This window comes from Rheinheimera sp., assembly GCF_030824435.1.
Taxonomy (GTDB): Bacteria; Pseudomonadota; Gammaproteobacteria; order Enterobacterales; family Alteromonadaceae; genus Pararheinheimera.
In genome coordinates this window covers 1-57671 of the sequence record NZ_JAVBXS010000105.1, presented here as the reverse complement: position 1 = coordinate 57671, position 57671 = coordinate 1, and the positions used below count along the sequence as shown (strand labels likewise).

The window sequence follows — 57671 nt, the reverse complement described above, 5'->3', positions numbered from 1 at the left end:
GATACAGCCAGTTATTATCGCCCTGGCTCCATCAGTTGTTGTGTGCTGCCAGTGGTTATCCGCTGCAAATCCGTTTGCTGGCGGTTGATGGCCAAATCACATTACCTGCGATGGCCAAAACGCAGGCTATCTCGCAGCTCAGCCAGTTATGCCATTGGCTGGGCGAAGCGTTATGCCGGCCGCTGCCGGTTGAATTACACACCGCCTTGTTGTGGTTACAGGCTGAGCTGCCCGAGGCTCAGGCGCCGGATGATAAACTGCAAGACAAGCTGACAAAGGTATATCAGGGGGATGGTTTTAGCAGCGGACGGCTTGACAATAACAGGTATCTGCAACGGGCTTTTCCGGATTTTGACGCTTTGTGGCAACAAGGGGAAATGGCCGTTGTGGCAGGCGCACTCTATCAGCGGCTGCGCCAATATCTGAAAGACAGTGCTGTTGCGGAGCGTGGCTGATGATGGAACCTAAGGTACCGCAGGACGTTGTGATGACAGACGCAATCAAACAAATGGCGCCAGCACAGCCTGACGCAAGCAAAATGCAAAGGCTGGATTTATTAACTTTGCCCCTTTGTGGCAGCGCCTTAATTGAAGCCAGTGCCGGCACCGGAAAAACCTACACCATAGCAGCATTGTATTTGCGTGCTGTGCTTGGCCATCAGCCGGATCTGCAACACGTACAGCAGCTGGGGCCGTTATTGCCAACCGAAATTCTGGTGGTTACTTTTACCGAAGCCGCCACCGCTGAACTGACAGAGCGGATCCGGACCCGGCTCAGTCAGGCTGCCCGTTATTTTCGCAAGGAAGTTAAAGCCGCCGATGAGCTGTTACAGGCGCTTGCCAGCAGTTTTCCTGAAGCACAGTGGCCGCAATGTGCCATGCGGCTTGAGCTTGCCAGCCAGAGCATGGACGAAGCAGCTATTTCCACCATTCACAGCTGGTGTCAGCGGATGCTGGCCGAACATGCTTTTGACTCCGGCAGCAGTTTTAGCGAAAAACTCAGTGCCGATCAGTCGGCGTTATTTACCGAAGTAGTGCAGGATTATTGGCGTAGTTTTGTGTATGCATTACCACAAAACGGTTTTTTCCGTTATCAGCAATGTTATGCCACCCCGGAGCAGTTGCTTCAGGCGCTGCGTGTGGTCTGGAATGACTTTTGCCAAGCAGATGCGGATAGCCAACAGCATCACAATGGCCTGGCTGCGGCACAAACACCGGCCGGGCTTATTGCTGCTGAACAACAACAAAGGCAGCAGTTGCTTACTGCACTCAAAGCACCTTTTGTGGCCTGGGTGGCCGAACTCAGGTTGTTATTTGCCAAAGCGCGGCAGGACAAGCTGATCAATGGCAGTCAGCTGCGGGAAGATTATCTGCAAAACTGGCTGGGTGCACTGGAGCGCTGGGCCCTGGACGGCGAACTGATCAGGCCGGAACTTACCGAAAGCGCCTGGAACAGATTAAGCCCACAAGGGATAGCGCAGGCTTGTAAAGGTGAAGCTTTAACGCACCCGGCTTTGGTCGCAATAGCAACTTTGCGCACTGAACTTGACGGTCTGGCAGATTGCAAAGAAGCGTTGCGTCAGCACGCCCTGCGCTGGTGCAGGCAGCGTTTTGCCAAAGCGCAGCAGCAACAGGGAGAATTTGGTTTTGACGATTTATTAAGTCGTTTTGCCAAAGCGTTACAAGGTGAAAACGGCGTAGTGTTGGCCGCCAGAGTCAGGGCGCAGTTTCCGCTGGCTTTGATTGATGAATTTCAGGACACAGATCCGGTGCAATACCAGATTTTCCAACAGATTTATCAGCCAGCGCAGAACCGTCAAGATTCAGTGTTGTTATTGATAGGCGACCCCAAACAAGCCATTTATGCCTTTCGTGGTGCTGATATTTACACTTATTTGCAGGCAAAACAGGCCACAGCCCCCAGACATTATTCACTGGAAACGAATTTTCGCTCCAGCAGGGCTATGGTTGGGGCGGTAAACCAGCTGTTTTTAGTGGCGGAGCAGCGTCAGGCCGGCGATGGTGCCTTTTTATTCCGGCCAAAACAAAATCTGGTGGCCTTTGCACCTGTGCAGGCTGCAGGGCGCACTGAATGGTTGACCTTGCAGGGCAAGCCAATGCCGGCTTTGCAGATTTGTTATCTGGATGAAAATGACAAACCGCTGAGTAAAAGTAGTTATTTAAGCCAGATGGCGCTGGCCTGCGCCAATCAGATTTGCCATTTACTCAATGCCGGCGCCACAGAGCAGGCCGGTTTTGCTTACACCGGGCAGCACAAACTGCAGGGGCTGCAACCGGCCGATATTGCGGTATTGGTGAACAATCAGCAGGAGGCTGACGAAATTCGCCACGCTTTATTACAAAGTGGCATTCGTAGTGTGTATTTGTCAGATAAAGGTTCGGTGTTTCAAACCGCTATCGCCCGCGATTTATTGTTATGGCTGGAAGCTTGTTGTGAACCGGCGCATGAATTAAAACTGCGTTCGGCACTGGCAGCCGACAGTCTGAACTGGCGTTATTCCCAACTGGCCAGGCTGCAGCAGGATGAATGGTTTTTTGCCTTTTGGCAGGACAAATTTATTGCTTTTCACCAGTTGTGGCGTAGTCAGGGAGTATTACCTCTGGTGCGGCGTTTATTGCAGGACTTTGGTTTGATCAGCAGTTTTGCCGGTAAAAAAGACGGTGAGCGGCAGCTGACCGACTTATTACATCTGGCCGAACTGCTGCAACAAGCCAGCCGCAGCCTGGACGGTGAAATGGCGTTATTACGTTATTTTAAAGACCATCTGGCCGGTGAGCAGGTGCTGGACGCCGAAGCGATGAAACTGCGGCTGGAAAGTGATGAAGCTTTGGTCAGGGTGGTCACTATTCATAAATCCAAAGGACTGGAATATCCGCTGGTGTTTTTGCCTTTTATTGCCACAGCCCGACCTTTGGATCCGGCCAATCTGCCGTATCGTTACCATGACGAGCAAGGGCAGTTACAGCTTTGTTATCAACAAGATGACACCATTTTTGCCAAAGCGGAGCAAGAGCGGCTGGGAGAAGATTTACGCAAATTGTATGTGGCTTTGACCCGGGCCAGGCATTATTGCTGGTTGGGGTTGGCGCCGTTAAAAGACAGCTCCGCTATTGCCTATTTGCTGGATGCGACAGCGCAGTTGACCCCGGGTCAGCTGTCGCAACAACTGACACAGTGGCAGAGTGAGGATATTGTGATCAGCGCCTGGCGGGACGAGCCTGCAGCAGTTTTTTTAGCATCAGAGCAACAAGAACCTTTGCCGGAGCAACCTTACGCCAGAATGAGCAAACGCAGTTATCAGCCCTGGTGGACCGCCAGTTATAGTGCTTTAGCAGCAGGCGCCGGCAGCGAACCTGGCCATAGCGGCAGTGCCGGTGATGTGTTAGGTCTGGAAGCTGCAAAAAATGCCGAACTTTATCAGGAATTGTCACAAGAGCCGCTATTGCCAGTGGCTAGTGCCGGTAGCGAGGCTGATACTGTGCTGGCGGCGCAGGCGCTGGATATCAGCCAGCAGTTCCTGCGTGGCGCCAGTGCGGGCAGCTTTTTACACGATGTGCTGGAGTGGGCGGCCGGGCAAGGCTTTGCTGAAGTCGCGGCCGAACCTGCATTATTGCTGCAACATTTAATCAGCCAAAGTCAAAAGCAACATTGGTTGTGGCAGGACAACAGCAGCGGGCGCTGGCACCGGCGTTTATTGCAAAGCGACAGCACCGAGTTGCCGGAATTTGCCTCGGCCGAAGTTGCAGTTGCAGATCTCGCCTGCTGGATACAGCAGCTGATAGTGGCAAAGTGGCATTGTGGCGGTTTTTTATTGTCGCTTGATACGCTTTTACAATATCAGGCTGAACTGGAATTCTGGTTTGCCGCGACCAAAGTGAATACCAGACAACTGGATGTATTGCTCCGGCAATATCTGTGGCCACAACAAGAACGGCCTGCCTTGCAGCAGCAACAGCTAAACGGCATGCTAAAAGGTTTTATCGATTTAACCTTTAGTCTGGATGGGCGTTATTATGTGGCTGATTATAAGAGCAATTATCTGCCATCAGGCCAGTACAGCCAGGAAGCCCTTGTTCAGCTGATGCTGGAAAAACGTTATGACTTGCAGGCAGCTTTATATGGGTTGGCGTTGCACCGATTGTTAACAAGCCGTTTGCCCGGTTATCAGATAGAACAACATCTGGGTGATGCTTATTATTGGTTTGTGCGTGGTTGTGCGCTGCATCAGGCGCAAGTGCAGCCTGAAATGAAACCTGAGTTCAACGGCATGTTATGTTGCCCGCTGCCAGCTGCGCTGATCCTGGCGCTGGATACCTTGTTTTGCGGAAAAGCAGCGCTAGAAGGAACGCACAATGAATAAGCCTGAGCAGCTGCAAAAAAACAGCCCACCACAACAGCTGTTATTACACCCTGATAGCGACGGCGTTGTTGTATCTTCATCATCTGCGGCACTTGGGGCACAACTGCAACTCTGGTTACAGCTGCAGCTGATCCGGCCGCTGGATTTAGCTTTAATACAGATGTTGCAGCAAAAGGTGCCAACCCCTTTGCCCGATGACGTCTGGCGTTGGTTGGTATTTGGCAGCGCCCAGCTGGCGCAGGGGCATTTATGTCTGGATTTGGCGCAGGTGCTGGCAAAACCCGCTTTGTTGCTCAGTCCGGCGCAGCGCCATGGCAAAGCCCTGACGTTGTTGCAGCAGTGGTTGTTGCCTTGCCAGCTGACCACAGTACTTGCTTTGTTGCAGCAGGCCGCGCCAGTGGTGGCAACTGCAGATGATGCTGAACAAAACAGTCCTTTTGTGCTGGACGGTCACAGATTATATTTACGCCGTTATTGGCAATATGAACAACAGATCAAACAGTATTTAACCAGCAGTGTTGACCGTACAACAAAGCTGCGCCAGCAGCTGACAGCAGAGTCTCTGCAGCCGTTATTAACCACGTTATTTAATCAGGCTGCTGCTCCGGGGCCGGATTGGCAGATGTTGGGTTGTGCCATGGCGGCCGGCAGCAGTTTTTGTGTGATCACAGGGGGCCCCGGTACCGGCAAAACCACCACAGTGGTGAAGTTGCTGTTGTTGTTGCAACAGTTGCAACTCAGTCAGCATAAACCCTATTTGCACATCCGTCTGGCGGCGCCAACAGGTAAAGCGGCGGCACGGCTTAGTGTGGCTATCACCGGAGCTTTAACCAGATTGGAGCCAGAACTTGGCTTGTCTGCCGGTTTATTGCAGGCGGTGCCGGCTCATGCTGAAACTTTGCACCGGCTGCTTGGCAGCCATCCACAGCAAAACGGTTTTAAATATCACGCGGCGCATCCTTTGCCACTGGATGTATTGGTGGTGGATGAAGCCTCTATGGTGGACGTTGCCATGTTTGCCGCTATGCTGGCGGCTTTGCCGGCCACAGCAAGACTGATTTTACTCGGAGATAAAGATCAACTGGCGTCGGTGGAAGCCGGCGCTATTTTGGCCGAGCTTTGCCGCGATGCGCAGCAAGGCGGATACAGCAGCAACACAGCAGAGTGGCTGGCAGCTGTCAGTGCACAACAAGTGCCGGCTGAATTTATCAGCGCAACACCAACGGCGCTGGAGCAACAAATACTGATGCTCAGAACCAGCCACAGATTTGGTGCCGATAGTGGCATTGGTCAGCTTGCTGCTGCGGTAAACCTGGGTGATGAGCAAAAAACACTGCAGTTGTTGCGACAAGGCGCATCGGATATCCGTTGGTTAGCCCAAGGGCCGGACAGCAGCAGTTTTAAAAATCTGATCCTGTACGGCAACCCGGACGCAGCTGCAACGGGTGGGGCGGCGCAGGCCTTAACGGCGTCTGGTTTTGCCTGTTATCTGCAGCTGGTGCAGCAGGGGCCAAAGCCAGAGCAGCTGTTGCCGGGCTCCACAGCAGTTGCAACAGCTGCACAAAACGCCGCTGCTTATGAACAATGGGCGGCTTCGGTGCTTGAGGCTTTTGGCCGTTTTGCGCTGCTTTGTGCACTACGTAAAGGTGATTATGGTGTTGAACAACTCAATCAGCGTATCAGCCAGTTATTGTTTCAGGCCAAACTTATTCAAAGAACAGACGGCTGGTACGCCGGTCGGCCTGTGATGATCACACAAAATGATTACGCCACAGGCCTGATGAACGGTGATGTTGGCATTTGTCTGGCCCGGCAGGAAGCAGTGAATGGTCAGTTGCAACAAAGATTGCGGGTGGTGTTTCCGCCGCTGCGCCATGGTGAGCCGCTGCGCTGGCTGATGCCAAGCCGTCTGCCGGCGCTTGAAACTGTGTATGCCATGACGGTGCATAAATCGCAGGGCTCTGAGTTTGCGCATGCGGTGTTGGTGTTACCCGACAGCAGCAGTGCTTTATTAAGCCGCGAATTGTTGTACACAGGGATTACCCGTGCAGTGCAGCAATTTACTTTGTTATGTCCTTTTGAAACTGTGTTGACGCAGGCCGTTAACAGCCGGACTGAACGCAGCGGCGGTTTAAGGTTGTAACGCCACAGCAACAAGCGGCTGGCTGCTGTTAGTCTGTTGTTTTGAGTTCAGTCAACAATGACAATTCAGCCTGCTGCAACAGCCAGTGGTTAAAGACTGCAATGGCGTTGCGCGACAGCGAATCCTGCCGGTAATGCAGCTGATATTGGCCCCAGGGCAGCTGATACCGCCAGTGAGTCAGGGCTTTCAGTTGCCCCTGTCGAATGGCATCTCCGGCAATAAAACTGTTACTCAGCGCCAGGCCTTTGCCACAAGTCACAGCTTTGGTGGCCAACAATGCCAGACTGACTTGCGACATCTCCGTTTTTGCCGGTTCACGCAGCTGCATTTGCTGGCGCCACAGTTGCCAGTCTTCGCCTTGCTCTGAGCTGTACAGCGGATAAGCAAACACTGACGAAGGCTGAGTTAAATCCAGCAACTCATATTGCGCCGGGGCACAGACCGGAAACCACCATTCAGTGCGAATACGCTGGCTGACAAAACCAGCAGGTGTTGGCCAGGTGCCAATCACCACATCAAAAGCATTGGCGTCGAGGCTGCTGGCGCTCGATTCCATATGTAAAAGTGTTTCAATATCGGGGTGTTGTTGCTGAAACAACGGTAACCTTGGTGCCAGCCATTCCACGGCGATAGAGGTTTGCGCCACTATTTTTAACACCCGGTTTTTGCTTTTACGCAAATGATGGGTGACAGACTGCAAACGAAAAAAACAATCACCCACCACCGAATACAAAGTGGCGCCCGCTTCGGTTAAGGCCAAAGGTTTATGCTGGCGCAACAACAAAGGTGTGCCGATAAAATCTTCCAGCAAGCGGATCTGATGGCTGATGGCACTTTGGGTCACACAAAGTTCAGCAGCAGCGCGGCTGAAACTAAACAACCTGGCCGTTGCTTCAAAAGCCAATAAAGCTTTGAGCGGCGGCAGTTGCACCGGACTGTGGCTGAGTTGTGATGGGTTTGGTATTTCTGCTGCTGTGTTGTTTTTGATGTTGTTGTCGCTGATTTTGTTCATAGGGCGGCCGTATTGAGCTTATTCATATGAATTTAGTTCATCATAAGCTGAATTCATATCACTTTATTTCATATAAATAGCGCGGGATACTTAAAACTGCAGAACCGCAGATGAACAAAAGCTTTGCTGGTTATTTCCGGCATTCTCAGCAAATCAAAGCACAGCGTACTCAGGAGCAAATAATGACTTTAGGTGTAGGCGGAAAAACAGCAGCAGAGGCGCTGGCGACTTTATCTGATATGACAGCAGGGGTCAGCCCTATTGGCAAAGATGAACATCTGGCCCGTATTCAAAAAGCCACCAAGCTGATGCAACAACAAGGTATTGCTGCCATTTATTTAAATGCCGGCACCAGCTTAAAGTATTTTACCGGCACCGCCTGGTATGCCAGTGAACGGTTGGTCGGCGCTTTATTAACGGCACAAGGTGAGCTGCATTATCTGGCACCTGTGTTTGAGCTTGGCACTTTAACAGACTACTGGCTGATTGAAGGTGAGTTGCATGGCTGGCAGGAAGATGAAAGCCCTTATGCGTTATTTATCCGTGTGTTGCGTGAGCTTGGTATTGCAGAGACTGATAAAGTGGGCCTGGATGAAAACACCGCATTTTTTATTGCCGATGGCTTAAAACAACAGGCACCGGCACAGCAGTTTATCAATGCCAGCTGCATCACGGCTGCCTGTCGTCAGCAAAAATCGGCCGCTGAACTTGCGTTAATGCAACGCGCCATGGACATGACGCTGGCTGTGCATCAGGCCACTGCCAGTATGTTGTATGAAGGTATCGACACCCGTGAAGTAGAAGCTTTTATTGCCCAGGCGCATAAAAAAGTAGGGGCCAGCGGCTCTTATTTTGTCATAGTGCTGTTTGGTGTGGCGTCCAGTTTCCCGCATGGGGTTAAAGAGCCACAACAGCTGAAAAAAGGGGATGTGGTGCTGATTGATACCGGCTGTAAATTGCATGAGTATATTTCCGACATTACCCGTACCTATGTGTTTGGTGAAGCCAATGAGCGCCAGCGTCATTTCTGGCAACTGGAAAAACAGGCACAAGCCGCTGCTTTTGCCAAAGCGCAGTTGGGCACCGCCTGTGGTGCTGTAGATGACGCAGCCAGGGCAGTGCTCACTGCCGCCGGCCTTGGTCCTGATTATCAGCTGCCAGGTCTGCCACACCGCACCGGTCATGGCATAGGCCTTGATATTCACGAATGGCCTTATCTGGTGCGCGGTAATCAGCAACCGTTATTGCCAGGCATGTGTTTTAGTAACGAGCCGATGATTTGTGTGCCTGGTGAATTTGGGATTCGTTTAGAAGACCACTTTTATATGACAGAGGAGGGCCCACGCTGGTTTACTGAACCTGCTTATAGCATTGACGATCCTTTTGGTTTAAATCGGGTTTAAAAAAACGGTTTAAAACAAAAACGGTTTGGTATCTCATGCCGGTTGCTCATACAACCGGCATTATTTTGTTGGCTTTAAACATTTTCCCCCAGCGTCTTGCCGCTTGTTGGCAGCGCCGGATACGACATTTCCCTTGCTTGTTGCCCAAAAGCCCCGATAATAACCGCCGTCTTAGTTTGCAAGTGGAGTCAACATGGATTGGTGGTTGTTATTACAGGCTTTTATTCTGGGTATTGTTGAAGGCTTGACCGAGTTTTTACCTGTTTCCAGTACCGGGCATTTGATAGTTGTCGGCGACCTGATTGGTTTTCACAATGACGGCCGGGTGTTTGAAATTGCCATCCAGTTTGGCGCCATTCTGGCCATTGTATTTGAATACCGGCAGCGCTTTTTAAGTGTCGCCACCGGCATGTTTTCCGACAGCAAAGCACAAAAGTTTATCCTGAACTTGTTTATTGCCTTTTTACCGGCCGCCATTATTGGTTTGTTGTTTATTAAAACCATCAAACTGTATTTATTTAACCCTGTGACAGTGGCTGTGATGCTGGTGCTGGGTGGTTTGATTATTTTGTGGGCTGAACGCCGTCAGCATCAAACCCGGGTGTTGGACGTTGACGACATCAGCTGGAAAGACGCGTTAAAAATTGGTTGTGCCCAGGTGGTGTCTATGGTGCCAGGCACCTCACGTTCTGGCGCCACTATTATTGGCGGTTTATTTATTGGTCTGGATCGTAAAGTTGCTGCTGAATTTTCGTTTTTCCTGGCCGTGCCGACCATGTTTGCCGCCACCTTCTACGATTTATTTAAACACCGTGATTTATTAGGCGCTGCCGATATCCCTATGTTTGCCGTGGGTTTTGTGACAGCTTTTGTTGCGGCTTTACTGGCGGTCCGTACTCTGGTGAAGTTTGTCGGTAATCACAGTTATGAAATTTTCGCCTGGTATCGTATTGCTTTTGGTGGTTTTATTCTGCTGAGCTGGCAACTGGGCTGGATTGACTGGGCAACAGCAGCGTTTTAAGGCCGCCGCTAAGAACCATCACCCAGTGTGATGGTGTTAAATAGACATAAAAAAACCGAAGCCTGGCTTCGGTTTTTTTATGTACAGGATGCACGGTACACCGGCGATGCAAGAGCAATAAGCCGGCGATACGCTTGCGGCGACTAACGCAGTGTATCGTGCAGCTTTTGCCACATCAGCTGGTTTTTGGCTTTTAACGCAGCTGATTTTTCCGCCAGCAGTGGCTGAATATCATTTTTATTGGCCAGCAGCTGGGTGATTTTTTGCGTCAGCGTCACTGCCGATAAGGCTTCAATACAATAATCTGCCATACCAAAGTCATCCATCATGGCGTGATATTTGTGGCTCCAGCTGGTGGCAATACAAGGCACATTCTGGCTTAGCGCATTAATGGCACCATGAAAACGCGAACTGACACAAAGTTCGGCTTTGCCAATCAGGGCTTTGACCGCCAGTGGATCTTCTATGGTGATGATCTGGCAAGGCGTTAACTTAGCTATTTCCGCACAAAGCGCCGCGTCTTCTTTGCCTTCATGATTCACCAGCACCACTTCAAGGCCAAGTTCGGTCAGCTGATTACCGGCAGCGGCAAAAGCCTCAACATAACGGGTGCGTTCTGCTTCAGCATTGGCATGGTTAAATTTGGAAATGACTTTATTGTTCGGAATAAGGGCAGCAAAAGGGCCGTCAAATTCTGGCAGGGCGGTGCGGCTGATACCTTTTAAGCCAACGGTAAAGTCGGGTGTTAATATCACATGGGCTGGCAGTTCAGCCACACAAGACTGTAAATGGCCCAAAGACACCGGGTCACGCACAAACATCAGTTTGGCGTGCTGAATAATATCCCGCATCGCTGCTTTGCTTTCGTCCGATTTAAAAGGGCCAAAAGCTTGTGGCATAAAGATAAAAGCTTTGCCTGCCTCACCAAAACGTTTCACTTCACGGGCGGTATTTTGCAAAAACAGCAAAGGCCATTGGTCACCATAAGCAAAACCAGAGGCTTCTAAAATCACGTCTACTTCTTTTTCCGTGACAATGCCATAACGTCTTAAGGTGTTCAGCATAAAGTTGGGCATTTTGCCAAACCAGGGCGTGAAGTCGAGGCCTTTGCGGCGCAAAGACAACTTTTGCCAGGCGCCAAGCATGGCACGTTCGCGATAGGGTAAATTGGGGCCAGGGGATAACACCAGCTCAAAAGGCCGGCCCAGTTGCTCTAAGCCCTGCAGGCAACCTAACAACATCAGGTAGGCGCCTTTGTTGCGAAACTGCACCCCTTTAATTTCAACTTTTAATGCTTTTTGGTCAGACATAACTGAGTAATCCGGCTGCGGTTTTTTTCTCGGAATGTGGGATCAAAGCATTCGGATCTGGATATCCGACAGCAATCAGCATCACCACGCGTTCAAATGGCTGTAGTTTCAGAAGTTTGGCTATTTTAATTTCGTAATTTTCAATATCAGGCCAGTTAATGGAGCATGACGCCAGCCCCATGGTTTCCAGCGCCAGCATCAACTGCATATTCGCAAGGCTGGCGTCGATATAAATCACATGGCGGTCGCGCTCAAATGGGTAAGCACTTAAATCACCAACCACAGCAAGTACGGCAGGCAAGGCTTCTGCATAACCGACGGTGCCCATCGGCAGGCTGGCAAGTTTACGTAAAGTTTCGCCCTGGGTGGCAGCTACATAACGAAATGGCTGGCGATTACAGGCACTGGGCGCTTGGGCCGCAGCTGCAACGGCTTGCTCCAGTATTTCTGGCTCTACCGCTTTTGGTAAAAAAGTACGCACCGAGCAGCGCTGCTGACAGAGTTTATAAAATTCGGCATAACTGATTGCTGCTCTTGGCCTTTGTTGATAAGGCGCAGGAGCGGCAGCAGCCTGATGTTGTTGTTTGTTCAAAAGTGGCCGGATCCGGCTTGCTTGCTCTGCAAAAAGCTGTGGCTGGCTGGCGCCTTCAGGCCACTTTGTCACGGCAAAATAACTGTCGAGCACATCATGGGCATAATTAAGTAACACCAAATCCAGCTGATGGGTTGGTTCACTGAGCATATTGCCAAAAGCATTTAAAGTTTCGTCAATATAATCAAGGGCAAACAACGATTTACGAGGCACCATCGACAGGCCTTTTTCCAGGCGGTGAATATTACGGCGGATAATCACAGTGGCGATGGTGGAGCTTTCTTCATGCAAGCGGTAATGCTGGCGGCCTGCTGCTGTTGCATGCATCTCACGGCGAAAATGCGGGTTAAAAAACGCATAATAAATACCGGCAAATTTGCGGTTCTTCGCGGCATAAGGCAACAACCATAAATCCAGCCTGGCATAAAGCCGACGCAGCAGTTTTTTTATCACAACTAAGACTCCGGTTTGACGGGTGGTTGTGGCGCCACCGCTTTAACTTTTAACAATTGCCAAAAATGCGCTCTGGTTTTACCTGAGCAGAATAAAAAGAAAAATGACGCATAAGCATAAGAAATCAGTGTGGCCCATGCCGCACCTTCGATGCCATAAATAGGAATAAGCCACAGATTTAACAGCACATTTAGAATGGCGCCCACGCCGTGACTGAGCAGGCTTAAAGGTTCGTTGCCGGTAATAATTAAATGCTGGCTAATCAGTGCTCTGACAAAAATAAAACAACCGGCCCACACATGAATTTGCAGCACTGTGGCAGAAGGCACAAATTTTTCGCCATAAGCCAGCCACATAATCCATTTAGCGCCCAAAGTCATAAAGATGGCAATGCCAAAGGCCATCAGAAAAAACTGCACACTACGTTTTTTCAGAATGCACAAATAGCTTTCCCAGTTTTTGTTGTAGGCTTTCAGCAAATCCGGATAATAACGCGCCGCTAAAGTTACAGGAATGACATACCAAAGCTCTGATAACCGCGCCACCGCTGTATATTGACCAGTGGCGGCAATACCAATCATTTGTTCAATCATAATGGTGTCGATTTTCAGGTAAATCACTGACACCACACCGGACAACCAAAGCCAGCTGGAGCGTTTTAATAATTCTTTACTACTTTGCCAGCTGAAATACTTCAGGCTCAGGCCGGGTTCTTGGGGGGCATAACGACGGTGCCAATAATATTGCAAAGCACCAGTCAGCAAAAACTCAATACCAACCACCAACAACAGCGTATCAACATTGGCGCCAAAAATAAGCGCAACAACCCGGGCTGTTAAGGTCAGAATTGACACCACCACTTTGGAAAGGGCAACAGCGCGAAAATGACCACGATAGTTCTGGTCATATTCACAAAGCATCATGGCACTGAAACTCTGCAGGATAAAAAGCGCGCTGATAGCGGCAGGGCCTATGGCAAAATAATGTGGATAAAAAACGGCAAAACCCAGGATCATCAGCACTGCAAAAAACAAACCGGCTATCAGTCTGAGCCAAAGGGCACTTTGTAAAATGGTTCTGGCTCTAAGCGGGTCAGTCTGGCTGCTGGCCATTTTCTGCACCAGATTGTTTAGTCCCATGCTGCTAAGCGGGGTTAAAAATGCCGCCCATACCATCACAACACCGTACACACCCAGCGCTTCATCGCCCAGCATTCTGGCCACCATAAAAGTGACCACAGCGCCAGCACCAAGACGGAAAAAACGCTCCATCAGCATAATGATGGCGCGCGCTTCCAGCAGTTTACGGATTGTTTTTAGCACGTTGTTTTGCTTTATAACGTTTGATAAAACGAGTGATACGCCAGATATATTGCAAAGACAGTGAATAAAGACTGAACATCAGCAAAAACAATAACAACATCACCAGGTCTGGCACCATCAGATATTCACCAACAATACCTATGGTGGCGAGCATACAAGACAGGCTGGTGATAATCACCAGCGCCTGACGGGAGGTTAAACCAAGGCGCAGGAAGATATGGTGTAAGTGTTCGCGGTCAGCCATAAAAGGCGACTGACCTTTGCGGATCCGGCGGATCATAATGGCCACCATGTCCATCAGCGGCACTGCAATCACCCAAAGCGCGGTGACAGGACGGAAGCTTGCGCTGTCGCTCTGACTGCCAATAATTAACAACCAGATGACCGACAGGCCAATCAGCATACTGCCGGCATCGCCCATAAAAATTTTGCCTTTACCTTTGCCAATTAAATCCAGGTTAAACAGCAAATAAGGAATAAGCGCAAACACCAGCACCATCGGCAGCACCGCATGTTCAAGCTGGCCGCCAATGCCCATCATCAGGGTTAACGACACAAAACTGACACCGCTGAGCATGCCCGCCAGACCGTCGATGCCATCAATCATATTAAAAGCGTTAATAGCGGCAATAACGGCTATTAAGGTAACCGGAATGCCGATATACCCCAGAGTGACTGAACCTAAACTAAATAAATTGCCTAAATCGGCCAGATACAAACCCAGGCCATAAATCATCACGGCGCCAATCAGCAGCTGGGCACACAGGCGCAGTTTGACACTTAAATCGAGGAAATCGTCAAACACACCCAGCAACACTATGCTGCCGCCGCAAAGCAGATAATACCAATGGCTGTCTTGGGGCAGGCCAAAAATAGCCAGAGTGGCGGCCACACCGGTAAAAATTGAAATACCGCCAATCAGCGGAATAGCACCAACATGTTGTTTGCGGCCATGGGGTTTATCAACCAGCCCAATTTTGTTGGCAACAGGAATAAGGATAAAAATGGCAATTAAGGTCAGGATAAAAGTGGTTGAAAACAACACAAAGTGTTCGCGCATAAAGGATCCGCTAAATAAATCAAACTAATTATTGTTATAAAACAAAGGCGATTATAGGTGATGTTATGGGCAGTTACTATCGGCCGCAACAGAAAGCTTGATAAACTGCTGTTTTGTTGTGCAGTCAACATCTTGTGATAGGCACAGAGAGTTATTATCGCGGCCAGATGCTGACAAAGCGGCTTATTTTTCCGCTTGCTGGTTGTTGCCTGATGAAGTTCCAAAGTATGATCCAGCCTCTTTGGCAGAAACAGGATGTCACGTGAGTCAGCAAAACACTAAAAAAGTATTGATAGTGACCAATATGGGGCCAAAAGCCTCTGCGCCTTTTCAGGGACAATTTGTCAAAAATCAGGTTGATGCTTTAGCCGCTATCAATCCCGCTTATTGTTATATGCGCTGGCACAACGACAGTCTGCTGAATAAATTGCTGAAATATCCGGTGCTTTGGCTGCAGTTTGTCTGGAATTTTGTGTTTTGCCGCACCCGCTACGACATTATCCATGTGCATTATTTTTACCCCACCATTTGGTTGGCACTCACGTATCGCTGGCTGAGAAACCCGAAAGTGAAAATTGTGGTGACCTGCCACGGCAGTGATATCTATTTATACAAACCCGAACCCAAACTTTATAAGTTTGCAGCCGCTCAGGTGCAGCATTTTATTTTTACCAGTGAACAACTCAGGCAGAAGTTTTTCTGCACGCCGCCTTCTGCCGAAGTGCTGCCGGCTGGTATTCATCCGGTGTTTGCAGAAGCAACACAAAAAAACATCACAGATAAACCGATAGATATTCTTTATGTCGGCACGCTGGATTTAAACAAAGGCATGGACAGGTTGTTGGCCTTATTACCCAAACTCAGTCAATATCAGATTGCTGTTGTTGGGCAGGGGCCTTATCGTGGTGCTTTGCAGCAGGCCGCCAGTCAGTATACCAATCTCAGACTTTGTCAGCCGGCCGGCCCTTTGGAACTGAAACAATATTTTGAAAACAGTAAGTGTTTTATCAGCTTGTCGCGTAACGAATCTTTTGGTCTGGTGATGACCGAAGCTATGGCTTGTTATACCCCTGTGGTTGCCACCCAAACCGATGGTTCGCTGGCACAAACTCAACATGGCCACAGCGGTTTTTGTCTGTCACAACAAAACGAAGTGCAGTTGCTGGAGCAGTTGAGTCATACAATTCAGCAGTTATTAAGTTTGCCGGCGGCAGAGTACCGGCAATTACAGCTGGTCGGACGAGAAAAGGCAGAACAATATCTGGTCACCCAGGTGGCGGAGAAGTTACAACAGCTGTATCAGCGTTTATAACAGCTGCCGAAGCTGGGCTATGCTGTAAAGCGACTTTTGGCGCTTCACAATCAATGATTTAACGATTTATTAAAGCAGGTTTAAAAGATGGCGTTTCAACCGGTTGAGGTTTCTGTAGGTGGCATTAACGTGATGGCTTTTGCCAGTATGCAACAATTGGCCAGTTATATTATTCGCGATGATGGTACTGTGTTTGCGGGAGCTGCTATTGCGATAAACCCGGAAAAAGTGATGAAAGCTCAGCAAGATCCGCAGCTGAAGCAAATAATCAATAATGCCGAATTACGTTATGCCGACGGCATGGGCGTGGTCAAAGTGATGCAGAAAAAACTCGGCCAGACGATACAAAGGGTACCTGGCTGCGAAACCTGGGAAGCGCTGATGCACCGTGCAGCGGATAAAAAAGTGCCGGTATTTTTAGTCGGTGCCAAACCTGAAGTGTTGCAGGCAACCAAAACCAAACTGCAAGCTTTTGGTGTGCCTGTGGTTGGTGCCCAGGACGGTTATTTTAAAGATGAAGATGCACTGATTAATCAGCTGGTGCAAAGTGGTGCCAAAGTCATTACTGTGGCTATGGGCTCACCCAAACAAGAGCTTTTTATTGAAAAAGCGAAAAAAAGCTTGCCTGATGCTTATTTTATGGGGGTTGGCGGTACTTATGACGTTTTTACCGGCAACGTAAAAAGAGCACCTGAACTTTGGTGCAAACTGAATCTGGAATGGGCTTACCGCCTGGTTTTACAACCATCGCGGATCAAGCGGCAGTGGAACCTGGTGGAATACCTCTGGCTTTACCTGCGTGGCAAGCTGTAACAACACCACAGCAAGCAGATACACCGATTGTGATCAGTAAAACTATTATGACAAGAGACTGAAACTTTGGCCGAACATCAAATTGCCGGGCGTGATAATCAACCCCTTATCAGTGTGTATATGCCCACCTTTAACCGTAGTCAGATGCTGCAACGTGCAGTTGCATCTGTGCTGGCGCAGGATTATCCAAATTTTGAACTGCTGATTGTCGATGACTGTTCCAGTGACGACACCTGGGAAGTGCTGAATAAACTTTATGCTGAAAATAGCCGTATCCGGTTGTTCCGGCAGGACAAAGGGCAGGGCGCTTGCGCCGCCAGAAACCTGGCCATTAAAGCCGCTGCGGGTGATTTTGTCACCGGTATTGATGATGATGATGAATTTTTACCCCATCGTTTGTCCAGCATGATGGCCAGTTATGACGATCAATATTCCTGCATCTGCACCAGTTATTTCTGGGATTATGGGTCTGTGCGTAAGCAGCTGTATCCTGAGCAAAAAATAGTCCGTTTACCGGAGTTGCTTGATGCACATTGCCTGTCTAATCAGGCTTTGGTGCGTAAAAGCCGTATGCTGGCCCAAGGTGGTTTTGATGAGCAGCTGGCTGCGTTTCAGGATTACGACATGTGGCTGCGCATGGTGGCGGCTTATGGTCCGGCGCTGCGTTTGTCTGAAGCCACTTATGTGGTGCATGTGGGGCATGAACTGGGCCGTATCACTACTTCACCTAAAAGGTTAAATGCTCAGGCGCAATTCGTTGAAAAACACCGCGGCCTGATGAATGATCGCAACCTGCACAATCAGGCGTTTTATCGCCGTACTATGCAAAACCTGCCAATGTCGCTTGCCGAGTTATTGTCATCCTGCCGTTATGGTTTGGTTGAAAGCAAAATACGTTATTATTTTAAGCACAGGTTGGCCTGGGCTATCAGACTGCGTAAACAAATTTTAAATAAAGGCATTAAAGGGCTGTTTGGGCACAAATGAATTCATCATTATTTAGTCAGGAACAGGATCTGAGCAATCAGATGCTGGCCGTATTACAGCGTTTTAAGTTATGGATCCTGGTGGCGGCCGCAGCTGGCGCGCTTGCTGGCGTGGTATACAGCAAAACATTACCTAAATATGCCGAAGCTAAAGCAGGTTACACCCTGGCACAGCATAAAGTGCAGCAGCTGGCCGCTGTTTACGACAAGTTACCGGCGCAAACCTCGTTAATGCTTGGGGCGTTGGAAATTGACGAGTTGTCGCGTTTTACCTTGTTGTTTGAACATCCGCTGGTATGGCAGCAACTCTGGAGCAATGTTCAGTTATGTCAGGCTAAAGCTGAATTTTGTGCACAAAATGACAACACAAAACAACAACAGCTGACAGCCAAATGGCGCAGCAAGTTTCAGTATGACCACAAAAGAAGAGGCAATTTTCTGAGCGTCAAATGGCGTGCAACCAGTACTGCTGAGGCAGAATTATTGCTGACAGCCTTGATGCAAAGTGCCGAAGCTGAATATAAATCTCAGGCCATTGACCAATATCTGGCGCGTGAAGCCGACTTACAAATGGCACTGGCAAAAGCTCAGACAGTGGGCGAACGTTCTGAACTCAGCTTGCAACTGGATAAAGTGCAGGCCGAACTGAATGTGCTGAAGCATGGCAGCCAGTCGATTTTGCATGCAGTGCAACCATTATCGGCCAAAGAAGGTAAAAACAAACCCCTGCTGTTTATTGCCGTGGTTGCTGCGTTGTTGGCGGCACTTGGTGCTGCGTTGCTGGCATTGGTGTTTAGCCGCCGATGAATCAAACGACAACCCCAAGGTTGCCTCTGCTGGACCTGATTATTTTGCTGTTGGCAAAATGGTATTTGCTGGTTGATGCCGGTAACGGTGTGTTATTGAGTTTCAGCGGTCAAAGTGTGCCGCTGTCAGCTTTGTATAAATCAACTTTGTTGCTGCTGCTGCTTGCTGCGTTGCTGCGTGAGCAGGTGCGTGGTCTGTTATGGTTGATGGCATTGGTTTTATTGTTGTTGGCCGGGCCTTTTTACAGTCTGCTGCACAGTGGTAACAGCAGCGGTTTTGCTTATGACGCCGGTATGGTGTTAAAGCTGCTATCGCCTTTACTTGCTGCTTTATATTTTTTTCAGTTTTCAAAACGCTCCCCTGAGTTGGCAAAACAGGCGCTGCAACAGATATTTTTATTCAGTTTTGCCATTCTGGTACTGAATATGGCGTTGGGGCGGCTGGGTTTTGGTTTTAGCGCTTACCTGCCCAATGATTATCTGCCGGATTTAAATCTGGGTACCAAAGGTTATTTTAAAGCCACCAATGAGTTATCGGCTTTGTTGTTGGTTTTAACAGGTTATTTGCTGGCGTTGTACTGGCCTGTGGCCAAATTCAAGTTTGTGGTTGTGTTGGTGTTGAGTTTATTTGCGGCCAGTTCAATGCTGACCAAAACCGGCATGGCCGGGGTACTGCTATTGGCGTTTTTTATTCCCTTATTGCAGGAAAAAGACAGCTGGTGGCGTTATCGCAAACAACTGTTGTGGCTGCCAGTGTTGCTGATGAGTGCCGTACTGTTATTAACCTGGCAGTGGCCGGTGTTGCTGGCCAGCAGTGTAGGGCAGAAGTTACAACTGGTGTATCAACAACAGGGCTTGCTGGGGGTGTTGTTGTCGTCCCGTGATCAATACGCATTGGATAACTGGAACCTCAGCGCTGTTTATTTTAACGATTGGCACAGGTTATTGGGGATAGGGCATACCGGCCTTGAACTTTACAGCAGCAAAGCACTGGCTGAAATTGACCCTGTCGATTTGTTGCTTTGGTTTGGTATTGCGGGTTTTGGTTATTTTTTATGTTGGTTTGCCGTTATTCTGAAACAAAGCTGGTTGGGTTATCAGCAGCAACCACGTGGGCTGGCGGCTGGTGTGCTGGTGCTGAATATGGTGTTGTTGCTGGTGGCCACTATGGCAGGTCATACCCTGACGTCTGGCATGTTGTGGATCCCATGGGGCATGTTAAACGGTGCTGTCTGGTTATATAGCCAAAACAGGCAGGAGCAACAGCCATGATCCGCAGCGATTTTGCCCGCAAGATGATGAGTAACAGTGTGGCGCAAGGGCTGAATTTTGGCTCGCGCTGGTTATTAAATCTGGCGCTGGCGCGGCATTTGCTCGAAACCGAATTTGGTTTATTCAGTTTTGTTTATATGCTGGCCAATCTGTTTTTTCCAACCATTGCTTTTGGTGTCAATTTTTATCTTATCCATCATGCAGCACGGCAACGTAATATCGGCACTTTATTCAGCAGTTTAACCATCAGCTTGTTGGTTTTTGTGTTGCTTGCTGCCGGATTCTTTATTTACAGCCAGGCCGCAGACGACCCATTGCAATATTCGTTGTATTTGTTAAGTCTGGCCATAGGGTTGGTGTGGGCGCTGAATCAGGCCATTTTCAGTTACCTCAAAGGAGCGCAGCAGTTTGCTATTGAAGTGAAAAGTCAGCTGCTTGGCTCCTTCCTGATGTTGGTGCTGGTTGCTTTTGTCTGGTTTGGCGCGCTCGATGACACAGCGACTGTGTTAGGCTGGATTTTGTTGTTAAGTCTGGCGCCGTTATTGGTTGGAGTGAAGGTGGTGTGGCCGGAGTTTCGTCAGGCTGCTATAGCACCGGTGCAAATGTGGCGGCAACTGTGGCAGGGAAAAACCTGGCGCGACAGGCTCAGTTATGCCTGGCACGATGTGTTTGCCATTTATCTGACCAATATTCCATTTATCTTTCTGGCGATGTTCAGCACCCTGACGGCGCTTGGACAGTTCAGAAAAGCCTTTATTTTGTTTATGCCGGTGACTTTATTGCCTGTGGTGTTTTCGCAGGTGTTGTTGTCTAAACTCAGTGCCAAACCGCAACTTTCAGACAAAGTGGAGTTATTTAAACGTATTTTGTTATTCAGTTTGCCTTTGTTGTCATTGCCTTATCTGCTGCTGATGCTGTTGTATCCCTGGTTGTATCCCTGGTTGCTGAATGAACGCCTGACCCCTGACACCGATTTGGTGACTTTGCTGGTGGTTATTACTTTGTGGCTGACACTGGTGAAAACCTATTTTGAAGTCTGGATCACTGCAACGGGGCGCAGTGATTGGCGGGCAGCCAATGTCACTCTGGTGGCCTTGTTAAGTTCGCTGGCTTATTTGTGGATCAATCAGGACCTGGATTCGGTCACTGCGGCCTGGGTTTTTATGTTGTCGAATCTGACGGCTGTGATATTCCTGCAACTGCTGTGCTGGCGTTGTTATCGCAAGGATAAAAAAGCCACTGCAAAGGCGCAGCAAATAACTGAATAATCGCTAAAAACTGCTGTGGTGTTTGCAGTGTATTGTGCTTTTTCCAAATAAAAAAAGGAGCTTTTATCAGCTCCTTTTTTGACTTTGGCCTGTGGTGATAGCCAGATAGCTCAACAAGCTGCGATCTTATTCACCAACCACGTTAATCACGGTTTTACCGGTAAAATCAACGCCGTTGAACGCTTTGTGTTTCACCAGGATCACAATAATATCGGCGGTTAAACCTTGTTCCAGACTGACCAGCTCAGCATTGGCATGCAGTTTATTGGTGCCATGAATATTAGGCTCTACTGCCATCACTTTACCGTTGTAGCTTTCTGCCAGTTTATTGGTGATATGCAAAGCCGGGCTTTCACGTAAATCGTCAATGTCCGGCTTAAATGCCAGACCAAAACAGGCCACTGAAGGTTTGTTCAGCGAGTGATTGGCCACTGTGGATAGAATTTTTTGCAGCACCCACTCAGGTTTAAAGTCATTCACTTCACGGGCTGTGCGGATGATTTTTGCTTGTTCCGGTGCTGAATGCACAATAAACCACGGGTCTACCGCGATGCAGTGGCCGCCTACGCCGGCACCAGGTGTCAGAATGTTCACCCGTGGGTGGCGGTTGGCCATCCGGATCAGTTCCCACACATTGATGTTTAACTTGTCACAAATCAACGACAGTTCGTTGGCAAAAGCAATGTTGACATCACGGAAGGCGTTTTCGGTCAGTTTGGACATTTCTGCAGTACGGGCGTCGGTCACCAGCAATTCACCGGCGACAAAAGTGTTATACAAAGCTTTGGCTTTGGCCGAACAAGCAGCACTTAAACCACCGATAATACGGTCGTTCGAAATTAACTCATGTACTACTTTGCCTGGCAACACACGCTCCGGACAATAAGCCACATGTAAGTCAGGTGTGCTGGAGTCGGTAGGTAAGGTTAAGTCAGGGCGGCTTTCTTTAATCCACTTACAAATCAGTTCAGTGGTGCCAACAGGGCTGGTGGATTCCAGCACTACCAGGTTGCCTTTGGCAAGCACTGGAGCAATAGATTTCACTGCAGCTTCGACATAAGACAAATCCGGCGATAAATCGTCAAAAAATGGCGTCGGCACGGCAATCATAAAAGCGTCCGCCGGCGCTGCTTTGGTTTGGGCAGATAAATAACCGCCAGTGACGGCAGCATTCACCAGTAAGTCGAGTTCTGGCTCAACAATGTGAATTTTGCCCTGGTTGATAGTGTCGACTGCGTGTTGATTCACATCAACACCTATGACTCTGAGTTTACGGGAAGCCAGCATGGCCGCTGTTGGTAAGCCGATATAACCCAATCCAATTACTGATACTGTTTGCAACATAGCGTCACTCCGATTGCTTGCTATTTTTGTGGCAGATAGTATCACAGCTTGCAACTATATAAGCGGGCGTCAAGCTTTAGAATCACAAAAATAGTTGTCCTATCTATCTTTATTGTTGCTGGCGCACCGGCAAATGAACTGTCATCATGACAACTCTGCGGGCAGTTTCAGGAGTATGCTGTGAAAGATTTAATTGAGCCCTTTTTATATCCACATAATTTGTTTTTATGGGGGCTGTTATTTGCAGCTGTACGCTATCGTAAAAAAGGGCTGTGGTTGTTGTTGTTATGGTTTTACGCCTTTGGTAATGGCTATGTCGGCAATCAGGTGCGGCATTGGTATTACAACAACATCAGTGCCACTGAAGTGGCTGCAGACTTTCAAGGGAACTATGTCGTGTTAGGGTGCGGCGGCACTGAAAACACTTTGCCCGATTGTGCCAAAAGCAGGCTGGATCAGCTGGCTGAGGTTTTATCTGACCGTCCTGTTGCGGCAACAGTGCATATCACTACTTTATATTGTCAGCCTTATCTGGATTATTTGCAGAAACAACTCAAGCACAATGTTGAGCTGGACTGTTTTCATGGGGGCGCGACCACTTATCATGAGTTTTATCAGCTGAATAACCGGCTGGATAAAAGCAAAGCTTTGTTGTTTGTCAGCAGTGATTATCACGCTTTCAGAGTGAAACGACTGGCACAGCAATACCACTTTCAAGCCACAGTGTTGTCGGCGCAAAGTTCAACCTTTAAACCGGTGAATTGTGGCACCAGCTGCTATCTGACGGTGAATTTATCGAACTTTGACTTATTTGCCAAACTGACGGCCGAAATGAGCAGTTATTATGTGTATGCCATCACTAAAGGTTGGGTCAGTTGGTATAAAGAAACCGCTGCACTACCAACAGTGTCAGAGCCGAAAACCGGCGCCGTTTGAAGATTTTTTTACAGCTTTGACCAACAAAAAACCGCAGCTTGACTGCGGTTTTTTGTTTATTCTCTGCTGAGATTTTAATACAACAAAGGTGTCATAACGGCAGATGTTTTGTTAAGAACTTTTCCATTTCAGCAAAAGCTTCAGTACGTTCCTGCTCTGTATCAAAAAAGTGGGTGCCGTCTTCTTGTTCCAGATAACTGACTGCAACACCTTTTGTTTTGAGTGCATCATAAAGTTCAGCCGATTGTTTGTAGGGTACGCGGGTATCTTTAACACCGTGGATCAACAACAATGGCTTTTTGATGGCATCAAGATGATGACGGGCTGATACAGCATCCAGCGCTTTGGCGTCATTCTCGTAATCGCCGACAGTGGCTTTTTGTACTGCTTTTCTGGCATCGCTGTAAGCACCATCAGATTTGAGCATGGCTGCTAAATCGGAAATGCCGGAAATAGAGACAAAACACTGAAATTTGGCATTGTCGCGAAAGCTGGCAACCAAAGTGGCATAACCACCATAGCTGGCGCCGACCATACAACTGCGTTTGGTATCGAGATCAGGATTGGCGCTGACAGCGTCTAAGGCATCCATCAGATCATCCTGCATCTTTTTTCCCCACTGTAGGTAGCCGGCAGTTTCAAATTGGTTGCCAAAACCTGAGGAGCCGCGGAAGTTTACCTGTAATACCGCATATCCCATGGCGGTAAAAAATTGTACAAAGGGGTCAAAGTTTTTGTTGTCACGGGAAATTGGACCGCCATGTGGAAATAAAATCACCGGCGCCGGTTTGTCTTTTTGCAGTGGAGTTGTCAGATATCCTTGTAATTGCAGACCGTCACGGCTCTTAAAGGAAATTGTATTTACTGAAGGCAAAGCGGTTTTTTCCAAATGCGGGTACTGGCTGAACCAAAAAGCTGCTTTTTTGGTATTAAAATCCAGCGTCAGAAAACGGCCTGGCTGGTTGTCTTTGACACTGTAAATGACTACACGCTGGCCATCATCGCTGTAACTGGTGATATAAGAGTGACGGTCGGGCATTAATGCTTTGATTTGTTGGTTGTACTGCTGCTGCTTTGGATCAATAAACACCTGCTCATAAAAATCTTTGGTAAAACCATAACCAATAAGTTTGCCCGCCTTGCTGTAGGTGACGTTAATATCATGGCCTTCCACCTGATGCACAGGGGCACTGATTTCTCCGCTGGCTAAATCAAAATAAGCCAGATGGTTAAAGTTGTTTTTATAGTCGGTGTTCACTAAGACAGATTTACCGTCCTCGGATAAACCAACCGGAGAAAAATCTATATCGCCCGCTAAATCAATGGTTTTCAGGCGTTGCCATGGCTGATCTGGCCCTTTTTTCAATTCGACACTTAACAGTTGTTTATCGAGCACAGTGGAAAACATAATATTGCCTTTGCGATCCGACACAAAACCCGATCTGTCGCCGGCGGCACTTTCAACTTTGCTGAATTTGCTGTTATACACATTGACTTTAAATACGGCATAACCACCGTCTCGTTCATCATAAGCCCGGACCAGCACATGTTCGTCATCTTCGGCCAGATCATTGTGCAGATAGGTGCTCTGCAAACCTGCAATCCGGCTGTCTTCGGCTTTTTTATACATAGACTGGTTTTTGATTTCCAGCAGTTCAGTGCCATCGGCATTTACCGCATACATACTATGAATACGATAAAAACGTCCGGCGATATATTTAGCCCGGCTGGCGTTGATCAACAGTCTGTTCTTATTCACCCAGTCGACAGATTCAATCCGGTCTGAACTTGATTTTAAACTAACCAGTGCCGTGGTTTCATGCTGGCCAAAAGGGGCTGTCATCACCACAGCTTTGCCATCGATATGAAAGGTACCGGCCAATGTCTGGCCATCCGGCGAAATAGAAACGTCCTGCACCAGCGGCATCTTGCCGAATTTTTCTGATAATTCAGATGCTTGTAGTGGGAGTTGGACAATAGTAGCCAGTATCAGACTCAATAAATTGAGCCGGGTAAGTTGTTTCATCTTGGTCATCCTTGATGCTGTAATTGAAGGTGGAACTGCGTTTTTAAGATAGCAGTGCAAATAGAATATGAAAGCAAAAAGTAAATAAATGGTTTGTTTTTTGGTGTTTTTTCAATAACGATAACTTTATGATTGTACAGAAAATCAGGTACAAAAAAACCGCCAAATGGCGGTTTTTCAAATAAAATAACACTCAACAGTGGTTAGTTGTTATTTGCGGCCACGGGCAATAATTTCCTGAGCCATCAAATCGGCAATTGCATTGGTCGGTTGTTGTTCGTTGTCAGCGCGCTGGAATATATTCAGCAAGGTATGGTAAATCTCCATCACCTTGGCTGTTGATTCTTCTTTGCTGTAACCTTCAGGGCGCATTTCCAAAGACACGTTAATAATACCACCAGCGTTAATTACATAATCCGGTGCGTATAAAATGCCTTTTTGCCGTAATAACTCACCATGGCGTGCTTCTTTCAGTTGGTTGTTGGCACAACCTGCAATAATTTTGCATTTAAACTGATTGATGGTGTTGTCATTGACAGTGGCACCCAGGGCACAAGGTGCATAAATATCACATTGTTGGCTGTAAATTTCATCAAGGCCAACAGCAGTGGCATCAAACTGAGCAACGGCGCGGCTGACCGCATCCTGATTAATGTCAGTCACTATCAGTCTGGCGCCTTCTTTGTGCAGATATTCACAAAGGTAAAAACCAACGCTGCCAAGGCCTTGCACTGCAACAGTTAAGCCCTGTAATGAATCGTTGCCAAATTTATGTTTGGCGGCGGCTTTTAAGCCCTGGTAAGTGCCCAGCGCTGTAAAAGGAGCTGGGTTACCGCTTTTGCCTTCCAGACCAGCCACATAAGGTGTTTCTTTATTGACGATAGAAATGTCTGCTGTGGTGATGTTTACATCTTCAGCACTGACATAACTACCGCTTAAACCATGCACAAACTGACCAAACTTGCGGAATAACGCTTCTGATTTGATGGTTTTTGCGTTGCCGATAATCACCGACTTACCGCCACCCAATGGCAAACCTGCCATGGCGTTTTTGTAAGTCATACCGCGGGATAACCGCAGCACATCGACCAGCGCATCTTCGTCAGCAACATAATCCCAAAGCCGGCAACCGCCGACCGCAGGGCCCAGTTTAGTGCTGTGAACTGCGATAATGGCTTTTAAGCCAGTTGCTTTATCGCTGCAAAATACGACTTGTTCATGGTTATCAAATTCTGGGTGGTTAAATACTGCCACGTCTTATTCTCCGTTGTTATCAGCAGGCGCAGGGTTGGATTTGCCGCCTGGCAGGGGACCGGTTTTTCGCGGCGGAATGTATCACTTCAGGGTGAATTTCGCTATCAATCCAAAAAAATAATGTCTGGTCAGTCCAGCAGATTGTCGACAATTTATCTTGCAGCTTGTCAAAAGGCTTGCCCTGACTTAGAGTGCTTTTTTTAGTTGTAGCGAAGAGAATGATCATGACATCAAACAATCAACAGCTGCCTGAGGAATTAACCGAAGCGCAGGCCAGCGAGTGGGTACGTACCCAATTTCAGAAAGCAAATTTGCATCTGGCGGAAAAGGGCGTATTGATGGACAACGTGGCCGTGCAGGAATCGCGTTATTTACCGCCTTATGTTGCGGTATGGAAAATCAATGCGCTGGATCGGAAAAGTTATTGGGTGATTTCCGGTGATTTACCGACGGATTATATCGAAATTGGTGGTGCCGCCAATGCAAGAGAGGCGTTACGTGCTTTTTCATTCCGCTGGCAGATGAAAGCTCAGCAACTGATGGATGCAGGGGTGAATGAGCAGACAGCAGCTGATTATATCAAGCTGCTAATAAGCCGTGCCCATTCTTTGTATGACTTGTTTGAAAGTGAAAAACTCTGGGCTAATACATAAATCCTTGATGATGCGGCGAAAACCCAGACTGTTGCCAGCTTTTCCCAAAACAGCAGTTGTGCTTAGCCGCAGGAAAGCCGCTAAAAGCACAATAAAAAAGGCCACTGAATTCAGTGGCTTTTTTGTTTTGATGTACTGGTTTTACCGTTTATTCAATAAAATACCAATAACCCAGATTGATCAGCATGGTTAATAATTGCAGTTTAGCTGGATCTTCAGCAAAGCTTGCTGCTGTTGCCGCATCAAGTTGCACTTGTTCACAAAGTTGCTTAACTGTCGACAATTCGCCGGCTGGCACTGTCATGGTGTTGCCATTGATAAACAGCAGTATGTCATCATCAGGGTGTTGCTGAATATAACAACAACGCAAACCACCCAAACGTGCCAGTACTGAACCTTCCTGCAAATATTCAGCAATTTCATCGACCTGATAATGTGGATCTGGCTCTGTTGCATCTAATTCATGTTTGGCATGGGTGATATAACTGCCAAAATAACGTGCCAGCAGATCAGGTTCGTTAATCACCTGCTGCAGTAGTTGTTGAACCTTGTTTAAATCCTGAGGGGTTATTTCGCCAACTGCCTGGGTAGCAGTTCGGTCCGGATCAGTATAACGGTCGCCGTTAATTTCGTTTTCAATCAAAAAGTCAGCAAGGCCAGTCACTAAATCTTTTTGTGCCGGTGCACGAAAACCCACCGAATAACTCAGGCTGGCGTCCACCGAAATACCGTCGTGCGGGCACCCTGGTGGAATATATAAAATGTCACCAGGCTCTGTGATCACATCAATACAATCAACAAAAGGGCTGACCTGTAATAAACGTGGGTGCGGGCAATGTTGCGTCAGGCTGGCATCCGGCATGCCTACCCGCCAGTGCCTTTTGCCCATGCCCTGAATTATAAAAACGTCGTATTGGTCCAGATGTGGGCCAACACCAGCGCCTGGGGTAGAAAACGAGATCATTAAATCGTCAATGCGCCAGTTTGGAATAAAACGAAAAGGCTCAATCAGTTGCGCCGATTCCGGATGCCAGTGATCCACGGCCTGCACCAACAAAGTCCAGTTTGTTTCACCAAACTGGCTGAAATCTTCAAAAGGGCCGGTTTCCAGTTGCCAGTTGCCACCGGCATTACTGACAATACGGGATTCAATTTCTTCTTCGCCGGCAAGGCCTGCCAGCTCGTCCGAGCTGATTGGATCAATAAAATTGGCAAAACCGTTTTTAATTAACAAAGGTTTTTTTTGCCAGAATTCAGCGAGAAAACGCTCAAGGCTCAAGTCGTGCAGATTTAATGTGTACATAAGCATATTCCTGTGTCAGGAAAAGAAACCGCCGGCAAGCCGGCGGTGTTTTTTCGCAAATTGGCCTGAGGCCAAACCGCTGTTATTCAGTACGGCATCTTGTGTGCGCTTTGACTGGAACCGCCAGTTGGCGAGCTGTTACAGCGCATATTTCACAAGATGCTTGAGCTTAGTTCAGGCTGTCAACCAGAGCTATAGCGGCACCAATGTAGTTGTCCGGTGTAAACTGTTTCATCTGGGCTTTGGCATGATCAGGCACGTCCAGGCCATCAATAAACAGATGTAAATCAGCAGGTGTGATACGTTTGCCGCGTGTCAGCTCTTTTAACTTTTCGTATGGTTTTTCCACACCATAACGGCGCATCACAGTTTGCACAGGTTCAGCCAGCAATTCCCAGTTTTGATCCAGTTCCTGCAACAGATTGGTTTCACTGACTTCCAGTTTGCTGATGCCTTTAAGAGTAGCGTGGTAAGCAATTAAGGTATAACCAAAACCAATGCCGAGGTTACGCAGCACTGTAGAGTCGGTTAAATCACGTTGCCAACGCGAAACCGGCAGTTTGCTTGCCAGATGCTGGAAAATAGCGTTGGCAAGGCCAAGGTTACCTTCTGAGTTTTCAAAGTCGATGGGGTTCACTTTATGCGGCATAGTCGAAGAGCCAATTTCACCGGCAATAGTGCGTTGTTTAAAGTGACCCAGTGCAATGTAACCCCAAACGTCACGGTCAAAATCCAGCAGAATGGTATTAAAACGGGCGATAGCGTCAAACAGCTCGGCAATATAGTCGTGCGGTTCAATTTGTGTGGTGAAAGGGTTCCAGTTTAAACCCAGACTGGTGACAAACTGTTCAGAAATCTGGTGCCAGTTTAAATCAGGGTAAGCGGATAAATGGGCGTTGTAATTACCCACAGCGCCGTTAAATTTACCCAGCATTTGTACTGCAGCAATTTGCTCACGCTGGCGTAATAAACGCATATAAACGTTGGCCATTTCCTTACCTAAAGTGGTAGGAGAGGCTGGCTGGCCATGGGTACGTGCCATCATAGGCACTGCTTTATAACGCACTGCCATGTCTTTTAATGCAGCCAGCAGCTTATCGCATAAAGGCAACAACACCTCGTCACGGGCTGCAGTTAACATCAGGCCATGAGATAAGTTATTGATATCTTCCGAAGTACAGGCAAAGTGAATAAATTCGCTGATAGCGGCAAGCTCAGGCAATACCGCTACTTTTTCTTTGAGCAGATACTCAACAGCTTTGACATCGTGATTGGTGGTGCGCTCGATGTCTTTGACACGTTGGGCGTCAGCCAGGCTGAAGTTATCCACAATATCATTGAGTAACTGATTGGCTTCTGCACTGAGCGTTGGAACCTCGGCAATGCCAGCGATACCGGCCATCTGTTGTAACCAGCGTACTTCGACGGTCACACGGTATTTGATCAAACCAAATTCGCTGAAAATATGTCTCAGTTCATCAGTTCTGCTGCCATAACGGCCATCAACCGGGGAGATGGCTGTTAATGCGTTCAGTTCCATGGAAACTCCTATGCTTGGGCTAATTGTTGTAAAACAGTTTTGGCTTCCTGCAGCAACTTTTTCCGCTGCAATATAAAGTGATAACGCCGACCGCCCGCCTGACGCCACAGCACAGCGGCTCGTATGGCACAAAGCAACAAAGCGCGGATTTTGTTTTGTACTGCGGGTTGCTTCAGCTCTGTTGGTTTACCGGCAATCTGGATACGGTTGCCAAGAGGGCTGATATGCTCCACATAAATGTCGGCAATGCTGGCAATGATGTTGTCGTCGGTAATTTGAAAATGTTGCAGTTGTTGTTGCAGTCGTTCAATACGTTTGCCTACGGCCTGCAGCGAGCTTGGGCTTTTGGCCATACGGCGCTCCAACGCAAATACCGCCATGGCATAGCGGGTCAGCTCTAAATCTTTATTCGGATTGTCACCCAGCTGCGCCAGCAAAATATGATAACCGGCATTGAGGTTGTTCAGCTTACCGCCAAAAATATCAACGGGTTCGTTTACATCCTGCAAAGCAACACTTTGCAATGCGGTTTTTAGTTCCTGAGGGTCAAATTCATCACCGCGGGCCACTTGTTGCACCAGACGAATACTCTGACATAAAGCCGCCAGTGCCAATGTTTGTGTGGTTGTCGAAAATTGCATAATTAACGTACCGCCCGATCAATAATGCCGCCACCGAGGCAGATTTCATTCAGATAAAACACCGCCGACTGGCCTGGTGTCACGGCTTTTTGTGGTTCATCAAATACCACTGTAACAGTGCCGTCCTGGTGCGGGGTTAAAGAGCAGGGGATGTCCTGCTGACGATAACGGGTTTTAACAGTGCAGCGCAGCACAGTTTGCGGGCCCTTGCGGTCGACCCAATGTAACTGGTCGGCAATCAGGCCTTTAGCAAACATACTGGGGTGTTCATGACCCTGCGCAACTATTAAATGATTGTTGATTAAATCTTTTTCCACTACATACCAAGGGTCATCAGCGCCATCTTTTAACCCGCCAATACCAAGACCTTTACGTTGACCCAGGGTGTGGTACATCAAACCTTCATGGCGGCCGATAATGTCACCGTCGACAGTGACAATGTCACCCGGCTGTGCCGGCAGGTATTTTTGCAGGAAGTCTTTAAACTTACGTTCACCGATAAAACAAATGCCGGTGCTGTCTTTTTTGGCTGCAGTCACCAGGCCTTGTTGTTCGGCAATAGCGCGCACCATAGGTTTTTCTAAATGGCCAACCGGAAATAAGGTTTGCGCCACGTGCTCTGAGCCTATGGTATAGAGGAAATAACTCTGATCTTTATTGTTGTCTAAACCACGTAACAGCTGCCACTGGCCGTCCACTTCGCGGCGTTGCACATAATGGCCGGTGGCTATGTAATCAGCGCCTAAAGCTTCGGCAGCAAACTCAAGGAAAGCTTTAAACTTAATTTCTTTGTTGCACATAATGTCAGGGTTTGGTGTGCGGCCGGCTTTATACTCGGCGAGGAAATATTCAAACACGTTGTCCCAGTATTCAGCGGCAAAATTGACTTTATGCAGTTTAATACCCAGGGTGTCGCATACTTGCTGGGCGTCTTTTAAATCTTCGGCAGCGGCGCAGTATTCGTCATTGTCGTCTTCTTCCCAGTTTTTCATAAACAGGCCTTCGACCTGGTAACCTTGCTGAAGAAGTAAATAAGCCGATACCGATGAGTCAACACCACCCGACATACCTACAATAACTTTTTTTCTGCTGTTATCCGACATTCTACCCACTTCACGCCAAAAAAAGAGGCGCGGATTATAGCACTTTATTTGTCAACTGGCACAGCCGTGACCGGGCTTTTAATCATCGACAACGGCAGCCTGATACCTTGTTGAAAATCGGTGATAGCGTCCAGCACCAGTTGACTGCGAACGGGCAGGGCATGTTGTGTGATGTCAGCGCTACTTAGCCAGTGTAAAGCCAGAATATCGGCATCCTGAGGTTGATAGTTTTGTGGCAAGGTATTGACTTTAAAATAAAAGTTCACCCTGACATAACGATGGCCATTGGCGGCCTGTAACTGAGATATACCCAGCCAGCCTTGTGGTGTGAGGGTTAAGCCGGTTTCTTCAAAAAGTTCGCGGCACACAGCGCTGACAACATCTTCATTGGCTTCAACATGGCCTGCCGGTTGGTTCAGTACCCGCCGGCCACTTTGTTTATCTATTTCTTCCACCAGCAGGAATTTATCCTGATAACAAACAACGGCAGCAACAGTTAAATGTAAATGTGAACGGTCTATCACAGTATAAAGTTCCTTCGGTTGCGGTCGTACAAATCCAAAAAACAATACTACGTTGCAGAGCGTATTTTGGTGTGCTTTTTTTCTGTTTTGCCTGAATTAATCCCAAACTTTTAATTTTTGTCGTTTTTTTATAACTGGTCAGGCCACGAAAGGTTTTTCTCTGGTTTTGAAGTCTGTACTATGTGCAGGCTCAGCAATCTGTCGTTAGTTCCAAATCTGAACCTGGCGTAAATTTATGCTTTGGTTGTTCCGTCCGGCGCGGCCTGGACGCTACTGTCAGCGGAACTAAACTGATAAACTTATTCAACAATTCCGGCTGTGGTCTGCTACGAGAGGTGAAGCGATTCATCAGAAAGTAACAGATGGCAGCGTCCTTGTTGCAGATCCAGGAAATTACATGACCACTTCAAAAATCATTTACACCCAAACAGACGAAGCCCCGGCGCTGGCCACTTATTCTTTATTGCCAATAGTGCAGACTTTTGCCAAAGCGGCAGGTGTGCTCGTTGAGACCCGTGATATTTCGTTGTCAGGCCGTATTATTGCTGCTTTCCCTGACTACCTGAAAGCTGAGCAACAACAATCAGATGCTTTAGCTGAATTGGGTCAGCTGGCCACTCAGCCTGATGCCAATATCATCAAACTGCCCAATATCAGTGCTTCAGTGCCACAGTTAAAAGCGGCCATTAAAGAGTTGCAAGCCAAAGGTTATGCACTGCCGGATTATCCGGAAGAGGCTGTAACAGCCCAAGAAAAAGATGTCAAAGGCCGTTATGACAAAATTAAGGGGAGTGCGGTAAACCCGGTGCTGCGTGAAGGTAACTCAGACCGTCGAGCACCTTTATCGGTCAAACAATATGCCCGCAAAAACCCACATTCGATGGGCGCCTGGGCAAAAACCTCGTTGTCTCACGTTGCGCATATGAGCAGCGGCGATTTTTACGGCAGCGAAAAATCAGTGACAGTGCCTGCCGCAACTGCAGTGCGTATTGAACTGAAAAAAGCCGATGGCACAGTTCAGGTACTCAAAGAAAAAACCAGTTTGTCAGCGCTCGAAGTGATAGATGCTTCTGTGTTGAACGTCAAATCACTGCGTGCCTTTTTAGCCGCTGAAATTCAGAACGCCAAAGCACAAGGTTTGCTGTTTTCTGTGCATTTAAAAGCCACCATGATGAAAGTGTCAGATCCGGTGATTTTTGGTCATGTGGTCACAGTGTTTTTTGCTGATGTGTTTGAAAAACATGCCGCTGTACTGAAAGATCTGGGTGTTGATGTTAACAATGGTTTTGGTGATTTATTGGCAAAAATTCAGCAGTTACCAGCAGAGAAACGCGCTGCAATTGAAGCCGATATTGCGGCAGTGTACGCAGCACAACCAGCCCTTGCCATGGTGAACTCTGATAAAGGCATTACCAACCTGCATGTGCCAAGTGATGTGATTATCGACGCTTCTATGCCCGCGGCTATCCGTACTTCCGGTCAGATGTGGGGCCCGGATGGCAAATTAAAAGACACCAAGTTTGTGATCCCGGATCGTTGTTATGCCGGCGTATATCAGGAAACCATTAACTTCTGTAAAGAACATGGTGCTTTTGACCCGCGTACTATGGGCTCAGTGCCAAATGTAGGTTTAATGGCGCAAAAGGCAGAAGAATACGGTTCACACGACAAAACTTTTGTTGTGTCTGCCGCTGGTGTGGTGCAGGTTGTGGATGCAGCCGGTACTGTGCTGATGTCGCATGAAGTGGAAGCCGGTGACATCTGGCGTATGTGTCAGACCAAAGACGCACCTATTCAGGATTGGGTCAAGCTGGCCGTCAGTCGTGCCCGTCTGAGCAACACGCCTGCGATTTTCTGGTTGGATGCTGCCCGTGCCCATGACGCCGAGCTGATCAAAAAGGTCAACACCTACCTGGCACAACATGATACTACAGGCCTGGACATCAAAATCATGACGCCTGAGCAAGCAACTAAAGTGAGTCTTGAACGTATCAAACAAGGTCTGGACACAATTTCTGTCACTGGTAACGTATTACGTGACTACCTGACCGACTTATTCCCAATTCTGGAATTAGGTACCAGCGCCAAGATGTTGTCTATTGTGCCTTTAATGAACGGTGGTGGTTTGTTTGAAACCGGCGCTGGTGGTTCTGCACCTAAACACGTTGAGCAATTTGTTGAAGAAAACCATTTACGTTGGGATTCATTAGGCGAGTTCCTGGCGTTAGCTGCTTCTCTGGAGCACCTGAGCCAGGTGGCCGGTAATAAAGGCGCCAAAGTGCTGGCTGATACGCTGGATCAGGCAACAGCGCGTTTCCTCGATAACGACAAATCGCCAACCCGTAAACTGGGTCAGCTTGATAACCGCGGCAGCCATTTTTATCTGGCGTTGTACTGGGCAGAAGCGCTGGCAACACAAACTGCCGACCTTGCATTACAACAACGTTTTGCGCCTTTAGCAAAAACGCTCAGTGACAACGAAGCCAAAATTGTGCAGGAACTGAATACTGTGCAAGGTAAAGCTGTTGAAATTGGTGGTTATTACCGCCTTGACGACACTTTGGCAAGTAAAGCTATGCGTCCAAGCTCAATCTTTAATCAGGCGTTGGCGTCAGTTTAACAGGTCTGAATTCTGCTGTTGTTGCCCCATAGATATCTGCGGCAAATCGGTCAGAGCGTTAATCAAAAAAGGAGCTGAATTCGGCTCCTTTTTCTATTCGTGATTCAAAACCGCGGCCTGTGAATTTTACTTTGATTAAACAGATAGTTTCAAAACGCAGATTCGATTTTCGCCTTATTTCCGCTGTGAACGTTTCCGCTACTGATACAATCGTTGCAGCTTAATTTAGGTTCGGACTGGTTATAAGCAGATTTTCAAGAATAAAAGCGCCACTGTAGTGTTATTGTTTTGTGGTCGACATGAAAGTTGAGTCAAGCAGCAGTGGGATTTGTACAGCATAATGCGGTTGTCTGAATCAAAAAATTTAACAATAAAAAGCACAAGGCAAGTGGAGAAATGAGTGTCAGGCAGGTCCCCCTGCATGGCTGCTGCCTGTCACTTCGATGATACTGTGTTATTCAGTTTTGCCATCTTCCGGCAGTGCAATATTCACAGCATGCAGGCCTTTAGGCCCTTCTGACAATTCAAAGGTAACATCCTGGCCGGCCTTCAGGGTGCGGTAGCCGTCCATGTTAATGGTTGAGTAATGGGCAAAGATGTCTTCATCACGACCATCTTCACGAATAAACCCAAATCCTTTGGCATTATTGAACCATTTTACTTTACCGGTAGCCATACTACATACTTCCTTCTCTTAGTTAGCTAATTTCTGTATTCTAAGCTGACAGCTTCAAAGCTTTTTCAAGCTCCATTAGTTACTGTAGATAATTTGTTCAGCTAGTCAAGTTTTTTACCGAACTAATCATCATTGAAAAGAGCTGAATTAACCTCCACATCCTTTGATGGATTAACCAGGCGTGACTATAGTTTATGAGCGGCAGCAAACAGACACAGGGACATGACGAAGGCTTGGCAGAACTGATCCGGCAACGGGTCGAACCACCTCCAATGTATAAAGTGATTTTACACAACGATGATTACACGCCAATGGATTTTGTGATTGATGTGCTGACCCGGTTTTTTAATATGCAGTATGAAAAAGCCAGTGAAGTGATGTTAAAAGTCCATTATGAAGGTAAAGCGGTATGTGGTGTGTTCACTGCAGAAATCGCAGAAACCAAAGTACAACAGGTGACTACTTATGCCAAAGAGCACGAACACCCGTTGTTATGCTCAATGGAGCGGGCTTAGACCCGATTTCTCAGTAGGTAACTCAGGTGGATTAGGAGCAGTGCATGTTAAATAAAGATCTTGAGTTGACGCTGAATCTGGCATTTCGTTTTGCCAGGGAACGCCGCCACGAATATATGACTGTCGAGCACTTATTGCTTGCCCTGCTGGACAATCCGGCTGCGGGTGATGCATTAAAGTCTTGTGGTGCAAACATCGACAGGTTGCGCATTGATTTATCAAGTTTTATTGATTCTACTACTCCACTGATCCCCGACGGTGATTTAGACCGTGACACTCAGCCGACTCTCGGTTTTCAACGAGTGTTACAGCGTGCTGTATTTCATGTGCAGTCCTCCGGTAAATCGGAAGTGACGGGGGCAAATGTTCTGGTGGCTATTTTCAGTGAGCAAGAATCACAAGCCGTATATTTGCTGAAGAAAATTGATATCAGCCGCCTTGATATCGTCAATTATATTTCCCATGGCGTCATTAAAGCCGACAAAATTGAACCCAGCGATGAACAGCAGGATGATGTTGGTGATGTTGGGGTGGAAGACAATAAATATCTTGAGAACTTCACAGCAAATCTGAATGTGCTGGCAAAGAATGGTCAGATAGACCCGCTTGTCGGCCGAGACACCGAACTTGAGCGGACCATTCAGGTATTATGCCGCCGTAAAAAGAATAACCCTTTATTAGTGGGTGAAGCAGGGGTGGGAAAAACAGCGATTGCTGAAGGGCTGGCGTATCGTATCGTACAGAACCAGGTGCCTGATGTGATTGCCAATGCCACTATCTATTCACTGGATATGGGGGCACTGCTTGCTGGCACCAAATATCGTGGTGATTTTGAAAAACGCTTAAAATCTCTTCTCAAAGAAATTGAACGTGAAAAAGACGCCGTTTTGTTTATTGACGAAATTCATACAGTGATAGGTGCAGGTGCCGCTTCAGGCGGAGTGATGGACGCGTCAAATCTGATTAAACCGCTGCTTTCCAGTGGCCGTTTGCGTTGTATCGGGTCTACCACTTATCAGGAATTTAAAAGCATTTTTGAAAAAGACACGGCACTGGTACGACGTTTTCAGAAAATTGACGTTACCGAACCCAGTGTTGATGACACCACCCAGATTCTGCTTGGTTTAAAAGAACGTTATGAGCAGCACCATGGTGTGCGTTATACCAACAAAGCTTTGCGCGCCGCAGCTGAATTGTCTGCCAAGTATATTAATGAACGCCACCTACCTGACAAGGCGATTGACGTGATTGACGAAGCAGGCGCCAGTCAGCGCCTGTTGCCAGTTTCAAAACGCAAAAAAGTGATTAATGTGCCGGAAATTGAGCATGTGATCGCCAAAATGGCACGTATTCCGGAAAAGTCGGTGTCGGCTTCTGACAAAGACGTGCTGGCGAATCTGGACCGGAATTTAAAGTTGGTGGTCTTTGGCCAGAATGAACCGATTGAAGTGCTAACCTCAGCCATTCGTTTGTCACGTTCTGGCCTTGGCAATGAAGAAAAACCTATAGGTAATTTTTTGTTTGCCGGGCCTACAGGTGTTGGTAAAACGGAAGTTACCAAACAACTTGCCAAAATTATGGGGGTTGAGCTGCTGCGATTTGATATGTCTGAATATATGGAAAGGCATTCAATCAGTCGTTTGATTGGTGCACCACCAGGTTATGTTGGTTTTGATCAAGGGGGGCTGTTAACTGATGCTGTGTCAAAACATCCTTACTCGGTGGTACTGCTCGATGAAATTGAAAAAGCACATTCCGACATCTACAACATTTTGTTGCAGGTGATGGACCACGGTACTTTGACAGACAATAACGGCCGTAAAATTGATTTTCGCAATGTGATTCTGGTGATGACGACCAACGCTGGTGTGCAGGAAACCGTACGTAAAACTATAGGTTTTAAGCAACAGGACCATAGTCACGATGCTTTGTCAGAAATCAACCGGACTTTTAGTCCTGAATTCCGTAACAGGTTAGACGGCATTATTTGGTTTAAGCATTTATCACGCGATATTATTCTGCAAATTGTTGATAAATTTGTCTGTGATTTACAGGTTCAGCTGGATAAAAAACAAGTGTCGCTTGAGCTGAGCGGTACAGCCCGGCAGTGGCTGGCGGATAAAGGTTATGATCAGGCGATGGGCGCAAGGCCTATGGGTCGTGTCATTCAGGAGCAATTAAAAAAGCCACTGGCCAACGAAATTCTGTTTGGTCGTTTAACACAAGGTGGTGACGTTCGTGTTGATTTAGTCGGTGATGAACTGGTGTTTGATTACAGTGACGCTACAGTTCCAGCCTGATCGTTATAACATAAAAAAAACAAAACCCGGCAAAGCCGGGTTTTGTTTTCTCAGGCGTTAACACCTGACAAGTGGCAACAACTGAATGTTGTGCCGGTAAATCAACTTAGCGTTGACGGAATACGATACGGCCTTTGGTCAGATCGTATGGCGTCAGTTCTACAGTGACTTTATCGCCGGTCAGAATACGGATATAGTTTTTCCGCATTTTACCCGAAATGTGCGCGATAACCACGTGACCATTTTCGAGTTCGACCCGGAACATTGTATTTGGCAAGGTATCCAAAATTGTGCCTTGCATTTCAATCACGTCTTCTTTCGCCATGCAGCGTACGAGCCCCTTTAGAAATAATTATTTAAACCGGAAAAAAACTGCGCAGATTGTGCCGAAATCACAAGGATAAGTAAAGCTACTCAAGCTTTTTTAATCAAAAGACTGCCATTTCCCGTCGATTAATCGTTGTTGTGGCCGGAATTTCGCTTTATAAGCCATTTTTGAACAGTCGGCGACAAAATAACCCAGGTGTAAAAACGGTAATCCCTGATTCTGACTGTGGAACAAAGTGGCCAGAATGGCCAGAGTACCAAAAGCCAGCTCAGCTTGTGGCTGATAAAAACTATAGACCGCAGATAAACCGTCCGGCATTGGATCTAACAAAATGACGCCCACAAGTTCAGTGCCGATATACTGCTCAATCGCTGATGATTGCAGCCAACTGCAGCTTAACAATGATGCAAGTTGCTCTTCAGAGGGCGGATACATTACGCCGTCGGCATGTTTTTCGCTGATGTACTGTTGATATAACGGGTAATATTCCGCCACAGTCTGAGGTCGGCCAAATGTCCAGTGCCAGCCAGCCTGTTGTGCTTTTTTGATTAATTTTCGCTGGCTGTTGCTGGGTTTAAACTCTGCTACCAGCACACGACTGGCCTGACAGGCCTGGCACAGTATACAATAAGGCCGGTACAACTGGTCGCCGGTGCGGCGGAAGTTATAGTCCATCAGTTGCCGGTATAAATCAGCATCCAATGGCTGATCCGGCAGGGTAAATACCAGCCGCTCCTGTTGTAACGGCAAATAGCTGCAAGGGTGTTCAGCCGTTAAACCAAATAAAAGTTGTTGTGGGCTCAAAGCTCTAACTCCAAGCTTTGTGCCGACCAGCAATGAATTGGTATCGCATCATTTTTTAATTGATGAAGTAAAGCCAGATAAGCGGCACGGGGCAGCGGTTTCACCCCGAGTTGAAGCAAAAATGGGTTAGGCATCTGGCAATCAATCCAGCCTTCACTATAACTTTGCAGATGTTGTTGCAGCAGCACCAATGCCAGTTTTGCGGTATTGGCCTCACGGTTAAACATCGACTCGCCACAAAACAGACCGCCTATACTCAGACCGTATAAACCGCCAACCAGCATATTGTCACGCCAAACCTCTATACTGTGTGCTACTCCAGCCTGATGCAGTGCCAGATAAGCTTGTTGCATTTGTGGCACTATCCAGGTGCCGGATTGGCTGTGACGGGGTGCTGCGCATTGCCTGACCACCTCGGCAAAAGCTTGATTACAACTAAAACGATACTGCTGCTGTTTTTGGTATTTGCGAAGGCTACGGTTCAGTTGCAACTTGCCTGGTTCAAACACAGCGCGGGTTGATGGTGACCACCACAACAACGGATCTTCTTCACCAAACCAGGGGAACACTGCCGACCGATAGGCATGAATAAGCCTTGGCAACGACAAATCGCCCCCTATGGCGAGTAAGCCGTCGGGCTCACTAAGTGCTTGCGAAAGCGGGGGGAACCAGGCCGGATCCTCCCGCAATTCGGGCAGATAAATGGGCATTTATGTCTGATAATTATTTGCTGAGGGCATCAAGATAACGTTCAGCATCAAGGGCTGCCATACAACCAGTACCGGCAGAGGTAATAGCCTGACGATAGATATGATCTGACACGTCACCAGCGGCAAAAACGCCTTCAATGCTGGTTTGAGTAGCGTTGCCTTCGATACCACTTTTTACCACCAGATAACCGTTTTTCATTTCCAGCTGACCGGCAAAAATGTCGGTATTGGGTTGGTGGCCAATGGCAATAAACACACCTTGTAATACCAGTTGTTCTTCCGGCTGGCCGTTGGTGGAACTTAACCGCACGCCGGTCACGCCCATATCGTCACCCAGCACTTCGGCCAGTTCACGGTGGGTATGCAGAATAATGTTGCCGCTTGCCACTTTGGCATGTAAACGGTCCACCAGAATTTTTTCCGCTTTAAAACTATCGCGACGGTGAATTAAATGTACTTCAGCGGCAATATTTGACAGATAAAGTGCTTCTTCAACTGCAGTGTTACCACCACCAACGACTGCAACTTTTTGATTACGATAGAAAAAACCATCGCAAGTTGCACAAGCTGATACACCGCGGCCACTAAATTTTTGCTCAGATTCCAGCCCAAGATATTTGGCGGAAGCGCCGGTCGCGATAATTAACGCGTCACAACTATAAACACCATTGTCGCCGGTCAGAGTAAAAGGGCGGTTTTTCAGGTCAACAGTGTGAATATGGTCAAAAACAATTTGGGTATTAAAGGTTTCAGCGTGTTCACGCATCCGCTCCATCAGGGCTGGGCCTGTTAAACCGTGTGGATCGCCAGGCCAGTTTTCAACTTCTGTCGTGGTGGTCAACTGACCACCTTGTTGCATGCCGGTAATGAGAACCGGATTCAGGTTGGCGCGGGCGGCATATACGGCAGCAGTGTAACCCGCAGGGCCTGAGCCTAAAATCATTAAACGGCTATGTTGAGGATTTGACATAAAAACTCCGGTGGATTCAGCATAATAACGAGACAGTGCTCATCGAGATGGGGGCGATTTTAGGGCATTGCAACTACATCGCAAAGCGCTTTGGCGAAATTAATTCGCTTGCGCTGTAAACTGAGCTTTGCTGTGCTAAGGTGAAGGCGTTACCGCAGATGCAGGTGGTTATTTGGAGCCGGAGGTCGTTCTGAAGCGCTGGTGGTGGGGTCGGCGACAGGCTGGCTGGTTATCTATGTTGATCTTATGCTGGGCTGCAATATGCAGTACCGGCGCTATTGCCTATCACGATTTTAAACGTATTGGTGTGGACGATGGTTTACCCAATGCCACCATTTATAGCGTGGCGCAGGACAGTCAGGGGTATATCTGGCTGACATCCACCAATTCAGGTTTACTCAGGTATGACGGCTACAGTTTTACTGAGTTTCCGCTGTTAAGTCCCTCCGAACATCAACAGACCGGTAATCAGGATGTTGGTGTTTTGCTTATCGATAAAAACAACACTATCTGGGCCGGCACCTGGGGTTATGGCCTGAGCCGTATCGACGGTAGCACAGGTGCTTTAAGCCGTATTGTTGTTAACGAAAATGCCGAAAATGCCGAAAATGCCGAAAATGCCGAAAATGCCGAAAATGCACTTGCCGGTATGCACATTCAAACCCTGATGCAGGATAAACAAGGTTCGATTTGGGTTGGCACTACGCTGGGTCTGAACAAAATTAATCCGGACGGTAGCATGGTGCGGATTGGCGCCCCGCAATCGGCAGCACCCCTGATCCATCAGCGGATTTGGAGTCTGGCACAAACAGCAGACGGTACTATCTGGATTGGCACCGCACAAGGACTGCACAGTTACACCGAAAATACCGGTTTAAGTGGCGCTATGCAGCCATATCCGGCTGCCGCGGCCGACAGTCGCGACAACGAGATCCGTGCTTTAACCAGCAGAAAAAACGAATTGTGGTTAGGGGGGCGCAACGCGTTATTTCGGGTAGAACAGGGCAAATTCCATCCTATCCCTTTTTTCGATGCACAGACCACACCCATCATCAATATTTTACGTTTTGATGATGAAAACAGGTTATTGGTGGGCACTTATAATGGCATGTTCCGGGTTGATCCGGAAAAACAGCAATTTACGCCTTTTCGTGAGCAACAATCCTTATTACCCAATGTAAATGTCAGAAGTATTTTTTTAGACCGCACCGGCGTGTTATGGCTGGGCTCCAGGGAAAGTGGTTTGTATTATGCCCGGCATACCCGTTCCGCTTTTTCGTCTTTAAACAACCTGTTACCCAAACTGGACGCTTCACAGTTTAATTTTACAGTGACCAGCGTTTTTTCCAACGAAGGGCTGATTTGGTTGGGCAGTGCTGATTATTTATATCGTGTCGACAAAAAAACAGAACAAATGCAACGTTATGCCACTGGCGGGCGGGTCAACAGGATCAGAATGGACGCCATGGGCGTGGTGTATGCCGCCACTGATGTAGGTTTGTTCCGGTATGATGCTGCCAAGAACAGATTGGTTGCGGTAAAAACACCATTTACCCTTGCCGGCAGTCCGGATGGCAATATCCGCGATCTGCAGATCCAGCAAGATGGCCAGTTCTGGTTTGGTTTATGGGGGGAAGGGGTGTTGGCCTGGAACCCGGAGTCGGCAAAGGTGACGACTTATCTGAAAAATGAAATGCAACAAAAAGTCGGTGATGCAGTTCAGGCCATTATGCTCAGAGACAATGAACTTTGGGTAGCCAGCCGGTATTCTGGTTTATTGCGCATCAACACCACCACAGGCAAAGAAAACTCAGCTGCTTTACAAGGGCTTCAGCTGCCAACAAGGGATGTACAGTGTGTCGAACCAGGCCCGGCCGGTGCAGTGCTGCTGTGTACATCAAAAGGCCTGATTTTATATCAGCCTGACAAGGCAGAGCAGCAACATTGGCACAGCGGCAATGGTTTACCCAGTGACAATATTGTTGGTGCTTATACCGACAGCCGGCAGAATATCTGGTTGTTGTCGGCAAAAGGTTTAACTTTGCGACCGGCAGGTACAGAACGTTTTATTACCTTTACCCGCCAGGATGGTCTGGTCGCCACTGAGCTGGTGTTTAAGTCGGTTTTTGAAGATAAAACGGGCAGTCTGCTGGTAGGAACCATCAATGGTATGGCGCTGATTGAACCGGATTTGCTTTGGGTAAATGACATAGTGCCACAGGTATCGGTGTCTCATGTGCTGGTCAATAATAAAAACCTGCCGGCCCAGCCGCACACGGCCAATTGGCCTGAAGTGAAACTGACACCAGCAGATAACAGTGTTGAATTTGTGTTTGCCAGTCTGGATTATCATGACGTCAGCCGTAACCAGTTTATGGTGCGGTTACGGGGTTTTGATAAAGACTGGATTTTACATTCAGGCAAACACAGTGCCTATTATTCCAACTTACCCTCCGGCGAATACCTGTTTGAAGTCCGGGGCTCGAATAACCATGGTTTGTTCAGCGAAAGTACTGCGACAGTAAAACTCATAGTGGAACCTCCCTGGTGGCAAAACCGGCCGGTACAAGGCGCTTTGTTATTTTTGCTGCTGATGGTCATGCTGGGTATTCACCAATATCGGCTACGCCATATCAGACAAATCAATAAGTTATTGCAAAACTCTGTGCAGGAAAGATCAAAGGCACAGTTAATTCTGGAAACCAAAGTGGCAGAACGGACCAAGGCTTTGGAAGACAGCTCACTGACTTTGTCATTACGTACCAAACAGCTCGAGAAAAGTTTGCTGGAAATTGCCAAAACCAACAAAGAGCTGACCAGACTCGATAAACTGAAAGATGAATTTATTTCCACAGTGTCACACGAACTCAGAACGCCCCTGACTTCCATTCGTGGCGCTGTTGGTTTAATAGCGCAAAAAGTAGTGCAGCCGGAATCAGAGCCTTATCAGTTGCTGGTGCAGACTGCATTAAATAACTGTGAGCGGTTATCAAATTTGATCAATGACTTACTGGATGTACAGAAATTTGATGCCGGTAAATTTGTGCTGCAACTGAGCGAAGTTGATTTACAGGACGCAGTGCAACAGGCCATTACCGCAATGAAAACCTACAGCGACAAATACCATGTGGCCCTAACAATTAAAACTGACTTGCGGTTTAACCTGGTAGAGAGCAAAACTTTGCCGGATGGTACAAACAAATCAAAATATCTGGTGATGGCTGATCCGCTTCGTATAAGACAGGTACTGGATAACTTATTATCCAACGCCATTAAGTTTTCACATCCCGGCGGCCAGGTGGTGGTGACGCTGTCAGGCAACGGTCAACAGGTGAAAGTGGAAGTCACAGACGAAGGTGTTGGTATTCCTGCCGCTTTTGCCCATAGGGTGTTTGAAAAATTCAGTCAGGCTGACGCTTCGGACAGCAGGGCGAAAGAAGGCACAGGACTTGGTTTAACCATTTGCAAACGTATTATTGAAAGTCATCAGGGGGAAATTGGCTTTCGTAGTGTGGAACAACAAGGTGCGACTTTCTGGTTCAGTTTACCTGCTGTACAGCTAAATAACTAAAGTATCATCTTCTAATACATTGATTTCTAAAGTGTCATTTCATTATCATCATATTGTAATAAATATATCAATGCATAGCTCTTGGTAGAATATGCAGATGCCTTTAGCTTGATTTTCGCCCGGCCGCATTCAGTGATGCGCTGGGCATAACAACTATAAATCAACTATTTAAAGGCACTATGATGATGCAACCAATCCAAAAAATGCTGCCGGTTTTGTTTACCGCCAGCCTGCTTGCTGTCTCTGTTCAACAGGCCATCGCCAGTGAAACAGACGAATTTATGCCGTTAAGCGGTGAAGAAAAACAATACATGATTAAGTTTAAAGCTGGTTCAACCATTCAGGCGTTGGGGCCACAGGCTGACAGCTATTTGTCAGCGGGTGAGCGCAAACAAAAATTCTCCCGCAAAGGTGCCATGACATTGTTACGTCAGGTTCAGGTGCAGGAAGCCAATCACCTGGATGCTTTTAATGTCAGTGTGGCAAAACTGAATGCACAGCAGCTGGAAGCTTTAAAAAACAACCCTTCTGTTGCTTATGTTGAAGAAGATCCAAAACGTTATTTACTTGCTGAATCTGTGCCTTATGGCATCACCATGGTGCAGGCGCCTCAGGTCAGCGACGCGCTGACGACCAATATCAAAGCTTGTATTATCGACACTGGTTATAACTATGGTCACCCGGATTTACCAAGCAGTGGCGTGACAGGTTATGCCTTTAGCGGTCACGGCAGCTGGAGCACAGACGGCAACGGCCATGGTACCCATGTTGCCGGCACTATTGCCGCTATTGGTGGCAACAACATTGGGGTGGTCGGGGTGAATCGTTCAGCCAAACTGGGCTTGCATATCGTGAAGATTTTTAACGACTCTGGCAACTGGACTACAGCGTCTAACCTGATCCAGGCTATTCAAAGCTGTAAAAACGCCGGTGCTTCTGTGGTGAATATGAGTTTGGGTGGCAGCAGTTCAAGTACGACTGAAAACACTGCCATGACCAACTTTTATAACGGTGGCATGTTGTTGGTGGCGGCTGCAGGTAACGCTGGTACCAGTGCATTTTCTTACCCAGCCTCATACAGTGCTGTGATGTCAGTGGCTGCAGTAAACAGCAGTAAAGTGCGTGCCAGTTTTTCACAATACAACAGTCAGGTCGAAATTTCAGGCCCTGGTGTTAGTGTCAACTCTACCTATAAAAACAGTACTTACAGCAGCTTAAGCGGCACCTCCATGGCATCGCCTCATGTAGCAGGTGTTGCTGCTTTGGTCTGGAGCCAACACCGTAACTGCAGCGCGGCTAAAATTCGTGCTGCACTCAATGCAACGGCTGAAGATCGCGGCACAGCAGGTCGTGATACCCAATACGGCTGGGGTATAGTGCGGGCCAAAGCAGCAGTAGATTATCTGAATATCAACCGCTGTTAAATTGTTCTGAAGGATAAAAAACGCCCCATTTTGGGGGCGTTTTTTTGTCTGAAAACTATAGCTGCTTTGCTAAAGCACAAAATAATACACAGAAATAAAATGACAAGTGCTACCTGCCACCACCCACAGATGCCAAATGACGTGGTGAAACTTCAGTGCATGCCATAAATAAAAAATTACCCCAAAGGAATAACATAAACCGCCGGCAAGCAACCACCATAAACCGGCCGCCGGTACATGGGTCAACATGGGGTTAATGGCAATCAGCGCCAGCCAGCCCATCAACAGGTACAGCACCAGACTGGTTTTTTTAAACTTCAGATGGGCGGCAAATTCCAGAATAATACCGGCAAAAGCAATAGCCCACACCACAGCCAATAACCAGAACCCCCAGCTGTCACGCATGCTTATAAGGGTAAATGGCGTATAACTGCCGGCTATCAGCAGGTAAATAGCAGCGTGATCCAGTTTGCGCCACAGGGCTTTTCGCTGTGGATGGCTACTACCGTGATACAAGCTGGAACACAGATACAATAAAAATAAGCTGATACCAAAAGCCAGCGCTGCCAGGGTCACTTGCCAGTCACTGCTTTGCAGACTTTTTTCCAGCAACAACAGGCAACCCACCAGGCTTAACAAGGCCGCCAGGGCGTGACTGATACAATGCAGCAACTCTTCGGTGGGATGATAATCGGCCTTCACTTTGGTCATAACAGGTCCAACAACTAAAAAACTGGACTCATCATACCACTATTCATATGACAGTCTGCAAACCGGACTTTTAAGGTTTGGCGGCATCAGTACATCACAGTTACAATGACGGCGATTTTTTGGAGGTTATGATGTCTTTATTAGTGGTGCTGGGTTATGTCTGGCCTGAGCCAACTTCATCTGCCGCCGGTTGGCGTATGTTGAGTTTGCTTGAATTATACCGGGCACAGGGCTGGCAGATTGTGTTTGCCAGTGCCGCTGAACGGGGCCCGCATCGGGTGGATTTAACCAAACTTGGCATCAGCGAACAGACGATTCACCTCAATTGCAGCAGTTTTGACCAGTGGATAGCCGGTTTACAGCCTGATGTGGTGTTATTTGACCGCTTTATGCTCGAAGAGCAGTTTGGCTGGCGGGTGGAAGCGGCCTGTCCACAAGCGCTGCGGGTACTCGACAGCGAAGACTTGCATTGTTTAAGGGCGGCCCGTCAGCAAGCTTTTAAAGAAAAACGCCCGCTGCAAACCACAGATTTGTATTCAGAACTGGCAATACGGGAAATTGCCGCTATTTTGCGTTGTGATTTAACCCTGACTATTTCTGAATTTGAAATGACTTTGTTGCAGCAGACCTTTCAGGTGCCGGCCAGCCAGCTGGTTTATTGCCCCTTTTTACAGGAATACAGCGGCGAAGCTGCAGTTTTACCAGACTTTGCCGACAGACAACATTTTATATTTATTGGTAATTTTCGCCATGAACCCAACTGGCAGGCAGTGCTTTGGTTGCAACAGATCTGGCCTTTGATCCGCACTCAATTACCCAAAGCCGAACTGCATATTTATGGGGCTTATCCACCACCCAAGGCCACAGCGCTGCACAATGCCAAACAAGGTTTTTTGATGAAAGGCTGGGCTGATGATGCCGCCGCTGTGATGCAATCGGCCCGGGTTTGTCTGGCGCCTTTGCCTTTTGGTGCTGGTCTTAAAGGCAAATTGATTGACGCTATGCAAAATGGTACGCCCAGTGTCACCACCGCTATTGGCAGTGAAGGCATGTGTCTGGATGGGCAATTTGCAGGTTTAGTGGCGGATGGCAATCAGGGCATTGCCGATGCTGCCTGCGTGCTTTATCAGGACGAACAACAATGGCGTTGTGCCCAACAACAAGGGTTTGCCATTCTGGCGCAAAAGTTTAGCAAAAATAAGTTAGAACCCGCGATCTGGCAACAACTTGAAGCTGCCAGAGCGCAGCTTAGCAGTCACAGATCCCAGCTTTTTTTCGGTTTAATGCTCAGACAACAACAATACCGCAGCAGCAAATTTATGGGGCAGTGGATAGAAGCCAAAACCAGGCTGGCAGCACTTGAACAACAGTTATCGGAGGCAGAATGAATCAGCATAAAAAAACCATCAGCAGGGCGGAGTTGCAACAATTGCTGGAAGAGAAGTTAACTGCCAGTCGCATCAAAGACTATTGCCCAAACGGTTTGCAGGTGGAAGGCAAAAACCAAATCAGTAAAGTGGTGACCGGGGTTACCGCTTCACAAAAACTGCTCGATGCCGCAGTTGAGGCTGGGGCCGATGCCATTCTGGTGCATCATGGTTATTTTTGGAAAGGTGAAAGTTACGAAATTACCGGCATGAAAAAACGCCGTTTACAAACATTGCTAACACACGATATCAACCTGCTGGCTTACCATTTGCCGTTAGATGTACAACCCGAGCTTGGCAACAACGCCAGACTGGGTCAGTTGTTTGCTTTGGAAAATGTGCGGCCTCTGACCACAGTTGAACCCCTTGGTGTAGTGATGCTGGGGGATGTGCCTGCAGCCTTGCAACAACGTAACGCTGCCGACTGGGCCGCTGTTGTTGGTACTTTATTACAACGTCAGCCACTGTTGCATGCGGCTGGTGGTGATGCCATTAAAACGCTGGCCTGGTGTAGTGGTGGTGGTCAGGGTTATATCGATGTGGCTTTTGCTGCCGGCGCTGATTTATTTCTCAGTGGTGAAGTGTCAGAACAAACCATTCACAGTGCTGACGAGCTTGGTATTCATTTTATTGCGGCTGGCCATCATGCCACTGAACGTTATGGTATTGAAGCGCTGGGGCACTGGCTGGCGGCCACAACAGGCATTGAGGTTGAGTTTATTGACCTGCACAACCCGGCTTAACATGTTGTTTTTGATTATTCAGGTTGTGGCAAGTCGGTGATGCTGTTTTGTTCTGCTTCAGTTTGGCTCATTTGCCACTGTTGTAATACCAGCCCCAGATATTCGTAATGTACATAACCCAAAGCACTGATGGCGGTGACTGAAGGGATAAAATGACTGGCTTGCAGCTGGTGTGTCGTTCTTCTGATGGTGAAGTCAGTAGGGGCAGCCATGATCTGATGGTTTTTAAACAGCGGATTATGTTGTTGCTGGGCACCGGCAATAGCCTGGCTAACAGACTGCTCGTGATAAAACTGCACCCAGCGCATTGCCCTTGGCATATGCATGGCTGAAGTGACCAGTGCTGTGTTCTCATTGCCCACTGTTGTCAATAAGGTCTGAATTTCCTGCCTGGTATTGTGTGGCAGTTGATGTAAACGGATTTGCCCTGAAGTTACCCCCATTGCCACGGCATAACGGCGGGCCATTTCAGTATGCTCAGTCTGGCGACCTTCAATATGACCACTGAAATGCAATAACGCCTGTGGTTGTTGATGCCAAAGCCTTACAGCTTCGCTGACTCTGGCCAAAGAGCAGGGTTCCAGCTGACTGGTTAAAGGTAAAAAGTCGCTGTCCTGATGGTTACAACCCAGTACCCAGATATGCTGCAGCCGCATTTGAGTTGGCGAAGCGTCAAAAAGCTTGTATTGCAGCTCCAGCGGTGCAGCCAGCTGATCAACCAAAGGTTTGGTGCTGGCACCCCAAAGCAGCAGCAACAACAAAAGGCAACCGCCTTTGGCGGCTCGGGGCCGGAATTGATGTAACATAAGCAGCAAAATAGCCAGCAGCACAAAAATTACCGCTGGTGATGCCAGAATTTTAACGGGAACTTCCATAACACCATGACAAAAAACAAATCGGACCGCAATTTTGACAGCATAGCGGCGAAATTCCAGCAGAATATTTACCAAACCAGTAAAGGCCGGTTGCGCCAGCTGGTGTTACAACGGGATTTATCCGAATGTGCCGCGTTAGCACAACCAACCAGAGTGCTGGATGTGGGCGCAGGTCAGGGCCAACTGGCGTTGTGGCTGGCGTCATTGGGCCATCAGGTGCTGCTGACAGATTTGTCATCCGAAATGTTAGCCATGGCAGAGCAACAAGCAAAAGAGCAGGGGTTACTGCCACAAATCAACATTCAACACATCGGGCTTGCTGAGCTCGTGTCACAAAATAACCAATATCCGGTGGTGCTTTGTCATGCAGTGCTGGAATGGCTGGCCGATGCTGAACAGGCGATAACACAGCTGTGGCAATTGCTTACACCTGGCGGCACCTTGTCGCTGATGTTTTATAACGTTGACGCCAAAAGGTTTTCCAATATTGTGTATGGCAATTTTAACTATGTGCTGCGCGATTTAGCTTACAAAAAAAAGGTCAGTTTAAGCCCACAACATCCGCTGAATCCTTTAGATGTGTTGGGTTGGTGTCAGACACAAGGTTTTGAATTGTTGAGTAAAACCGGCGTGCGTTGTTTTCATGATTATTTACGCGACCGCTCTGAGCAGGAAACAGAATTTGATAAATTGCTGGAAGTAGAACTCAGATACAACAGAGTGGAGCCTTATGCTTCTTTGGGCCGTTATCAACATTTGTTATTAAAAAAACCACTCTGAGCTGACAACTCAAGGAGCCGGAACACCGCCCGACGGGCAACAGTGTTCCGGTGGCCAGCAGCGACATAAAATGCACGCTGTTTATTCAAACAAAGTGTACTCAAACAAAGTTTATTCAATCTACGCTTATCCAAACAACCTTTAGTCAAACTCCACTTTATATAACAAGTCCACTGAAGTATTCACGCTCTGCACAGCCTCCAGATACAACTTTTGCATCAGGCGGTAACGCAAAGTAAATTCACCAAACTGGTTAAAAATCCCCACACCATATTTCACCTGTAACTTTGGCGATAAATAACCACTGACCGTTACTTTTGAGTCGGTGCCACTGCCGGCAGTGTCGAGGCTGAGCTCTTTTAAACCAAAGACTTCACCCAGTTGGCCTACTAATTTGCCGCTGCTGGCTATGCCAATACCAATCAGGCTGGTGGTCATACTTTTATCCGAACTATTGCTGTTTAAATCACGGCCCATCAACAAATAAGCCAAAGCATTGGCCTGAGGTTTGGCCGGAGTGGAAAACACTTCCACCACCGGATTATCTGATAAGCCATTCACTCTTAAACCGGCAATGACACCATCTTCGGTTTTTTCCGGATTGCGGATAGCTTCAATCGCCATTAAAGGCTGATCAGCAGGGCCATTAAAATTCAGTTTGCCTTTACGCAGTTGTAAGTCCTGACCATAAGCGCGGAAAGTCCCGTTTTGTAACGTCACCTGACCATGCACCGTAGGCAAAGCGCCGTTTTGCCGCACACGCAATTCGCCGGCAAGTTTTGTTTTCAGGCCAAAGGCGGCCAGCTGCATATTGTCGCCCAGCACAACCCGTACATCTGAGCTTAAGCGCCAACGCTCTGAGGCAACATAATCCAGATCCTGAGTGTTGATCAGAATTTCATCATCCGACACTTTAGTGGCATTTTGTGGCAGGTCGTCCACTTCAATTTTGCCTTTGGGAATATTCACCAGGCCAGTTAAACGGCCGCCACTGGCATCGGCATTAAAATGTAAATCCGGTGATAAGGTCAGCTCGGTATTGGGCAAACTGACGCTGACGTTTTCTCCTTTGAGTGCCAGTTTGGCAAACCAATGGACGCTGCTTTGCCAGTCGGCGTTGCCGTCCATCCTGAGCCCTCCTTGTGGAGTGTTGAGTTCACCCGCTAACTGGCCCTGATAACCGTTAAAAGTTAGCTTCAGGCTGGCGTTTTGAATATCCATAGGTGCCTGACGGCCGGTCAGTTTTAATTGCTCCAGCTGAATATTACCCTGAAGTTCAGGGTTGTTCAGTTGGCCTGTGGCTTTGACATCGGCGCCAAGCAGCGCCTGAAACTGGCTGTAGTCGTTGAGTAAAGGCCGCAAGAATGCCAGATCCATTTGTTGCAGCTGAAATCTGGCATCTATGGTTTTTTCTTTTTTATCAAGCTGTTGTAATTTCAGCTTAAGTTTTGCTTCACTTTGTGCTGAAAAACCAATGGCCATTTCAGAGCGCAGTTCGTTGTTCTGCAGTTCTGCCTTTAGGGTCAGCTGCTGCCAGGGCACTTCTAATAAGCTGGTGGTCTGATAATTAAACTGACCGGCTTCGCCTTGTAGTTGTAATAGCAAAGTGGGTAATTGTTTTGGCAACCAGCCAAGTTTGAGCTGGCCATCAACACGGCCACTCAGGCTTTGGTTTTGGTCCAGCAATAAACTGAGTGACGCCAAATCAAGTTGATTGACAGTCACGGCAACAGCACCTTGGGTGGCGGATAACGGCTGGTCTGACGTTATGCAAAGACTGGCTTCTTTATCCAGCCAGCACGAAGGGCTAAGCCGCAGCGTTTTTTGCTGTTGTTGCCAGTTACTTTGCATAGGTTCGTCCAGTTGCCAGTCGCCCATATCTGATTTAAAACGGGCTTCCTGCCAGTGCGCCAGCCAGCTGTCTTTTTGGTATTGCCCTGTCATGGCCAGCACGGCTTGCAGCTGATGGCTGTCAATTTGCAAATGGCTTTGATGCTCGGACAAAGTGCCAACCAGCTGCCAATCCAACTGCTGTAGTTGTAAACCAGGCGCCTGCCCATCCTGAGCTTTCAGCGATAAAGAAGAAGGTTGTGCGCCAAGCGCAGCCAGAGTGCCGCTCAGGGTAAAACCAGCCAGCGCATAATCGTCCTGATAATTCAGCTGATTGCCGCTTAAATTGAGCGTCAGGGTTGGTGTTTTTGGCGCACCTGTTACGGCTATCAGGCCCTGCAACTGGCCTTCACTTTGCGCCACACTTTGCGATAAATCAGGCATTTGTAGTGCAATTTGCAGATCCCATTGTTCGGTGAGCACACCCTTTGCCGATAGCTGGTTTGGGCCATGACTCAGCGTAAGCTGTGGTGTTTGTACCGACCAATGCTCAGCATGTTGTTCCAGCTGCAGGCTGCCTTGCAGTTTCAGCGGCAGATCACGTAAATCACCGTTAAGCTGCATTGCCGACAGGTTCAGCCGGATGGCATCTGGCTGCAAACTGGCAGCCAGTGTCAGGTTGCCCGTTAAAATACCGGGATAATCGGCCCAGAATAAACCGGGTTGCAGTTCCTGGAGTGTTATTTCACTTTGTAGTTGTTGTGTGGCCAGATCCAAACTTGCTTTGGCCTTCAGGGCGCCGCCTAAGGTCTGCAGGTCGAATTGCTGCAGTTGCACCCGGGCTGTGGCTGCCTGATAGCGTGCGTCTATATCCAGCCGGCTGCCTGGTAAATCAGGGAACTGTAACTGAGTGCCACCTTTGAGCTGCAGTTCCGCGGTGGAACCCAGCAGGTGAAGCTGCAGGTTCGCCAGACGGTAACTGCGCTGCGTGTTTTCTGCAGCCACTTCAGCGTTGTCACTGGCTTCGGCAGCAACTTCATAATGCAGTGCTTCAGAGCGCAGCTGCAGATCAAATTCCGGCACTTTTTTGCTGAGGTCTAAACTGCCAGTGAGGCTTGCCTGCTGTTCACCACTGAGCTGTTTACCACTGAGCTGGGCGTTCAAAAGCACAGTGTGCAACGGCCCTTGCAGGCTGAGGTCTAGTTGTTGTTCAACTAACCAGGGCTGCTTTAAAAGCTGTAACTGAATATCAACAGAAGCTTTATCTTTGGGTTTGATATCCATCTGGCTTTGCCCTTGTAACAAGGGTTCTGTGGCGTGAAATTCATTCAGTGCCAGTTGCCAGTGCTGATGACTGAGATTGGCGTTCAGGTTGGCTGTTGTCAGTTTCAGCAGGGCTTTTTTGCCTGCAAACAGCTGAATGTCACTGAGCACTAAACTTTTAAGCTTCAGTTGCAGCGGTAATTCTATAGCCGCCAAATCCGGCAGCGCCGGTAGCTGTGGCAATTGCCAGCCCTTTGTTTTTGCTGTTTTTACCGCTTTTGCTGCAGCAGGCAGTTGAACTGTCAGCTGATCAACAACACTGTCGCCCAAATCCAGTTGGTCTTGTTGCCAGCTTAATGCAGTGTGTAACTTGTTCAGTTGCAGCTGCAACTCAGGTTGTTGCAGTATCAGGTTATTCACTGTGAGCCGGTTGATATGCAGCGGGAAGGGCGCATCTGGCATCGTCAGTCTGGTGTTGTTTTCCGTGGTTTTGGCAGCATGTTGTAACTTAAGTTTGGCGCCATCAAGCTGCAGATAATCCAGACACAAGGATTTGCCGCTGAAACAGCGCCAGTCAAGCCTTGCTTGTAAACTCTGGATATTAACTTGGTTGTGTTCATCCCGATACTGAATATCCAGCAGGGTAAAACCACGCCACAGGTCGCCGTTGATGCTGCCAACGGTAAAAGCAGGCACATAATAACCGGCCAGCAAGGCACCGAGTTGCAAGCTTAAATTGGTGCCAAGCAGCGCCAGACTGATTAAAAACAGCGCCAGCAGGCTTAACAAAAAACGTTTCAGCAGATACCAGCTGAACTTCATAATTCAGGCCCAAGGGTAAAGTGAATGCGAAAGTCGGTACCGGGTTTGGCGTCGAGGCCAAAAGCAAAATCAAGCCGCACCGGGCCTATCGGCGATGCCCAGCGAATGCCAGCGCCGACGCCTCTTTGCCAGTCAGGGTTATTGTTCCAGACACTGCCGTAGTCGGTAAAAAGCGCCAGCCACCAGTCGCCTTTCACTCTGTGTTGATATTCCATAGTGGCCACCGCCATATGCAAACCGCCAATATAAAGGCCCTGCGCGTCTTGTGGCGCCACTGTGCGGTATTGATAACCACGCAGGCTGTTATCGCCACCGGCGAAAAAGCGTAATGAAGACGGAATATTTTCGATGCTTTCCTGCAAAATAGTGCCGGCGTCAAAGCGCAGCAGCCAGCGTTTATCAACACTCCAGCTGCCAATTTTGCCGGCTCTGCCGCGTAAACGGATAAAATCGGTGTCGGAGCCCCAGCTTTGGTCGGCAATTTCGGCCGCTATCAGGTAATAATCGGCGTCCTGCGGCATACTGCCGCCGCTGTTGGTGCCCTTACTAAAACTAATGCCCGGCATAAAAAGGTTAGAGGTTGCTGCCTGCGTGCCTTGTAAATAATCTTCATATAACCAGCGCATTGAAACATTACGGTTCCAACCGTTTTTGAGCAGCCAGTTGCGCTCGGCCAGCAGGTTAAATTCCTGACTGACGGTGTCGAGTTTATCGAGGTTTTTATAACCCAGCACAAACTGGTAATAGTCGTTATTGACGTCCCGCAGCGGCATTTTGTAGCGGGTTTCCAGAATTTGCTCCGGATTAGACAAGGCTAAATCTGCACCCAGGCTATGGCCTCTGTCATTAATCCAGGGTTTTTCCCACTTGGCTTTGAGGCGGCCATGTACGTCGGTTTCATAACCGACACCGGCCTCCACACTGTTTTTCAGTGCAGGCGTCAGTTCGATGCGAAGCGGCAACTCACCGTTTTTCCGGTTTTCAACGTCGGCTTCCAGGTTAATGCTGCCAAACCAGTTGGTGGTGGCAAGCGATTGATTTAGCTCGCCAAGCAGTCGGGCAGAGTAGTGGTCGCCTTTGCGGAATTTTAATAACGACTTTAAGCGGGCTTTTTTTATTTGCGCACCATGAAAACTGATGTCACCAAATTTATACCTTTGGCCAGAATCAAAATACAGCCTTACTGTGCCGCGCCTGTCGCCTGGTTTGACATAAAGTTCAGAGCGGATAAATTTGGCGTCAAAAAAGCCTTTGCGGTTGGCAAGGCTCATTAACTCGCTTTTATAATTTTCATATTTGCCATGGTGCAAACGTTCGCCTTTTTTTGGCGCAGCGTTTTTTAAAAGTTGCAAAAACTGGGTGTCATTGGCGGCACCACCATAAATACGTAAATCGTTGGTTTGAATATACACATATTTATTGGCATTAATTTTGGCTTTGAGCACATAATCTTTGCCGTCTTTTTCATCAATAAAATCAACAACAACCTGATAATACCCCAGGCCTCTGAGCGCTTTTTTAATATCGCGGCTGACACGGTTTTTAAAACGGGCCGAAGTGTTAATTTCTGCTGCAGCAATAGACGACAGATAAAGCTCAATGTTTTCTTTACGCTCACCTGTGACGCCAATCAGTTCAATACGATTGGCTGCAGCAGCAGTGGCCGCGGTGAACAACAGCCACAACAGCAGGCAAAAGATAAATACAGAGCCCTGACTGAAACCGCGAATGACCAAACTCCTTGTCTGAAAAAAAGTAAAAGCTGCTGGCAGGCAATCAGCGTTCTGGTTCTGAGTAAAAGTGCTGGTAAAAGTTCAGCAGTAACAAGATAACTGGCTGATTTTTCAGCAGTGCAGGCGCTTTCCTGGCGGCATGCACTGCAAAACAACCTTTTAGTCAGCAAGCGCTGCCGTGTTTTCGGTTTTATCTGCCGGAGCATCGGCATTATCAGCAGTTAACAAAGGCTCAGTGCTGCCAATTTGTTCACAAAGGATCCAGTCTTTTTCATCCACCCAGTTTTGTGCGCCATTTTTTACCGTGCGAATAGGCACTATATAACGGCAGCTGGTTTGTGGTTTGACTGAGGCAAAAATTGGCACAAAACCAAAATTCAGCGCTGTTTCAATCAATGCCTGCTGGTTATGCGGGTCAATGTCGGCCGCTTCGTCAATATAAATAGGAATACGGTATTTACCGCGTTCCCGTTCAGCCAATAACTGCCGGATAAACAACATGCCACACAATAACTTAATGGTAATACGGGTACCGTTGGAGCCGGCTGAATCTATTTTGTCAAAATATTCCACTTCACCGGCGCGGTTGACCACTTTAAAGCGGATATCAAATAAATCAGACAAAGTCAGGCCCGATTTTTCGCTGGCGGCCTGAATAAGATAATCTTTGGCAGCGTTAATTTCGCGCTCGTCTGTGGTGACACCCGGTGCTAATAAATCCAGGGTATCGCCTTGCTGATAAGCGTCCGATGTGGTCAGGATAGTGTCGATATGACCGACCAGCAGTTTGCGGTCGACAATCTCAATTTTAAAATCCTGCAAATTGGAAATCTGATGACGCCAGATCCCGCGGTTAAAACTATTGAGCTCGCGATGCAGACGTTCTAAGTCTGATCTTAAACCCTTCAGCGTTGACGCCACTTCGGTTAATGCCACTCTGGCGCGGCGTTCAATAGCTTCACGCTCTTTATCCAGATGGTGAAAAGCCTGGATCAGCTTCTGGTATTTGGCATCTTCATCAGTTTCGGCTTCAAATTTGCTGATGCCGGTATTAAAAATAAACAAATAGGTATTTTTAATATTGATATCCA

Annotated in this window: 43 protein-coding genes and 1 pseudogene (1 of these 44 running past the window's edge); 21 read left to right on the top strand and 23 right to left on the bottom strand. The window is 47.9% G+C overall.

From position 1 onward, the window contains the following. The 3 genes in view from recC to recD are tightly spaced (each overlapping or abutting the next) and all read left to right on the top strand, a layout consistent with a single transcriptional unit that may run on beyond the window. Positions 1–455: the final stretch of an exodeoxyribonuclease V subunit gamma gene (recC, locus tag RCH83_RS17575; RefSeq protein ID WP_306524168.1), read on the top strand. It extends 3139 nt beyond the left edge of the window; only the last 455 of its 3594 coding nucleotides appear in the window; the start codon falls outside the window, past its left edge; the stop codon is at positions 453–455. Continuing rightward, the gene (recB, locus tag RCH83_RS17570) at positions 455–4381 is read left to right on the top strand and encodes an exodeoxyribonuclease V subunit beta (RefSeq protein WP_306524167.1); all 3927 of its coding nucleotides are present in this window, start codon (positions 455–457) and stop codon (positions 4379–4381) included. The genes recC and recB overlap by 1 nt, the downstream gene beginning before the upstream one ends. Continuing rightward, positions 4374–6524, top strand: a complete 2151-nt coding sequence (gene recD, locus RCH83_RS17565; protein ID WP_306524166.1) for an exodeoxyribonuclease V subunit alpha — start codon at positions 4374–4376, stop codon at positions 6522–6524. The genes recB and recD overlap by 8 nt, the downstream gene beginning before the upstream one ends. Before the next feature lie 28 nt (positions 6525–6552). On the opposite strand, the gene RCH83_RS17560 is transcribed toward recD, so the two are convergent. After that, the gene (locus RCH83_RS17560) at positions 6553–7536 is read right to left on the bottom strand and encodes a LysR substrate-binding domain-containing protein (RefSeq protein WP_306524164.1); all 984 of its coding nucleotides are present in this window, start codon (positions 7534–7536) and stop codon (positions 6553–6555) included. Positions 7537–7646: 110 nt separating this feature from the next. Here RCH83_RS17560 and RCH83_RS17555 point away from each other — a divergent pair, with 110 nt between their 5' ends. Both RCH83_RS17555 and RCH83_RS17550 read left to right on the top strand, forming a co-directional pair. Beyond that, entirely contained in the window at positions 7647–8939 is a 1293-nt protein-coding gene (locus tag RCH83_RS17555) for a Xaa-Pro peptidase family protein (RefSeq protein ID WP_306524163.1), read from the top strand. 193 nt (positions 8940–9132) lie between these two features. After that, positions 9133–9960 (top strand): undecaprenyl-diphosphate phosphatase, encoded by an 828-nt coding sequence (locus RCH83_RS17550; protein ID WP_306524162.1) that lies wholly within the window; start codon positions 9133–9135, stop codon positions 9958–9960. A gap of 143 nt (positions 9961–10103) precedes the next feature. Here the strand turns inward: RCH83_RS17550 and RCH83_RS17545 are convergent, their stop codons facing one another. From RCH83_RS17545 to wecA, 4 genes are read right to left on the bottom strand one after another with little or no spacing between them, the layout of a single operon-like run. Continuing rightward, entirely contained in the window at positions 10104–11270 is a 1167-nt protein-coding gene (locus tag RCH83_RS17545) for a polysaccharide pyruvyl transferase family protein (RefSeq protein ID WP_306524160.1), read from the bottom strand. Continuing rightward, positions 11263–12315 carry a nitroreductase family protein gene (locus RCH83_RS17540; protein WP_306524159.1) on the bottom strand — a complete coding sequence of 351 codons (1053 nt, stop codon included), beginning with the start codon at positions 12313–12315 and terminating at the stop codon, positions 11263–11265. The genes RCH83_RS17545 and RCH83_RS17540 overlap by 8 nt, the downstream gene beginning before the upstream one ends. A 2-nt stretch (positions 12316–12317) precedes the next feature. After that, positions 12318–13637, bottom strand: coding sequence for a flippase (locus tag RCH83_RS17535; protein ID WP_306524158.1), 1320 nt, complete (start codon positions 13635–13637; stop codon positions 12318–12320). Continuing rightward, positions 13618–14697: a UDP-N-acetylglucosamine--undecaprenyl-phosphate N-acetylglucosaminephosphotransferase gene (gene wecA, locus RCH83_RS17530; RefSeq protein WP_306524156.1), complete on the bottom strand. Its 1080-nt coding sequence runs from the start codon at positions 14695–14697 to the stop codon at positions 13618–13620. The genes RCH83_RS17535 and wecA overlap by 20 nt, the downstream gene beginning before the upstream one ends. Before the next feature lie 262 nt (positions 14698–14959). Here wecA and RCH83_RS17525 point away from each other — a divergent pair, with 262 nt between their 5' ends. From RCH83_RS17525 to RCH83_RS17500, 6 genes are all read left to right on the top strand, one after another. Next, positions 14960–16009: a glycosyltransferase family 4 protein gene (locus RCH83_RS17525; RefSeq protein ID WP_306524154.1), complete on the top strand. Its 1050-nt coding sequence runs from the start codon at positions 14960–14962 to the stop codon at positions 16007–16009. An 87-nt stretch (positions 16010–16096) separates the two neighbouring features. Further along, on the top strand, positions 16097–16822 hold the full coding sequence (locus RCH83_RS17520; protein ID WP_306524152.1) for a WecB/TagA/CpsF family glycosyltransferase: 726 nt from the start codon (positions 16097–16099) through the stop codon (positions 16820–16822). A 66-nt stretch (positions 16823–16888) separates the two neighbouring features. After that, positions 16889–17809, top strand: coding sequence for a glycosyltransferase (locus tag RCH83_RS17515; RefSeq protein WP_306524150.1), 921 nt, complete (start codon positions 16889–16891; stop codon positions 17807–17809). Further along, positions 17806–18615, top strand: coding sequence for a hypothetical protein (locus tag RCH83_RS17510; RefSeq protein ID WP_306524148.1), 810 nt, complete (start codon positions 17806–17808; stop codon positions 18613–18615). Before RCH83_RS17515 ends, RCH83_RS17510 begins: the two co-directional genes overlap by 4 nt. Further along, entirely contained in the window at positions 18612–19886 is a 1275-nt protein-coding gene (locus tag RCH83_RS17505) for an O-antigen ligase family protein (RefSeq protein WP_306524147.1), read from the top strand. Before RCH83_RS17510 ends, RCH83_RS17505 begins: the two co-directional genes overlap by 4 nt. Continuing rightward, positions 19883–21154, top strand: a complete 1272-nt coding sequence (locus RCH83_RS17500) for a lipopolysaccharide biosynthesis protein (protein ID WP_306524145.1) — start codon at positions 19883–19885, stop codon at positions 21152–21154. The genes RCH83_RS17505 and RCH83_RS17500 overlap by 4 nt, the downstream gene beginning before the upstream one ends. Before the next feature lie 126 nt (positions 21155–21280). On the opposite strand, the gene wecC is transcribed toward RCH83_RS17500, so the two are convergent. Then, complete coding sequence (gene wecC, locus RCH83_RS17495; RefSeq protein WP_306524144.1) at positions 21281–22498, bottom strand: UDP-N-acetyl-D-mannosamine dehydrogenase; 1218 nt, start codon at positions 22496–22498, stop codon at positions 21281–21283. A 180-nt stretch (positions 22499–22678) separates the two neighbouring features. Between wecC and RCH83_RS17490 the strand changes: the two genes are divergently transcribed. Then, positions 22679–23434 (top strand): hypothetical protein, encoded by a 756-nt coding sequence (locus RCH83_RS17490; RefSeq protein ID WP_306524142.1) that lies wholly within the window; start codon positions 22679–22681, stop codon positions 23432–23434. A 91-nt stretch (positions 23435–23525) separates the two neighbouring features. Here RCH83_RS17490 and RCH83_RS17485 read toward each other — a convergent pair whose 3' ends face one another. Both RCH83_RS17485 and RCH83_RS17480 read right to left on the bottom strand, forming a co-directional pair. Further along, positions 23526–25460: a S9 family peptidase gene (locus RCH83_RS17485; RefSeq protein WP_306524140.1), complete on the bottom strand. Its 1935-nt coding sequence runs from the start codon at positions 25458–25460 to the stop codon at positions 23526–23528. A gap of 210 nt (positions 25461–25670) precedes the next feature. After that, on the bottom strand, positions 25671–26714 hold the full coding sequence (locus RCH83_RS17480) for an amino acid dehydrogenase (protein ID WP_306524138.1): 1044 nt from the start codon (positions 26712–26714) through the stop codon (positions 25671–25673). 224 nt (positions 26715–26938) lie between these two features. On the opposite strand from RCH83_RS17480, the gene RCH83_RS17475 reads away from it, so the two are divergent. Further along, entirely contained in the window at positions 26939–27367 is a 429-nt protein-coding gene (locus tag RCH83_RS17475; RefSeq protein ID WP_306524136.1) for a DUF4826 family protein, read from the top strand. A 148-nt stretch (positions 27368–27515) separates the two neighbouring features. On the opposite strand, the gene RCH83_RS17470 is transcribed toward RCH83_RS17475, so the two are convergent. The 5 genes from RCH83_RS17470 to RCH83_RS17450 all read right to left on the bottom strand — a co-directional run bounded on the left by RCH83_RS17470 (position 27516) and on the right by RCH83_RS17450 (position 32478). After that, complete coding sequence (locus RCH83_RS17470) at positions 27516–28670, bottom strand: cupin domain-containing protein (RefSeq protein WP_306524134.1); 1155 nt, start codon at positions 28668–28670, stop codon at positions 27516–27518. A 169-nt stretch (positions 28671–28839) separates the two neighbouring features. Further along, complete coding sequence (gene purB / locus RCH83_RS17465) at positions 28840–30210, bottom strand: adenylosuccinate lyase (protein ID WP_306524132.1); 1371 nt, start codon at positions 30208–30210, stop codon at positions 28840–28842. An 8-nt stretch (positions 30211–30218) separates the two neighbouring features. Next, positions 30219–30851 carry a high frequency lysogenization protein HflD gene (gene hflD / locus RCH83_RS17460; RefSeq protein ID WP_306524130.1) on the bottom strand — a complete coding sequence of 211 codons (633 nt, stop codon included), beginning with the start codon at positions 30849–30851 and terminating at the stop codon, positions 30219–30221. 2 nt (positions 30852–30853) lie between these two features. Further along, positions 30854–31954, bottom strand: coding sequence for a tRNA 2-thiouridine(34) synthase MnmA (gene mnmA, locus RCH83_RS17455; protein WP_306524128.1), 1101 nt, complete (start codon positions 31952–31954; stop codon positions 30854–30856). Between the two features lie 44 nt (positions 31955–31998). Continuing rightward, a complete protein-coding gene (locus RCH83_RS17450) occupies positions 31999–32478 on the bottom strand; it encodes an NUDIX domain-containing protein (RefSeq protein WP_306524126.1) in 480 nt (159 codons plus the stop codon). Positions 32479–32875: 397 nt separating this feature from the next. Between RCH83_RS17450 and RCH83_RS17445 the strand changes: the two genes are divergently transcribed. Then, positions 32876–35098 carry an NADP-dependent isocitrate dehydrogenase gene (locus RCH83_RS17445; RefSeq protein ID WP_306524124.1) on the top strand — a complete coding sequence of 741 codons (2223 nt, stop codon included), beginning with the start codon at positions 32876–32878 and terminating at the stop codon, positions 35096–35098. A gap of 454 nt (positions 35099–35552) precedes the next feature. Here RCH83_RS17445 and cspD read toward each other — a convergent pair whose 3' ends face one another. After that, the gene (cspD, locus tag RCH83_RS17440) at positions 35553–35774 is read right to left on the bottom strand and encodes a cold shock domain-containing protein CspD (protein ID WP_260656779.1); all 222 of its coding nucleotides are present in this window, start codon (positions 35772–35774) and stop codon (positions 35553–35555) included. 194 nt (positions 35775–35968) lie between these two features. Between cspD and clpS the strand changes: the two genes are divergently transcribed. Together clpS and clpA are read left to right on the top strand one after the other, a co-directional pair. Continuing rightward, positions 35969–36289: an ATP-dependent Clp protease adapter ClpS gene (clpS, locus tag RCH83_RS17435; protein ID WP_306524122.1), complete on the top strand. Its 321-nt coding sequence runs from the start codon at positions 35969–35971 to the stop codon at positions 36287–36289. 44 nt (positions 36290–36333) lie between these two features. After that, positions 36334–38589 carry an ATP-dependent Clp protease ATP-binding subunit ClpA gene (clpA, locus tag RCH83_RS17430; RefSeq protein WP_306524120.1) on the top strand — a complete coding sequence of 752 codons (2256 nt, stop codon included), beginning with the start codon at positions 36334–36336 and terminating at the stop codon, positions 38587–38589. Between the two features lie 106 nt (positions 38590–38695). On the opposite strand, the gene infA is transcribed toward clpA, so the two are convergent. The 4 genes from infA to trxB all read right to left on the bottom strand — a co-directional run bounded on the left by infA (position 38696) and on the right by trxB (position 41401). Beyond that, the gene (gene infA / locus RCH83_RS17425) at positions 38696–38914 is read right to left on the bottom strand and encodes a translation initiation factor IF-1 (protein ID WP_068063502.1); all 219 of its coding nucleotides are present in this window, start codon (positions 38912–38914) and stop codon (positions 38696–38698) included. Positions 38915–39013: 99 nt separating this feature from the next. After that, entirely contained in the window at positions 39014–39721 is a 708-nt protein-coding gene (locus RCH83_RS17420; RefSeq protein ID WP_306524117.1) for an arginyltransferase, read from the bottom strand. After that, positions 39718–40431 carry a leucyl/phenylalanyl-tRNA--protein transferase gene (gene aat, locus RCH83_RS17415; RefSeq protein ID WP_306524115.1) on the bottom strand — a complete coding sequence of 238 codons (714 nt, stop codon included), beginning with the start codon at positions 40429–40431 and terminating at the stop codon, positions 39718–39720. The genes RCH83_RS17420 and aat overlap by 4 nt, the downstream gene beginning before the upstream one ends. Positions 40432–40444: 13 nt before the next feature. After that, a complete protein-coding gene (gene trxB, locus RCH83_RS17410; RefSeq protein ID WP_306524113.1) occupies positions 40445–41401 on the bottom strand; it encodes a thioredoxin-disulfide reductase in 957 nt (318 codons plus the stop codon). A gap of 235 nt (positions 41402–41636) precedes the next feature. Here trxB and RCH83_RS17405 point away from each other — a divergent pair, with 235 nt between their 5' ends. Both RCH83_RS17405 and RCH83_RS17400 read left to right on the top strand, forming a co-directional pair. Further along, positions 41637–44972 carry a sensor histidine kinase gene (locus RCH83_RS17405; protein WP_306524111.1) on the top strand — a complete coding sequence of 1112 codons (3336 nt, stop codon included), beginning with the start codon at positions 41637–41639 and terminating at the stop codon, positions 44970–44972. Positions 44973–45154: 182 nt separating this feature from the next. Beyond that, complete coding sequence (locus RCH83_RS17400; RefSeq protein WP_306524109.1) at positions 45155–46396, top strand: S8 family peptidase; 1242 nt, start codon at positions 45155–45157, stop codon at positions 46394–46396. Between the two features lie 69 nt (positions 46397–46465). On the opposite strand, the gene RCH83_RS17395 is transcribed toward RCH83_RS17400, so the two are convergent. Next, on the bottom strand, positions 46466–47107 hold the full coding sequence (locus tag RCH83_RS17395; protein ID WP_306524107.1) for a hemolysin III family protein: 642 nt from the start codon (positions 47105–47107) through the stop codon (positions 46466–46468). Between the two features lie 131 nt (positions 47108–47238). Here RCH83_RS17395 and RCH83_RS17390 point away from each other — a divergent pair, with 131 nt between their 5' ends. Further along, positions 47239–48495, top strand: a complete 1257-nt coding sequence (locus tag RCH83_RS17390; RefSeq protein WP_306524105.1) for a glycosyltransferase — start codon at positions 47239–47241, stop codon at positions 48493–48495. Next, positions 48492–49277, top strand: coding sequence for a Nif3-like dinuclear metal center hexameric protein (locus RCH83_RS17385; RefSeq protein WP_373689819.1), 786 nt, complete (start codon positions 48492–48494; stop codon positions 49275–49277). The genes RCH83_RS17390 and RCH83_RS17385 overlap by 4 nt, the downstream gene beginning before the upstream one ends. A gap of 14 nt (positions 49278–49291) precedes the next feature. Here RCH83_RS17385 and RCH83_RS17380 read toward each other — a convergent pair whose 3' ends face one another. After that, entirely contained in the window at positions 49292–50038 is a 747-nt protein-coding gene (locus tag RCH83_RS17380; RefSeq protein WP_306524103.1) for a YdcF family protein, read from the bottom strand. A 120-nt stretch (positions 50039–50158) separates the two neighbouring features. On the opposite strand from RCH83_RS17380, the gene RCH83_RS17375 reads away from it, so the two are divergent. Then, complete coding sequence (locus RCH83_RS17375) at positions 50159–50932, top strand: methyltransferase domain-containing protein (protein WP_306524101.1); 774 nt, start codon at positions 50159–50161, stop codon at positions 50930–50932. Between the two features lie 141 nt (positions 50933–51073). On the opposite strand, the gene RCH83_RS17370 is transcribed toward RCH83_RS17375, so the two are convergent. The 3 genes and pseudogenes from RCH83_RS17370 to RCH83_RS17360 form a co-directional block, all read right to left on the bottom strand. Beyond that, positions 51074–54847: a translocation/assembly module TamB domain-containing protein gene (locus tag RCH83_RS17370; RefSeq protein WP_306524099.1), complete on the bottom strand. Its 3774-nt coding sequence runs from the start codon at positions 54845–54847 to the stop codon at positions 51074–51076. After that, complete coding sequence (locus tag RCH83_RS17365; protein WP_306524097.1) at positions 54844–56583, bottom strand: autotransporter assembly complex family protein; 1740 nt, start codon at positions 56581–56583, stop codon at positions 54844–54846. Before RCH83_RS17365 ends, RCH83_RS17370 begins: the two co-directional genes overlap by 4 nt. A gap of 156 nt (positions 56584–56739) precedes the next feature. Beyond that, positions 56740–57671: pseudogene (locus RCH83_RS17360) on the bottom strand (ATPase); the annotation flags it as partial.

Bases quoted from the DNA above. Each gene is read 5' to 3' on its own strand.
- RCH83_RS17385 (WP_373689819.1), top strand. From the start codon at position 48,492: ATGAATCAGCATAAAAAAACCATCAGCAGGGCGGAGTTGCAACAATTG.
- RCH83_RS17555 (WP_306524163.1), top strand. From the start codon at position 7,647: ATGAACAAAAGCTTTGCTGGTTATTTCCGGCATTCTCAGCAAATCAAA.
- mnmA (WP_306524128.1), bottom strand. From the start codon at position 31,954: ATGTCGGATAACAGCAGAAAAAAAGTTATTGTAGGTATGTCGGGTGGT.
- wecA (WP_306524156.1), bottom strand. From the start codon at position 14,697: ATGCGCGAACACTTTGTGTTGTTTTCAACCACTTTTATCCTGACCTTA.
- clpA (WP_306524120.1), top strand. From the start codon at position 36,334: ATGTTAAATAAAGATCTTGAGTTGACGCTGAATCTGGCATTTCGTTTT.
- wecC (WP_306524144.1), bottom strand. From the start codon at position 22,498: ATGTTGCAAACAGTATCAGTAATTGGATTGGGTTATATCGGCTTACCA.
- RCH83_RS17370 (WP_306524099.1), bottom strand. From the start codon at position 54,847: ATGAAGTTCAGCTGGTATCTGCTGAAACGTTTTTTGTTAAGCCTGCTG.
- RCH83_RS17520 (WP_306524152.1), top strand. From the start codon at position 16,097: ATGGCGTTTCAACCGGTTGAGGTTTCTGTAGGTGGCATTAACGTGATG.
- RCH83_RS17550 (WP_306524162.1), top strand. From the start codon at position 9,133: ATGGATTGGTGGTTGTTATTACAGGCTTTTATTCTGGGTATTGTTGAA.
- RCH83_RS17505 (WP_306524147.1), top strand. From the start codon at position 18,612: ATGAATCAAACGACAACCCCAAGGTTGCCTCTGCTGGACCTGATTATT.
- RCH83_RS17445 (WP_306524124.1), top strand. From the start codon at position 32,876: ATGACCACTTCAAAAATCATTTACACCCAAACAGACGAAGCCCCGGCG.
- RCH83_RS17475 (WP_306524136.1), top strand. From the start codon at position 26,939: ATGACATCAAACAATCAACAGCTGCCTGAGGAATTAACCGAAGCGCAG.
- RCH83_RS17405 (WP_306524111.1), top strand. From the start codon at position 41,637: ATGTTGATCTTATGCTGGGCTGCAATATGCAGTACCGGCGCTATTGCC.
- purB (WP_306524132.1), bottom strand. From the start codon at position 30,210: ATGGAACTGAACGCATTAACAGCCATCTCCCCGGTTGATGGCCGTTAT.
- recB (WP_306524167.1), top strand. From the start codon at position 455: ATGATGGAACCTAAGGTACCGCAGGACGTTGTGATGACAGACGCAATC.
- RCH83_RS17470 (WP_306524134.1), bottom strand. From the start codon at position 28,670: ATGTACACATTAAATCTGCACGACTTGAGCCTTGAGCGTTTTCTCGCT.
- RCH83_RS17485 (WP_306524140.1), bottom strand. From the start codon at position 25,460: ATGAAACAACTTACCCGGCTCAATTTATTGAGTCTGATACTGGCTACT.
- clpS (WP_306524122.1), top strand. From the start codon at position 35,969: ATGAGCGGCAGCAAACAGACACAGGGACATGACGAAGGCTTGGCAGAA.
- recD (WP_306524166.1), top strand. From the start codon at position 4,374: ATGAATAAGCCTGAGCAGCTGCAAAAAAACAGCCCACCACAACAGCTG.
- aat (WP_306524115.1), bottom strand. From the start codon at position 40,431: ATGCCCATTTATCTGCCCGAATTGCGGGAGGATCCGGCCTGGTTCCCC.
- cspD (WP_260656779.1), bottom strand. From the start codon at position 35,774: ATGGCTACCGGTAAAGTAAAATGGTTCAATAATGCCAAAGGATTTGGG.
- RCH83_RS17500 (WP_306524145.1), top strand. From the start codon at position 19,883: ATGATCCGCAGCGATTTTGCCCGCAAGATGATGAGTAACAGTGTGGCG.
- RCH83_RS17395 (WP_306524107.1), bottom strand. From the start codon at position 47,107: ATGACCAAAGTGAAGGCCGATTATCATCCCACCGAAGAGTTGCTGCAT.
- infA (WP_068063502.1), bottom strand. From the start codon at position 38,914: ATGGCGAAAGAAGACGTGATTGAAATGCAAGGCACAATTTTGGATACC.
- RCH83_RS17545 (WP_306524160.1), bottom strand. From the start codon at position 11,270: ATGTCTGACCAAAAAGCATTAAAAGTTGAAATTAAAGGGGTGCAGTTT.
- hflD (WP_306524130.1), bottom strand. From the start codon at position 30,851: ATGCAATTTTCGACAACCACACAAACATTGGCACTGGCGGCTTTATGT.
- RCH83_RS17510 (WP_306524148.1), top strand. From the start codon at position 17,806: ATGAATTCATCATTATTTAGTCAGGAACAGGATCTGAGCAATCAGATG.
- RCH83_RS17560 (WP_306524164.1), bottom strand. From the start codon at position 7,536: ATGAACAAAATCAGCGACAACAACATCAAAAACAACACAGCAGCAGAA.
- RCH83_RS17375 (WP_306524101.1), top strand. From the start codon at position 50,159: ATGACAAAAAACAAATCGGACCGCAATTTTGACAGCATAGCGGCGAAA.
- trxB (WP_306524113.1), bottom strand. From the start codon at position 41,401: ATGTCAAATCCTCAACATAGCCGTTTAATGATTTTAGGCTCAGGCCCT.
- RCH83_RS17400 (WP_306524109.1), top strand. From the start codon at position 45,155: ATGATGCAACCAATCCAAAAAATGCTGCCGGTTTTGTTTACCGCCAGC.
- RCH83_RS17390 (WP_306524105.1), top strand. From the start codon at position 47,239: ATGTCTTTATTAGTGGTGCTGGGTTATGTCTGGCCTGAGCCAACTTCA.